At 38.0% G+C, this 57,671-nt stretch carries 54 protein-coding genes and 4 pseudogenes (1 of these 58 running past the window's edge); 40 read left to right on the forward strand and 18 right to left on the reverse strand.

Annotated elements, in window-relative coordinates; translation table 11 throughout:
• Positions 1-53: 53 nt before the first annotated feature.
• From DW761_RS12520 to DW761_RS12555, 8 genes and pseudogenes are all read right to left on the reverse strand, one after another.
• Positions 54-1,538 (reverse strand): annotated as a pseudogene (locus DW761_RS12520) (VirB4-like conjugal transfer ATPase, CD1110 family); the annotation flags it as partial.
• On the reverse strand, positions 1,498-1,890 hold the full coding sequence (locus DW761_RS12525; protein WP_007860207.1) for a PrgI family protein: 393 nt from the start codon (positions 1,888-1,890) through the stop codon (positions 1,498-1,500). The gene DW761_RS12525 and the pseudogene DW761_RS12520, both read right to left, overlap by 41 nt.
• Before the next feature lies 1 nt (position 1,891).
• Positions 1,892-2,788 (reverse strand): hypothetical protein, encoded by an 897-nt coding sequence (locus DW761_RS12530; protein ID WP_007860209.1) that lies wholly within the window; start codon positions 2,786-2,788, stop codon positions 1,892-1,894.
• Between the two features lie 16 nt (positions 2,789-2,804).
• On the reverse strand, positions 2,805-3,656 hold the full coding sequence (locus tag DW761_RS12535; protein ID WP_003431220.1) for a VirB6/TrbL-like conjugal transfer protein, CD1112 family: 852 nt from the start codon (positions 3,654-3,656) through the stop codon (positions 2,805-2,807).
• An 82-nt stretch (positions 3,657-3,738) separates the two neighbouring features.
• A complete protein-coding gene (locus DW761_RS12540; protein WP_003431213.1) occupies positions 3,739-3,954 on the reverse strand; it encodes a Maff2 family mobile element protein in 216 nt (71 codons plus the stop codon).
• A 63-nt stretch (positions 3,955-4,017) separates the two neighbouring features.
• Complete coding sequence (locus DW761_RS12545) at positions 4,018-5,802, reverse strand: VirD4-like conjugal transfer protein, CD1115 family (RefSeq protein ID WP_055143520.1); 1,785 nt, start codon at positions 5,800-5,802, stop codon at positions 4,018-4,020.
• Positions 5,799-6,272, reverse strand: coding sequence for a PcfB family protein (locus tag DW761_RS12550; protein ID WP_006775667.1), 474 nt, complete (start codon positions 6,270-6,272; stop codon positions 5,799-5,801). The genes DW761_RS12545 and DW761_RS12550 overlap by 4 nt, the downstream gene beginning before the upstream one ends.
• 36 nt (positions 6,273-6,308) lie before the next feature.
• Entirely contained in the window at positions 6,309-7,238 is a 930-nt protein-coding gene (locus DW761_RS12555) for a DUF6017 domain-containing protein (RefSeq protein ID WP_117518366.1), read from the reverse strand.
• Positions 7,239-7,261: 23 nt separating this feature from the next.
• On the opposite strand from DW761_RS12555, the gene DW761_RS21460 reads away from it, so the two are divergent.
• From DW761_RS21460 to DW761_RS12615, 10 genes and pseudogenes are all read left to right on the forward strand, one after another.
• Positions 7,262-7,651, forward strand: a complete 390-nt coding sequence (locus tag DW761_RS21460; protein WP_173018957.1) for a hypothetical protein — start codon at positions 7,262-7,264, stop codon at positions 7,649-7,651.
• A gap of 113 nt (positions 7,652-7,764) precedes the next feature.
• A pseudogene (locus DW761_RS12565) lies at positions 7,765-9,201 on the forward strand (DUF4368 domain-containing protein); the annotation flags it as partial.
• A 409-nt stretch (positions 9,202-9,610) separates the two neighbouring features.
• Positions 9,611-10,345 carry a hypothetical protein gene (locus DW761_RS12570; RefSeq protein WP_042741426.1) on the forward strand — a complete coding sequence of 245 codons (735 nt, stop codon included), beginning with the start codon at positions 9,611-9,613 and terminating at the stop codon, positions 10,343-10,345.
• A gap of 35 nt (positions 10,346-10,380) precedes the next feature.
• Complete coding sequence (locus DW761_RS12575; protein WP_004614026.1) at positions 10,381-10,689, forward strand: hypothetical protein; 309 nt, start codon at positions 10,381-10,383, stop codon at positions 10,687-10,689.
• A gap of 487 nt (positions 10,690-11,176) precedes the next feature.
• Positions 11,177-11,641 (forward strand): hypothetical protein, encoded by a 465-nt coding sequence (locus tag DW761_RS12580; RefSeq protein ID WP_004614025.1) that lies wholly within the window; start codon positions 11,177-11,179, stop codon positions 11,639-11,641.
• The gene (locus DW761_RS12585) at positions 11,641-12,132 is read left to right on the forward strand and encodes a hypothetical protein (RefSeq protein WP_004614024.1); all 492 of its coding nucleotides are present in this window, start codon (positions 11,641-11,643) and stop codon (positions 12,130-12,132) included. The genes DW761_RS12580 and DW761_RS12585 overlap by 1 nt, the downstream gene beginning before the upstream one ends.
• Before the next feature lie 341 nt (positions 12,133-12,473).
• Positions 12,474-13,640 carry an XRE family transcriptional regulator gene (locus DW761_RS12590; protein WP_004614023.1) on the forward strand — a complete coding sequence of 389 codons (1,167 nt, stop codon included), beginning with the start codon at positions 12,474-12,476 and terminating at the stop codon, positions 13,638-13,640.
• A gap of 666 nt (positions 13,641-14,306) precedes the next feature.
• Positions 14,307-14,521 (forward strand): annotated as a pseudogene (locus DW761_RS12605) (tRNA wybutosine-synthesizing protein 3-like protein).
• Between the two features lie 111 nt (positions 14,522-14,632).
• Positions 14,633-16,246 carry a recombinase family protein gene (locus DW761_RS12610; RefSeq protein ID WP_117518367.1) on the forward strand — a complete coding sequence of 538 codons (1,614 nt, stop codon included), beginning with the start codon at positions 14,633-14,635 and terminating at the stop codon, positions 16,244-16,246.
• Between the two features lie 125 nt (positions 16,247-16,371).
• Positions 16,372-16,602, forward strand: a pseudogene (locus DW761_RS12615) (DUF6061 family protein).
• Positions 16,603-16,814: 212 nt separating this feature from the next.
• On the opposite strand, the gene DW761_RS12620 reads toward DW761_RS12615, so the two are convergent.
• The 5 genes from DW761_RS12620 to coaBC form a co-directional block, all read right to left on the reverse strand.
• Positions 16,815-17,372, reverse strand: a complete 558-nt coding sequence (locus DW761_RS12620) for a metalloregulator ArsR/SmtB family transcription factor (RefSeq protein ID WP_117518368.1) — start codon at positions 17,370-17,372, stop codon at positions 16,815-16,817.
• A complete protein-coding gene (locus DW761_RS12625) occupies positions 17,369-17,737 on the reverse strand; it encodes a hypothetical protein (protein ID WP_117518369.1) in 369 nt (122 codons plus the stop codon). The genes DW761_RS12620 and DW761_RS12625 overlap by 4 nt, the downstream gene beginning before the upstream one ends.
• Complete coding sequence (locus DW761_RS12630; protein WP_117518370.1) at positions 17,737-18,729, reverse strand: aminopeptidase; 993 nt, start codon at positions 18,727-18,729, stop codon at positions 17,737-17,739. The genes DW761_RS12625 and DW761_RS12630 overlap by 1 nt, the downstream gene beginning before the upstream one ends.
• A 348-nt stretch (positions 18,730-19,077) precedes the next feature.
• Positions 19,078-19,848, reverse strand: a complete 771-nt coding sequence (locus DW761_RS12635) for a type III pantothenate kinase (protein WP_117452801.1) — start codon at positions 19,846-19,848, stop codon at positions 19,078-19,080.
• The gene (gene coaBC / locus DW761_RS12640; protein WP_117452800.1) at positions 19,842-21,053 is read right to left on the reverse strand and encodes a bifunctional phosphopantothenoylcysteine decarboxylase/phosphopantothenate--cysteine ligase CoaBC; all 1,212 of its coding nucleotides are present in this window, start codon (positions 21,051-21,053) and stop codon (positions 19,842-19,844) included. Before coaBC ends, DW761_RS12635 begins: the two co-directional genes overlap by 7 nt.
• Positions 21,054-21,249: 196 nt before the next feature.
• On the opposite strand from coaBC, the gene DW761_RS12645 reads away from it, so the two are divergent.
• The 4 genes from DW761_RS12645 to DW761_RS12660 are packed head-to-tail and all read left to right on the forward strand — an operon-like array spanning position 21,250 to position 24,700.
• The gene (locus tag DW761_RS12645; protein ID WP_117518371.1) at positions 21,250-22,782 is read left to right on the forward strand and encodes an NAD(P)H-hydrate dehydratase; all 1,533 of its coding nucleotides are present in this window, start codon (positions 21,250-21,252) and stop codon (positions 22,780-22,782) included.
• On the forward strand, positions 22,779-23,210 hold the full coding sequence (locus DW761_RS12650) for a GNAT family N-acetyltransferase (protein WP_117518372.1): 432 nt from the start codon (positions 22,779-22,781) through the stop codon (positions 23,208-23,210). Before DW761_RS12645 ends, DW761_RS12650 begins: the two co-directional genes overlap by 4 nt.
• 3 nt (positions 23,211-23,213) lie before the next feature.
• Positions 23,214-23,969 carry a peroxide stress protein YaaA gene (gene yaaA, locus DW761_RS12655; protein ID WP_117518373.1) on the forward strand — a complete coding sequence of 252 codons (756 nt, stop codon included), beginning with the start codon at positions 23,214-23,216 and terminating at the stop codon, positions 23,967-23,969.
• Entirely contained in the window at positions 23,966-24,700 is a 735-nt protein-coding gene (locus tag DW761_RS12660) for a nucleoside/nucleotide kinase family protein (RefSeq protein ID WP_117518374.1), read from the forward strand. Before yaaA ends, DW761_RS12660 begins: the two co-directional genes overlap by 4 nt.
• An 11-nt stretch (positions 24,701-24,711) precedes the next feature.
• On the opposite strand, the gene DW761_RS12665 is transcribed toward DW761_RS12660, so the two are convergent.
• On the reverse strand, positions 24,712-25,044 hold the full coding sequence (locus DW761_RS12665; RefSeq protein WP_117452795.1) for a rhodanese-like domain-containing protein: 333 nt from the start codon (positions 25,042-25,044) through the stop codon (positions 24,712-24,714).
• Between the two features lie 129 nt (positions 25,045-25,173).
• Between DW761_RS12665 and DW761_RS12670 the strand changes: the two genes are divergently transcribed.
• The 7 genes from DW761_RS12670 to DW761_RS12700 all read left to right on the forward strand — a co-directional run bounded on the left by DW761_RS12670 (position 25,174) and on the right by DW761_RS12700 (position 36,777).
• Positions 25,174-25,812, forward strand: coding sequence for a Crp/Fnr family transcriptional regulator (locus DW761_RS12670; RefSeq protein ID WP_117452794.1), 639 nt, complete (start codon positions 25,174-25,176; stop codon positions 25,810-25,812).
• A 5-nt stretch (positions 25,813-25,817) separates the two neighbouring features.
• Positions 25,818-26,663: a MurR/RpiR family transcriptional regulator gene (locus DW761_RS12675; RefSeq protein WP_117452793.1), complete on the forward strand. Its 846-nt coding sequence runs from the start codon at positions 25,818-25,820 to the stop codon at positions 26,661-26,663.
• 24 nt (positions 26,664-26,687) lie between these two features.
• Positions 26,688-29,123 carry an AAA family ATPase gene (locus DW761_RS12680; RefSeq protein ID WP_117518375.1) on the forward strand — a complete coding sequence of 812 codons (2,436 nt, stop codon included), beginning with the start codon at positions 26,688-26,690 and terminating at the stop codon, positions 29,121-29,123.
• Positions 29,124-29,502: 379 nt separating this feature from the next.
• Positions 29,503-33,306 (forward strand): collagen-binding domain-containing protein, encoded by a 3,804-nt coding sequence (locus DW761_RS12685; RefSeq protein WP_117518376.1) that lies wholly within the window; start codon positions 29,503-29,505, stop codon positions 33,304-33,306.
• Positions 33,307-33,324: 18 nt separating this feature from the next.
• On the forward strand, positions 33,325-34,875 hold the full coding sequence (locus DW761_RS12690) for a SpaA isopeptide-forming pilin-related protein (protein ID WP_117518377.1): 1,551 nt from the start codon (positions 33,325-33,327) through the stop codon (positions 34,873-34,875).
• A 77-nt stretch (positions 34,876-34,952) separates the two neighbouring features.
• Positions 34,953-35,825 (forward strand): class C sortase, encoded by an 873-nt coding sequence (locus DW761_RS12695; RefSeq protein ID WP_117452790.1) that lies wholly within the window; start codon positions 34,953-34,955, stop codon positions 35,823-35,825.
• Complete coding sequence (locus DW761_RS12700; protein ID WP_117452789.1) at positions 35,809-36,777, forward strand: Cna B-type domain-containing protein; 969 nt, start codon at positions 35,809-35,811, stop codon at positions 36,775-36,777. Before DW761_RS12695 ends, DW761_RS12700 begins: the two co-directional genes overlap by 17 nt.
• Positions 36,778-36,799: 22 nt before the next feature.
• On the opposite strand, the gene DW761_RS12705 is transcribed toward DW761_RS12700, so the two are convergent.
• Positions 36,800-37,756 carry a D-alanyl-D-alanine carboxypeptidase family protein gene (locus tag DW761_RS12705; protein ID WP_117518378.1) on the reverse strand — a complete coding sequence of 319 codons (957 nt, stop codon included), beginning with the start codon at positions 37,754-37,756 and terminating at the stop codon, positions 36,800-36,802.
• Positions 37,757-37,922: 166 nt separating this feature from the next.
• On the opposite strand from DW761_RS12705, the gene vanR reads away from it, so the two are divergent.
• The 6 genes from vanR to DW761_RS12735 all read left to right on the forward strand — a co-directional run bounded on the left by vanR (position 37,923) and on the right by DW761_RS12735 (position 43,116).
• On the forward strand, positions 37,923-38,615 hold the full coding sequence (gene vanR, locus DW761_RS12710) for a VanR-ABDEGLN family response regulator transcription factor (protein WP_117452787.1): 693 nt from the start codon (positions 37,923-37,925) through the stop codon (positions 38,613-38,615).
• Positions 38,605-39,705 (forward strand): sensor histidine kinase, encoded by a 1,101-nt coding sequence (locus tag DW761_RS12715; RefSeq protein WP_117452786.1) that lies wholly within the window; start codon positions 38,605-38,607, stop codon positions 39,703-39,705. Before vanR ends, DW761_RS12715 begins: the two co-directional genes overlap by 11 nt.
• The gene (locus tag DW761_RS12720; RefSeq protein WP_117518379.1) at positions 39,702-40,841 is read left to right on the forward strand and encodes a sensor histidine kinase; all 1,140 of its coding nucleotides are present in this window, start codon (positions 39,702-39,704) and stop codon (positions 40,839-40,841) included. Before DW761_RS12715 ends, DW761_RS12720 begins: the two co-directional genes overlap by 4 nt.
• A complete protein-coding gene (locus tag DW761_RS12725) occupies positions 40,822-41,325 on the forward strand; it encodes a hypothetical protein (protein WP_117518380.1) in 504 nt (167 codons plus the stop codon). The genes DW761_RS12720 and DW761_RS12725 overlap by 20 nt, the downstream gene beginning before the upstream one ends.
• 150 nt (positions 41,326-41,475) lie before the next feature.
• Positions 41,476-41,745 (forward strand): ACT domain-containing protein, encoded by a 270-nt coding sequence (locus DW761_RS12730; RefSeq protein ID WP_117452783.1) that lies wholly within the window; start codon positions 41,476-41,478, stop codon positions 41,743-41,745.
• Between the two features lie 12 nt (positions 41,746-41,757).
• Positions 41,758-43,116: a PFL family protein gene (locus DW761_RS12735; protein ID WP_117452782.1), complete on the forward strand. Its 1,359-nt coding sequence runs from the start codon at positions 41,758-41,760 to the stop codon at positions 43,114-43,116.
• 36 nt (positions 43,117-43,152) lie between these two features.
• Here DW761_RS12735 and DW761_RS12740 read toward each other — a convergent pair whose 3' ends face one another.
• Complete coding sequence (locus DW761_RS12740; RefSeq protein WP_199485634.1) at positions 43,153-43,926, reverse strand: SDR family NAD(P)-dependent oxidoreductase; 774 nt, start codon at positions 43,924-43,926, stop codon at positions 43,153-43,155.
• Positions 43,927-44,125: 199 nt separating this feature from the next.
• Between DW761_RS12740 and DW761_RS12745 the strand changes: the two genes are divergently transcribed.
• The 4 genes from DW761_RS12745 (at position 44,126) to DW761_RS12760 (ending at position 48,674) form a co-directional block, all read left to right on the forward strand.
• On the forward strand, positions 44,126-44,830 hold the full coding sequence (locus DW761_RS12745) for an ABC transporter ATP-binding protein (protein WP_117518381.1): 705 nt from the start codon (positions 44,126-44,128) through the stop codon (positions 44,828-44,830).
• A gap of 9 nt (positions 44,831-44,839) precedes the next feature.
• Complete coding sequence (locus tag DW761_RS12750) at positions 44,840-45,760, forward strand: SufB/SufD family protein (RefSeq protein WP_117518382.1); 921 nt, start codon at positions 44,840-44,842, stop codon at positions 45,758-45,760.
• A gap of 149 nt (positions 45,761-45,909) precedes the next feature.
• Positions 45,910-48,006: an EAL domain-containing protein gene (locus tag DW761_RS12755; RefSeq protein WP_117518383.1), complete on the forward strand. Its 2,097-nt coding sequence runs from the start codon at positions 45,910-45,912 to the stop codon at positions 48,004-48,006.
• 56 nt (positions 48,007-48,062) lie between these two features.
• Positions 48,063-48,674: a thermonuclease family protein gene (locus DW761_RS12760; protein WP_117452779.1), complete on the forward strand. Its 612-nt coding sequence runs from the start codon at positions 48,063-48,065 to the stop codon at positions 48,672-48,674.
• Between the two features lie 25 nt (positions 48,675-48,699).
• Here DW761_RS12760 and DW761_RS12765 read toward each other — a convergent pair whose 3' ends face one another.
• The gene (locus DW761_RS12765) at positions 48,700-49,899 is read right to left on the reverse strand and encodes an FprA family A-type flavoprotein (RefSeq protein ID WP_117518384.1); all 1,200 of its coding nucleotides are present in this window, start codon (positions 49,897-49,899) and stop codon (positions 48,700-48,702) included.
• Positions 49,900-50,101: 202 nt separating this feature from the next.
• On the opposite strand from DW761_RS12765, the gene nagA reads away from it, so the two are divergent.
• The 9 genes from nagA (at position 50,102) to DW761_RS12810 (ending at position 57,508) form a co-directional block, all read left to right on the forward strand.
• Positions 50,102-51,241 (forward strand): N-acetylglucosamine-6-phosphate deacetylase, encoded by a 1,140-nt coding sequence (nagA, locus tag DW761_RS12770; protein WP_117452777.1) that lies wholly within the window; start codon positions 50,102-50,104, stop codon positions 51,239-51,241.
• Positions 51,242-51,303: 62 nt separating this feature from the next.
• Positions 51,304-52,461 carry a hypothetical protein gene (locus DW761_RS12775; RefSeq protein ID WP_117518385.1) on the forward strand — a complete coding sequence of 386 codons (1,158 nt, stop codon included), beginning with the start codon at positions 51,304-51,306 and terminating at the stop codon, positions 52,459-52,461.
• Positions 52,462-52,528: 67 nt separating this feature from the next.
• The gene (locus tag DW761_RS12780) at positions 52,529-53,317 is read left to right on the forward strand and encodes an HAD family hydrolase (RefSeq protein ID WP_117518386.1); all 789 of its coding nucleotides are present in this window, start codon (positions 52,529-52,531) and stop codon (positions 53,315-53,317) included.
• Positions 53,318-53,329: 12 nt separating this feature from the next.
• Complete coding sequence (locus DW761_RS12785) at positions 53,330-54,187, forward strand: aldose 1-epimerase family protein (RefSeq protein ID WP_117452774.1); 858 nt, start codon at positions 53,330-53,332, stop codon at positions 54,185-54,187.
• Entirely contained in the window at positions 54,187-54,456 is a 270-nt protein-coding gene (locus DW761_RS12790) for a GNAT family N-acetyltransferase (RefSeq protein WP_117518387.1), read from the forward strand. The genes DW761_RS12785 and DW761_RS12790 overlap by 1 nt, the downstream gene beginning before the upstream one ends.
• A gap of 206 nt (positions 54,457-54,662) precedes the next feature.
• Positions 54,663-55,382: a glucosamine-6-phosphate deaminase gene (nagB, locus tag DW761_RS12795; protein ID WP_117518388.1), complete on the forward strand. Its 720-nt coding sequence runs from the start codon at positions 54,663-54,665 to the stop codon at positions 55,380-55,382.
• An 83-nt stretch (positions 55,383-55,465) separates the two neighbouring features.
• The gene (locus tag DW761_RS12800) at positions 55,466-56,326 is read left to right on the forward strand and encodes an HAD family hydrolase (RefSeq protein WP_117452771.1); all 861 of its coding nucleotides are present in this window, start codon (positions 55,466-55,468) and stop codon (positions 56,324-56,326) included.
• Between the two features lie 62 nt (positions 56,327-56,388).
• Complete coding sequence (locus DW761_RS12805; RefSeq protein ID WP_117452770.1) at positions 56,389-56,880, forward strand: RNA polymerase sigma factor; 492 nt, start codon at positions 56,389-56,391, stop codon at positions 56,878-56,880.
• Positions 56,867-57,508: a hypothetical protein gene (locus DW761_RS12810; RefSeq protein WP_117518389.1), complete on the forward strand. Its 642-nt coding sequence runs from the start codon at positions 56,867-56,869 to the stop codon at positions 57,506-57,508. Before DW761_RS12805 ends, DW761_RS12810 begins: the two co-directional genes overlap by 14 nt.
• On the opposite strand, the gene ybaK is transcribed toward DW761_RS12810, so the two are convergent.
• Positions 57,505-57,671 carry the 3' portion of a Cys-tRNA(Pro) deacylase gene (gene ybaK, locus DW761_RS12815; protein WP_117518390.1) on the reverse strand. 316 nt of this gene lie beyond the right edge of the window, so 167 of the gene's 483 nt are visible here — the last part of the coding sequence; its start codon lies beyond the right edge, outside the window — the gene reads right to left on this strand; the stop codon is at positions 57,505-57,507. The genes DW761_RS12810 and ybaK overlap by 4 nt on opposite strands.

Raw genomic sequence — 57,671 nt, forward strand, 5'->3', positions numbered from 1 at the left:
AATGGATAGGGTAGCTGACAACCAGCAATTTACTATGCGACTTCTTGTCGCACTTCGGCTTCGGGGTCGCAAATGATAATGTCGTCGGACGTGATAAGAAAAGCGTTTGTGATTTCGCGTTTTGCAGAAAAACTTTTGCCGCTGCCCGGTGTGCCGAGTATCAAGCCGTTGGGATTTTTCAGCTTCTTTCGGTCGCACAAAATCATGTTGTTGGAAAGGGCGTTTAAGCCGTAATACAATGCTTCGCCGCTTTGGAACAGCTCTTGCACCGTAAAGGGAACGAAAACGGCGGTGCTGCTGGTCGTCAAGCCGCGCTGGATATGGATAAGGTTTTCCCCCAACGGGATAGAGGACATAAGCCCCTGTTCCTGCCGGTAGTCAAGGCGGGTCAAAATGCAGTTGTATTTCTGCGCGATTGCCGCCGCTCCAAATACTTCGTTATCCAATTTCTGCTTGGTATCTGCAAGGTTTAAGACAAGCAGCGTAAGCAGAAACATTCTTTCGTTGCGGCTCTGCAAATCGCGGAGTAGGTTTTTTGCTTCCCCGCCGTAGGTGGCAAGGTCGGACGGAATAATATCCATGTCGTAGCCGCTGCGGATTGCTTTTTTCTGTTCCTCGATTTTCATACGGTCAAGGTCGGTAATCTTGCGCTTAATCGTCTTGATTGCTTCGTTGTGGTCGATACTCTGAATGTGCAGATTGACGATAATCCCGTTTTCCGCGTCCATGAAGTCGGCAAGCATACGGTCGGAGAGTTCCGGCGCGACGATCTGCAAAAAGGAAACTACGCCAAACTTGCCGCCCATTTGAAACATTCGCCCGTCGCCAAATCGGAAAGAGGACGGCGCGATAAAGTCTTTGACAGAAAGACCGCTTGCGGGTAGCCATTCCCACGCAAAGTTAAAGCGTTCCCCGTCCGGGTGGAAAATCCCATGCAGCACTTCAAGACGCTGTTTCCCGTCCAATACCCGCGCCGCCGCGCCGATCACCTTAAAATGGTTGAGGGTGTCCGTTTCAATGCGGGCAAGACGCGCCCGCGCCGATCTAATGTCCTTTGCTTCAACGGTAAAGGTGAGAAACTTGGTCTTGATAAGCCCGTTGTTTCCGCGTTCAAGCTGCGTCCTAAGCATTTCGGTGTATTCTGCTCTGATACTGTCGAAGTCATCATTCTGCGGCGCAATCGTGATACTGTTCTTGAAATCGTCCTTGTTCGCATGGCGGCTGATTAGGGAAAGCTGCACGCTGATAGAAGCGTCGAACGAGTTATACATATCGCAAAGGGCTTCAAAAATGGCGGTTTTGTCGTCCGGCTGCGCAAGCTGATAGTTGATGTCCTCAAACTCAATGCACTTGGAATACCGCCCGTTTGCAAGGCGGCAAATCCCGTCCTTATACATTCGCTCAAACGGTATGCTGTCCTGCGCCGTATGGGGCTTCCCGTCGCCCTTTGCCTGTCGGATAAGGGTATCTATCTGTTTTCTTTCCTGTCGGGAAAGTTTACGCTTTTCGTTTTGGGTGTTTTTCTTTTCCTTTGACAATCGCCCGTACCTCCTTATCTAATTGCTCTTGCCGCGCAAGGGCGGCATAAAAATTGTTGGTCTGATAAGGTCGCTCTTTGGGGCGAAGAAACTTCACTTCCACAAATTGCCGAATAATCACTTCCAGCGGTTGCCCGTTTTTCTCGTACATGGCAAGCAAAAACATAGGCAGCATGGCAAGCACCATGCACAATGCCGCTGTGGTTGTTCCAACGCTGTCTTTTACCAAAAAGAACAGCGGCAGTCCGATTGCTACCGCCGCGCTGAAACAAATTAGCTGTCGTTTCGTAAGGTTGAACATTACCTTGCTTTTGATTTTTGTTAAGTCCTTTGGGACGGTTACATACGCCATTTCAAACCTCCTTTCTGCCCGGAATGTAATCTTCAAAACGGGGGACAGCATAGAAAAGCCGTTTGTTATTTACCCACCGTTGCAAATGGCGGGTAACAGGCGGGGCGGTTGGACGCTCGTAAATCATCACATACGGGTCAAAGCCCATAGCCCGCAAGGTGTTCACGCGGTATAAATCCTGTTCGTGAGTGCTGCCGTAGTTGGTAAGAACATACACGCGCCGCTGGCGGCTGCTCTTAATGGCGGTCAAATCCAAAAAACGTTGGAAATACCCGGTTAAGTCCTCGTCGGGATTATCCCATGCAAAATGTACCGCTTTTATCCGTACCCGATTTAACAGGCTGACATTATCCCTGTTCACAAGGCGAATATCCAGCCCTTGCGAAAAATCCACCCATGCGCGGCTTCGTATAAGCTGCTCAATGAGATTTTCATGGTCGGGACAGGCAAGCAGATTAGCGTCCATGATTTTTATTTCCGGCTGCCATTTCCAAAACTCGGACAAATCCGCAACCTTAACACTTTTGCGTCCCTCTTTACTGCTGACAATGCAAAACCCGCAATTTCTCGGACAACCCCGGCTTAAAAAGCCGTAGGCAATCCCGAAAAACTGCGGGTAGATAGAATAATCCGGGTAACTGTGTTCCACTTCCGGCGGCAAGCGGTTTTTCGTGTCGTAGCCCGTACCGCCGAAAATAACTTGTTCCGCGTTGGTAACGGTTATCGTGTCTTTGGAATAGGTGTCCGTAAAGACGCGGCTTTTATATACAAGGTCGTACCGCCCCTTTGCGTTCCACCATTCCACCGTATGCCCCTTTGCTTTATGATACGCGGATAGCTTCATCAAGCAGAGGTTGGGGAAATTATGGCTGTCAACGTCGATTAAACCGATTTTCAAATCATAACTCACCCCCTTAATGTGCCGAAAAGACGCTCTTTGCAAGGCTTCCCGTTTTGAAAAGCGTAAAGCACAAGAGGACGGTATAGCCCATGCAAGCCCAGATCGCGCCGGAAATGTCGTCGGTCGCTGCGATTGTTTGTATCAACACCGCATAAATGCCGACACACACCAAGATCAGAAACGCCTGAAAACCAAGCGCAAGCAAAGATTTTAAGTAATTCTGTCCCATGCTGCCCCATTCGTGATTTACCATTGTTGCCATAGGGATAGGGGCAACGCTCGTTACAAGATATATTTCAATCATGCGCCCATACACCACAAGCATAATGCAGATTGACAGGGCTTTCATGGTAAGCCCTACAAAGAGGGATTGAAACCATAACCCCAAAAGACCGCCCACGCTCATAGCGTCGAGTTTTGCTTCAATGTCGGTAATGACGGTGGTAACGTCTATGCTTGTATCGGATATGATAACCCCCGCGCTCTGATTGACGACGCTCTGCGTAACGTCGAAAACTCCCATGACGATGTTCCAAGTGTTTGTTACCAGCAGCACCGCAACAAAGGTCTTAAAAATCCATTTGAAGAAAATCCAAGTGTCGAGATCGTGCAGATTGTTTTTTTCAATTACAAGCTGGATTAGTTCATAACACATGACAAAGGTAATGATAACGCCCGCAATCGGTACAATGACGTTTTCCGAAAGGCTGCGTATCATGTTGAATATGCCCGCGTTCCACCCGGCGGGGGTCGTGCCGACTTGTGTTGCGATTTCTCCAACCTCTGTATTTACGCTGTCAAACAAGCCGGAAAGGTTCGATAAAATCCCGTCTGTCAAAATGCCGCGAAACCAATCTTCAATCATCTGCCATATCAAAAGTTAATCCCTCCTTTCCCGCGCCCTCCCGTTTCCGAGAGGGCGCGGCGGGTGGTATTTGTTTTAGGCATTATCCAAAAAGTTGAGAAAGCAGGGGAACAAGGGTGCCGCCGATCAAAGCGACGCCGCCGCCCGCCATGAGCTGCTTCATGCCCTGGCTCTTTGCGCCCGGATTGTCGTTGCCGTAACCCTCCATGAGGTTAATGGCACCCCAAATGCCAAGACCTGCGCCAAGCGCGATAACCAAAGTCTGCAATACACCAACTGCGCTGTTGAAAAACTCCATATAAACCTCGCTTTCTGCCGCTGTGCGGCTCAAAAAAAGTTGTTGAAAATGAAAATGCCGCCGTTATTCCTCGGCGGCTGCGTCCTCGTCGGACAAATCTATTTCGTATATGTCAAAGGCTTCATCGGGCTTTACGATTGCCGGACGGGTAGACATATACCGTTCCACGTCAAAAGCGTTTCTTTTGTCGAAGTCGGAAAGGTATTTGTAGTTCGGGTGTTTCGTGATGTCGTATTTGTCGCTTAAAAAGGGACGCACACCGCGTAGCTGCAAAATACATTTCCCACCGTCCATAACTGCTATTTCGTCCTGTGTCATCAGCTCCTTTCCTAATTTTTGATAAGTAAGTCCATGAGAAACCTGCGTGCCGCGATTTTCGGAAGTATTGAAACTGTCGATTGTTTCCCGTCCCAAGTTATCCGAAATATCCTTTGCATTTTTCCCACGTCCTCCCAAAAACAAGGTGCTGTCGGCATTATCAAGTATGATTTCTGCCGCGTCCTTGTAAATGGCTTTTAGTTGGCTCTGCGATTGCAGAATGATAGAAGCGGACATTTCCCTGCTGCGAATGGTCGCAATTAACTTATCAAAGCGGGGTATCTGCCCGATGTTGGCAAATTCATCAAGCAAAAACCGGACATGAATAGGCAATTTGCCGTTGTATTCGTCGTCCGCTTTATCACAAAGCAAATTGAAAAGCTGCGATTGCAGAATAGCGATAACAAAATTAAAGGTGTCGTCGGTATCGCTCATTATGAGGAAAAGCGCGGTTTTCCTGTCGCCCAATGTATCAAGTTCCAATTCATCATAGGACATGAGTTCCCGGAGTTCCTCTATATCAAAAGGGGCAAGACGCGCACCGCAAGAAATAAGGATTGACTTTGCCGTTTTGCCCGCCGCCAATTTGTATTTTTTATATTGCTTCACCGCGAAATGGTCGGGGCTGCGTTCTTCTAAATCGGCAAAGAGCAGATCAACGGGGCTTTGGTATTCCTCGTCGTCCTCGCGTGCTTCGCTTGCATTGATAAGTTCAAGCAGCGTTGTAAAGTTCATTTCCTCGGCGGGGGCTTCATACCAAATGTAGCCGATCAACGCGCAATATAATAATCTCTCGGCTTTCACCCAAAAATCTTCCGCGCTTTTTTCTCCCTCGCCTTTGGTATTGACAATAAGGGTATTGACAACCTTTAACACGTCCTTTTCGCTGCGGATATACACAAAGGGGTTATATCGCATGGATTTCTTGAAGTTTATCGTATTCAGCACTTTTATCTTGTAGCCGCCGCGCTGCAAGAGCTTTCCGCACTCGATTAAGACGGTGCCTTTTGGGTCGGTCAAGACGTAGGAAGAATGAAGCTGCATTAAATTAGGCTTTACGAAAAACCTTGTCTTGCCGCTGCCGCTGCCGCCGATCACCACGACGTTTTTATTTCTCGCATATTTCGGCTGCTTCGGGCGGCTGTTCATGGTAAGGCGTTCGGTCTGCGTCAAAATGATGTTGTTCTGAAAATCCGGGTCGATGTAGGGCTTTATATCTTCGGCGTTGCCCCAACGTGCGCTGCCGTATTCTGCGCCCTTGCGGTATTTCTTTGCGTTTTTCCCTTTGACATAGACAATCAGACGGATAACCACCGCGCCGACAATGCCGATAAGCAAATCCAACGGGTGAACGCTCGGCAAGGCATTTGAAAACGCTTCGGAAAATCCCTGTGTGATATTGAGTATCTTTTCGGAAATATCCGCGCCGGGGGCAAGCCGCACCGCCTGTCCCACCTTATCAAAGAGATAGACAAAGAACACATAGGGGATATTCGGGATTATCAACTTTTTGTAGTTCATCTGCTTCATATCTCGCGCCCCCTGTCTATTTTCTTTACCTTGTCGCGGGCGGCGTTAAGCTGCTTCGCCTTGTCCTTTGCTGCGGCAAGGGCTTTGCGGATAGAGGGCTTTTTATCCCTGTTCAGCTTCTTTGCGGAAAACTCTTGAAACGCTGCGGTCATAACGTCCGCGTCCCTGCCTTTGAAAAACACAAGGTAACGGGTCTGTTCGCCCTTAACCTTTTTCAGCGAAAAATCTATGTTGTACTTCTTCGCGGTACTCTCAAAGGCTTTGATATTGCTGTCGGTGATCTCGATGTTGGAAACACCCGCATTTTGCTTCATAAGCTGCCGCATGGTCTGTTTCCCATGCGGGGCTTTGCTTTTCTGCTCCAAAAACTTCTTGATTGCTTTCTGCAACGCCTGTTCGGTAAGCCTTGCCGCGCCTTTTCCCACATTGACGGATAGGGCAATCGTTTTTTGGGTTACTTCCTCCTGCAAGGTATCAACTCCTTTCCCGGTAAACTGCGGCTATGCTCATTTGCTGCCGTAAAAGTCGTGATTGACAAGGGCGGTATAGTAGCTGTCAATGGTACTCGGTGCGTTGAACAGCACCGCTTTTAGATACTGCTTGATGTTGCGGATTTTGGTTGTGTTCTCCCTCATGCAGTCCAAAACAAACTCAACGTGGCTGCTATTCAGCTTCATAAACTTTGATTTGACAAGTTCGGCGGGGTAGTCGTCCCCGGCGATACGGATTGTCTTTCGGGCTGTGCAGACGGTTTCCAGCATGATTTCTACAATCTCGTCCAAACGGTCTTTATCCATTTTGGGGTCTTGAATGAGAATGTCATAGTCGATGTTGTCTTTGATGATTTCCCGATAAATCTCTATTGCGCTGTTTGTTTTCGCTTCCGTTCTTTTCCTTTCCGGCGGCGTAGCCGCTTCGTCCTGCTCATAAGGCAAGGGATTTAGGGAATGGAAAGGAATGGAATGGGTACTTGATAAATCAGTAATTGATTGTTCTTTACTTGATATATCTTTATTTAATTGCGTTGGATTTTCCAACGTAGGTTTTTCCAACGTTGGATTATCCAATGTTGGATTTTCCAATGTAGGTAAATCCGATGTAGGCGGCTGTTCGCTGCTGGTAGCTGCTTCCGGCTCTTTGGGCTGCGGCTGCTCGTATATGACATAATCCGCACCGCGCAAACGTCCTTTCTCGTCGCGTTCCCGGCTGCGGACGATATATCCGGCTTTTTCAAGTTCTTTGACCGCTTCGCGGATTGCGTCGATCTTCTCCCGGTTGATATGGGATAAGCCCGCAAGGGTATAATCCCAATCTTCGGGCAGCGAAAGCATTTGCGACAACAAGCCCTTTGCCTTTAAGGACAATTCCTTGTTTCGCAAGTGGTGGTTGCTCATAACGGTATATCCCGTATTTCGCTCCACTCTGAAAACTGCCATATTTCCTCACTTCCTCTCTTGGTATGCGTGGACAATTAGAAAGCCGTTTTCGGCTGTTTTGGTATTGCAATATGCCCTTTGCCGTTTTCGCGTCTGCAAAGCCGCATGGCACAAGGGCTTTTGCCCGTCTATTTGTCCATGCTGGCGTGCGTTTTCCGCGTCCTTTTGCCGGGGCAATAGGGACACTCTTTGAAAACGCAAAACTCATATTTCCACCCGGGGCGGTAGAAACGGCAAGTGCCGCAATCTTCATCATCTCCGGCACAACCGGATTGATAGCGGTCAAATCCCGGCTTCTGCTGCATGAGCAATTCAAACGCCCGCTGCTTGCCCTTTGTGAAATACATTCCGGCTGCACCTCCTTTCCTGCGGGCATAAAAAAACGGCGTTACTTTCTCCCCCAAAGGGGTTAAGGTAACGCCGTTTGTGTGCGTATTCAGTTTTTAACACATTCCCTGTCTATCCGCTGTCCGCAAAACCATTGATTTTATTAGCTTTTTGCCGCTATCGCTATCACACCTCATTATTTGAACGCCCGGATTTTCAGCGCATGATGGACGATGTGGAAGCCGGAAAAGTAAACTGCATTGTCACGAAAGACCTTTCCCGTTTCGGGCGGGAACATGTGATGATGGACTACTATCTGGAATTTCTGTTCCCGGAAAAACGGGTGCGCTACATCGCCGTTGCGGAGAATGAGGACACAGAAAAAGGGCTTTCCGATTTTGTCCCATTCAAAAACCTGTTCAATGAATGGTTTGCGAAAGATACGAGCCGCAAGGTAAAGGCCGCTTTCAAAGCGAAGTTTGCCACAGGACAGCGTATCGGCGCCTATGCTCCTATCGGGTACAGGAAACACCCGGAAATCAAAAACAAGCTGATAATCGACGAGGAAACCCGCTGGATAGTGGAGAAGATTTTTGACCTTGCTATTCATGGCAGAGGGGCGGCCAGTATCACAAGAATACTGATTGAGGAAAAGGTTCCTACGCCGGGATTTATCAACTTTCAGCGTGACGGGACTTTTGCAAACATCTATGCGGGTGCGCCGGAGGAAAAAAGCTACGCATGGACGATAGCCCAGGTCAAGAGCATTATGAAAGATGAAACCTATATCGGCCATACCATCCACTACCGGGAAACGAACATTTCCTTTAAGAACAAACGGAGGGTACGCAAGCCCCAAAGTGAATGGGTGCGGGTGGAGAACACGCAGGAGCCGATTATCAGTGAGCAGGTTTTCCGGCAGGTACAGGAGCAGATAGCAAACCGCCGCAGAAAATGCAAGGACGGTACAACACAGATTTTTTCCGGATTGGTAAAATGTGCGGATTGCGGCTGGTCGCTGTCCTATGGGGAGAACAGGCAGAACAGCAAGCCTTACGGCCATTATCATTGTAGCAAGTACGGACAGGGCACACGCCAATGCTCCATGCACTATATCCGCTATGATGTGCTTTACGCCTATGTCCTCTCCCGTCTGCAATACTGGTCGGGGCTGGTACAGCATGATGAAGAACGGCTTTTGAAGCGGCTGTTAAATGCCACTGATAAGGGACAGGCCGCCGCAAGAAAGAAGCAGGCCGCCGAACTGAAAAAGGCAGAGAAGCGGAAAGCCGAAGTCGATACCCTGTTTGCCCGGATGTATGAGGACTGGGCGGCGGGGTGTATCACGGAATACAACTTCTCTATGTTGTCCGGGAAGTACCAAAGCGAACAGGCTGAACTGGACACAAAGATTGAACAGCTTCAATCCGCTATCGCCACTGAAAGCCAGAACGCCGCAGACGCAGAAAAATGGATTGCCTTGATGAAAGAGTGCGTCAATCCAACAGAACTGACCGCCGAACTTTTGAATACGCTGATTGAAAAAATCGTTGTCCATGAAGCGGTCAAAGGTGAGGACGGAAGCCGGGAACAGGAGGTAGAAATCTTCTACCGCTTTATCGGCAAAATTGATTGAATGATACCAATATCTTTAACTATGTGATACCGGAGTTTCCCAAACAAAAGGATATTAAGAAATAACCTGTGTTTTCCTGCTTGCGAATAAAAGAATAGTGTGATTAAGTTAGAAATACTGCATAAATGTGCTGGTATCTCTTTTTCGTTGCCTTGAAACAGCAGACTATTTCATTTCTGCTTGATTACTCTAAACTTATCAGGCTGTGGTTTGTCAAGGGCTTGTTGCGTAAGCAATGCTTTGGCACCCTTTACAAATTATGGACGGTAAAGTAGCTTTTCAAAAGCAGAAAAAAGTAGTCTTAAGATTTTGAAATATTGTAGCGGGTAGTGGAAAATGGTATAATGTGAATACAGAGAAACATATAAATTTGTATTTAACAATCAATAAATTGAGAGGGCTTAATCTTATGACTAAACAAAAGAAGGTAATTTGGATAATATTGGGAATAATTATTTTTGTGTTTAGTGTTTTTCTAGGGCTTGGATATTTAGGTCAAATAACAGGTGGAAATAGTTTAATACAAAGAACAGAAATGAACGATAAATATGTTCCGGAAGAAATAACAAAATATTATCCAATAGAAGATTTAAACTCAAAAGAAAGTTTACTTTCTGATAAAAATTATGCAAACTCAATACAGGATGCTCTGTTAAGTGCCTCTATTGAGTTTGAACAAGGCGAAGAATATAAAACACATATTGATAAGATTATAAAGGAGTTTGAAAACGAAAACTATAAAAGTGTTTTGTATATATCAGAAAAAAACGATATAGAGTCAAGTTTGACATTTTCAAAATTCAAAATTAAGGAAGTAGATGGTAAAAAGAGATATGCTCATATTACAAGTGTACATGAGGTTATAAAGAAAGACCGCCCGTATGACAAAGATACGATGTCGTTACTAAAATCACAGTTAGCATTAAGTGATAGATTGCAAGACTTAAATATCAGTCCAGACAATAGTCGCTTTTTATATGGATTTGTACATGATGAAGATATTTACAATACAAAAATAGAAAATAAAAAACCCGATGAAATTATTTATTTTGAACTTTGTGAAAAGCCTTTCTATTTTTGGTATTATGAAAATTTTCAAAGTGATAAATCTGGAAAATCTTTAAGTATAGAAATTGAAAGATAATAATAGAACAATTCCAGGTTGTAGAGGTGATTAGAATGAAGAAACTATATTGCATGAACTGTGGTACTGAAATAAAAGGAGGAATACCTAACGAATGTTCTTGTGGAGCTGAATTTGATTTAGCAGATACAAAAAACATAAAAAGAATAATTACAAGCATTATATTCTTTGTAATATTAATGTCTCCACTGCTTATTCTTATTCACTTTGGCAGACAATATTTACAAGCGTCAATTATTTTATATGCTTTGCTCCTGATTCTAGGTATTTTTTGGTGTCGTATCGTACAAACTATTTTAGTTCGTCTTGGGTTAGTAACTATGACGAACATTGAAATTAAATAACAACAATAACATCTTCACAACTCTACTGAGCAGGAAATCTGAAAAGGTCTCCTGCTTTTTTATACCAAAAAGATTAAAAATCCTATTATCCGCATAAACGCAGGAACTTTAAGCAATATGAATGAAAATACAAAAGAAATTTACCACTAATTTACTACGATTGAAAGAACCTTGATACGACAAAGAAAATAGCATAAAGAAAAGCAAAATGGCATTTCATACAAAATATGAGATGTTTTTTTGTTGCTGTAACACAGCACAATTTGTTCTTTTTTCTGCTTGACTATCTTTCATTTTTTAGAGCATGAATTGTCAAGAGCTTGTTGCGTAAGCAATGCTTGCACTCTTGATAAGGCATGGGATAAAAAATATTTTGACAGATAGCAGAAAAGTAATGACATGTGAGTTCTATAAATGATATAATAAATTATCAGATAAAAAATCAATCGGTTAACAATTTGCAAAGAAATTTCTAGGAGAAAAGAGTATGGGGAGAATAATTATGGTTTTATATATGGAAGCTTTATTGTTATCTGTTCTTACAATATGGTTTTTATATCACATAATAAAAAAGAAAAAAATCTTTCGTTGGGAAAATGCTCCATTGGACATGAGAGATTTTGTAAAGAGAAATGAAAAAAGGATGAATATGATTTCAAATGGTATTATAGGTATCATTTTGATTCCTGCGTTTTTGCGGGTAGTTCTTCCTGCTGTACAGGATTTTCCAAACATAAATTCTGGCAATTATCTTGAAGTAGAGGGAACAGTAACATCTTGGAATTATAGTGATGAAGATAAAAACAAAACAAGAGCTATTGGAATTATGGATAATAAAACTAAAAAAGAAATATTTGTAACTGTTTATAGTAAAGGAATACAAAAGGGGGAATATCTGAGAGTTAGATATTTACCTAATAGTAGATATGGAGAGATTAAGGAGAATAAGTGATGAAAATAATAGGATTATTTTTTATGACATTAGTATTTGGAATAATATCTATGATAACAAGCAAAAAGTATAAATTGCAAGGGGATTTAAAAGAATTATGCTTTCCACCTGTATTTTCTAAAATTTTATATGGGTGTTTCATTATTTCTATGATATGTTCAGTGGTTATTATATATTTATGGCAAGATACTGGTATTACTATTTTGTTTTTGGTTATGGGGATTATTAGTGCTTTTACTGCATGGGCAATCAGTAAATATAAAATAATTATAGAAGAACAGGAATTGATTGTTATTTACCCTATGAAGAAAAGAAAGATTTCAATTACAAAAATAGAATATATTGAAATCAGTACAAGCGGTAGTATAAAAATCATAGTGCAGAACGAGAAAAAAATAAATTTAGATGCAATGCTAATAGGGACTGAGTCTTTTATAGAATACATGAAGAAAAATGGAGTACCTATACAAGAAAATAAAGGAAATGATTAAACAGACGGAGTGATCCAGACACGGTGGCAGGAAAATCTCTCAGATTTTTCTGCCATGTCTTGCAAGTGGCTGGTTCACTTCGTCTGTGAGCGAGCCTGTGGCGAGCGAAGATTAAGCCCCCGTTATCTAACAGGGGGGTACTATTACAAAAGACAAGAGCAAAAACAAATACAAAACTGCTGATATGCAACGATTTATAAGGTTATAAGAACTTATTTCACTTCACACCCTATTTTTTCTACCCGACAGGTCTAAAACAGCATATCAATAGAAAATAAATATAAGATACAAGGTGTATGCTCCTATGAGTATATGCCTTTTTTTGATTGGAGGAATAAAGCATGAATGATATAAAATTTATTGAAACATTAAAGCAAAAGAGAAATGCCTGTGATTACTCGCAATCACGACTGGCACAGGAACTACAAATCAGCAGGCAGAACTTAAATGAAATTGAAAACGGAAAAACAAAAGCCAGTAAAGAAATGAAACATATACTTTTGCATTATCTTGATTATTGTAATTGTACTCAGCCTTTCACTTTAACGATTGACTATCTGCGTGTTCGTTTTCCTACCACAGACGCATTGGAAATTATAAAAAATATACTGGCAATGAAGAGCGAATATTTTATCCATGAAGATTATGGAATGTATGGTTATGAAGAACAGTATGTCTATGGGGATATTAGTGTAAATGCTTCTAAAGATAGTTCTATGGGTGTTTTATTGGAATTAAGAGGTATGGGGTGTCGGAACTTGGAATATGTTTTACAGGCAAGAGGGATAGACTGGTATTGCTTTTTAAGCTGTTGTATAGATTATCAAGGTGTTTTTAAACGCATAGATTTGGCAGTCAATGATATGGGTGGATTGCTGGATATAGAAATTCTAAGAGAACGCTATTATGCCAACAAGGTATGGAAACGTTCAAGAACCCATGAAGCAGTAGACAGCGGAAAATTATCGGGTACAAATGGAGATACTGCAAAAACTTTTTATATCGGTTCAAAGAATAGTTCTATCTACTTTTGCCTATATGAAAAAGAAAAGGAACAAAAAAGCAAAGGCATAAAAACAGACATTAAGAACCGCTTTGAAATTCGTTTGAAAAATGAAAAAGCAGGACAAACGATAGAACAATTTGTTTTTTCAAGAAATCCCGAACAGACCATAGCGAACCTTATTCTCACACAGATAGATTTTCCCGATTATATTTTATGGGATATATTTTTAGATAATGTAATGACTTCACTTCCATTTGTTATGACACCTGTCGCAGTCAATATGGATAAAACAAAACGCTGGTTAGAAAGACAGGTAATGCCCTCTTTATTGATGATAAAAGAGATTGAAAAGAAAACAGGGGCAAATTATCTGGAAGAAATCGACAGACATACAAGACTAACAGAAAAGCAGGAATTAAAAATCAAACAAATGACAACAGACATAGCAGATATGATTGAGAAAGATACCGCTGTTCCACAAGGGAATGACGGTATTTTTTAATTTCTTCAAAAAATCTGCAACAAAACGGTTACTTGCGTACAGATATGGTGCAAGGAAAGGAAATCTGACTTTTTTTGAAAACAGGTCATTAAATCGGTGGTTGCTGTCCCTATATGATGTGAAAGAAGAAACGATTTTCAATTTCAACTTAACAATCCGTAGTTTCCGTTCCCTATATGGAGCAAAGAAAATCTTTCATTCCATAGTTGGTAGTAATAGTGTTGCATGGGTAGTTAGGGTGTGAAAAGAAAATCAGATTTTTTCATCACCAACTTAGCAGAATGACACTTTCTTTCCCTATATGGTGCAGGAAAAGAGAAAAGTTTTGAAGATTGGTTACGCTTCTGCTCTTTTCCAACGCGGTATATTAGGAAAGACGATTTTCTTCTTTCATGTTCTTTGACAACTGAATAAAGCAATTTAATACGTTTGACAGACAGCGAGCCGTTGAAACAGATACGCCATGACCTTTTCCCTGCTAAAGTGAGCGAGCCTTATCTGTGTTCCTGTAAGAAACTTGTCCTTTCCTACCGCCATGACCTGTCCTGTCTGATAATGATACTCCCGTACAGCCACAGCTTGAGCGTTCAGAGCGTCGCACGCAATGGGTACGGCTACATAAGAACTATGCAGAGGTGGAACTCCTGTGGGCTATGACAAAAGCCGTTGAATTGCTTAGAAAAGATTTTTACAGAAAGGGGGTATGTGTTATTGCTGATATTGTAAAAACAAGGCAGGAAAAGACAGATAATAAGCGTGGCATTGGCAACAGAGGAAAAACAAAGATTGTTGTAAAAGAGCATTTTTCCGAAAAGGGAAAGACAATGGAAGAACTTCTGACGGATGTTATGCTGGAAAAAGCAAAGCAGACAATCGCATAAAATCGGTGCAGTTGTAAGAAATAGATTGAATGACAAAAAGTACCCGTGTTATACTTTACTTGCAAGCAGGTATTGTAAACACGGGTTAGTTATAAAGGAGGATAACTGACAATGAAACAACAGATTTACAATACTGCACTTTATCTTAGGTTAAGCCGAGATGATGAATTACAGGGCGAAAGTTCCAGCATTACCACACAAAGAAGTATGTTGCGTCTATATGCAAAAGAACATCATTTGAATGTGATTGATGAGTATATTGATGACGGCTGGTCGGGAACAAATTTTGAAAGACCGAGTTTCCAGAGAATGATTGAAGATATAGAGGCAGGAAAAATCAACTGTGTTGTAACGAAAGACCTTTCCCGACTTGGCAGAAATTATATTATGACAGGACAATATACAGAATTGTATTTTCCCAGCCATAATGTCCGTTACATAGCGATTGACGACGGTGTAGACAGCGAAAAAGGCGAAAGTGAGATTGCACCATTTAAGAATATCATCAATGAATGGGTGGCAAGAGATACAAGCCGTAAAGTGAAATCTGCATTTAAGACAAAATTTGCAGAGGGTGCGTATTATGGGGCTTATGCTCCGTTAGGATATAAGAAACACCCCGACATCAAAGGAAAACTGCTGGTTGATGAGGAAACAAAATGGATTGTTGAAAAAATCTTCTCCCTAGCCTATCAAGGTTACGGTAGTGCCAAAATCACAAAGGTACTGCGAGAAGAAAAAGTTCCGACAGCGTCTTGGCTGAATTTTACAAGGTATGGTACTTTTGCACATATCTTTGAGGGAAAGCCCGACAGCAAGCGTTATGAATGGACGATTGCTCATGTTAAGGCAATTTTAAAAAGTGAAGTCTATATCGGCAACAGCGTTCATAATCGACAGTCAACTATTTCTTTCAAAAGCAAGAAGAAAGTACGAAAACCCGAAAGTGAATGGTTTCGAGTAGAAAACACGCATGAGCCGATTATTGACAAAGAAGTATTCTATCGTGTGCAGGAACAGATAAAATCAAGGCGTAGACAGACAAAGGAAAAAGCAACGCCGATATTTGCAGGGCTTGTCAAGTGTGCGGATTGTGGCTGGTCTATGCGGTTTGCGACAAATAAGGCAAATAAAACGCCTTACAGTTATTATGCTTGCAGTTACTACGGACAGTTTGGAAAAGGTACTTGTTCTATGCACTATATCCGTTATGATGTGTTGTATCAAGCAGTATTGGAACGATTGCAATATTGGACTAAGGCAGTACAGCAGGACGAAGAAAAGGTGGTGAATAAGATACAAAAGGCTGGCAATGCAGAGCGAATACGGGCAAAGAAGAAAAAGGCAAGTGCTTTGAAGAAAGCCGAGAACCGACAAAATGAGATTGACCGCTTGTTTGCGAAAATGTATGAAGATAGAGCCTGTGAGAAGATAACGGAACGAAACTTCATCATGCTGTCGGGGAAATATCAAAAGGAGCAGATAGAACTGGAACAGCAGATAACCAACCTAAGAGAAGAATTAAGTAAAATGGAACAGGATATGATAGGTGCTGAAAAGTGGATTGAGTTAATCAAGGAGTATTCCGTACCAAAGGAACTGACAGCACCGTTATTAAATGCAATGATAGAAAAAATCCTTATTCACGAAGCAACAACGAATGAGGACAATGAAAGAATACAGGAAATAGAGATATACTACCGATTTATTGGAAAAGTAGACTGATAAATAGGGTTCATATCTTTAACTAAGGGAAACTGGGATTTCCAAAAGTTAAGGATACTACACGCATAATTCACACTTACCAATGCTTATACTGAATAACAAATACAAAATTATGGAGGTTCATCATGAGCAAATTCTTATCCTGTGAATTTAAAATCTACACCGCCTGTGTGGAGTTTCGCTTTGCTGATGGCAACATGATTTCTGTAGACTGCACTGCTGTTGAGAGCGAGGTTGCAAACAATATGTATTAGCGGTCAGAGCTGGACTGGCTAATTTACGATGACTTGGTAACTTATGTGGATTTAATTCTCAACGGCAATCGAAGCATACTTGAAAACTGTAACATTATATAAACCTTTGGAATAATTACCATAAATAAAATAAGCCGCCTGTGAGGGCACGCATCAATGCTCATAAGGCGGCTTTTTCTGTTATTAAGTTTCTCTTAAATAATCTAAGGTACTGAACCTGACTTCATTATTCTATATATTGGCTCAAATATTAGCATTATCCTATCTAATTAATTTTTGAACTGTACATTCCACCAGATGCAATCTCGCAAATTTTAATCTGATTTCACTCGCCAATATCCTTTGGTATCACGATCTAAAAGACGTTCTCCAATCATGTCCCGGCGTATCGTGCAAAAATCATCGTGAAAGTCAGCGATAATTATGTTAACCTCCCGCTCTGAATATATCTTGTCATACTCAAAAGCTTGTACAATAACCTCTAAGACAATACGTTCTTTCTTCTGCTGGGCAGGGATGGATTTTAACTTTCCATATTCAAAGAAAGTGTCAATTATTCGTTGTCTGTACTCAGCATCACGCTGTTGCTGTAAATTGGCTTCGTCAGACTGTTCCTCTAAAATTTCAAGAATACTGGTTTCAAATATACGTTTATTAAGCGAATACATCATATAGTATTGGCTCTTGTAGGAAGTGACTGCACCAGCATCCGTTAGTTTTTTTAAGTGAAAAGAAACCGTTGCGGCAGTAATTCCAAGCCGTTCTGCCAAGCGTTCCACATACATATCTTCAATAGCCAATGACTTTAGTATTTGCAATCGTGATTTATCGGAAAGGCACTTAAATAAGCGGATGGCCTCTGTTTCTCTCATCGTTTTTCCTCCCAAATCTCAGAGAATTTTAGCTTGATTTCCTGGATGGTTTCAAGTTTGATATTCTCAATCTGCATTTGTTCTATATCACCGTGCGCCTTTGCCTTGTCGTAAGAACTTACCCAATTTGCAGGGATTTGTTCCGTCTTTTTATGAAAAAATTCCTTTATCGCATCGGTATCCCCTTTCCCGATTTTGACTGCAACGGAAAGGATAGTGCGAAAAATATCGTATACATTTGCCCGGATTTTTTCAAAATTAGCTTCATCGGTTCGGTCATCATCAAGAAGTTTTCTCTGTTCCTCTGCGCAGAATGCAATTTGCTTTTCAAACCATTCGTCAAGTTGTTCCAGCTTCTTTTCCATTATTTCTCTACCTCTATTCTGCCGTATCCCACAAAATCGTCGTGGTTATTGGCTTGATTGCTACCACCGAACATAGTATTTGAACCAACCGCAATGTGGAGGGTTCCCACCATTTTTTCATCCAGTACGGTATAGCCACTCAACTCTGTCACATTGGGATTCATTCCGATTCCCAACTCACAAACAACACGGCTCTCCTCTGGCTGTCCAGTAAAATAATTTATGACTGCCGGGATATTGCTGTTCACAATTTTGCCATCGCTAATTTGCAAGATAACATTACTATATTTCGTATCGTCAAGGTACAGCGTATCAAAAAACATGCTGCCCTGTGTCTTGTTCTCAATGGGAGCAATGTAAATTTCTCCGCATGGCAAATCTCCATCTCCGGCATCAATGTGCCATTCTCTCCCTGCAAGTTCCAAATGAAGAACGCAATCCATTCCAGTATGTACAGACACCCTATCTGCACCAGCAAAGGATGCTACCTTTTTTCGACAGGCATCTGCAAGGGCTTCATAGTCTATATCATAGGCACTATTCATCCGCAGAATATAGTCTTGAGGTTTAAGACCAGACTCAGCAGCATTGGCTTCCGTGGGGATTCTGATTTGAACAAATCGCTTAGATTTCATCAACGTATAAAACAGTTGTGACATATATTTACGATAAAGTTCAAACTGTTCTGTCGAGATTTCGTAACCAAGAATAACTGGCTGATAGGCAAAAACATCAAGAACAGCATCAAAATTAGACAGCAGTTCAAAGAATCTTTTATCAAAGCAAGACTCTCTTGCAGAAGAAAAGATTGCACGGTTGATTGTCCGGGACTGTTGAAGCAAAACAGGTGTGGCCCCCAGAGATGCGACAGCGGTTAGAAAGTTATTGGCAATTTCTTTGTCGGCATCTTCACCCCAAAAATGGACGAGTATCATTTCTCCTGTTGATACTCCACTGGCTTTTACAATTTTTCTAATAGTTTCGGTATTCATTGTTATTACCTCCAATCTAAAATCAAATATATCATAGTCACAGTAAAAAAACAATATTGATTAGATGAATATAAAATCAAATTAAGAGATTACCCGATTTCCTTCTATGGGAATTTAGAGAGTTAAAAAAAAATCACACTATAAGCTGTCCCAAAGAGCCACTATGAGATTTCTAAAAATAGCTTGTATGATGAATTTCATATCTAGTCTATGTCATTGCATGATCACAGAAAGGTTCTCTAATAATCATGATACTAAAATCTATGGTAGCGTAAAGCTATCCATCTTTTACTAAAAGCCTGAGTATTTTATGAAGTTAATAAGAAAAAACTCGCGATTTGCGAGCTTTTACTTACCTTTATATTTTTCGTAAATACATTTTAATCCTTTAAATGTTAAGTCACGATCATAGATATCAATTTCATCCGTATTCTTATAAATGATCTTGCCTAAGCCACCGGTAGCGATAACCTTCATATTTACACCCAGTTCTTTTTTGAACTGTTTGATGATATATTCGCTTTGTCCAATATATCCATAAACAACACCTGCTTGCATACTGCTGGTGGTATTTTTACAAAGGATGGTTTTAGGTTTCTTGATTTCGATTTCAGGTAATTTAGCGGCCTGTGTCCACATTGCCTGAGCACCCGTTTCAATACCAAATGTAATGGCACCATATTCAAAGTTTCCATGTTCATCTACATAATCAAAAGTTGTGGCAGTACCAAAATCAACAACCAGACAAGGTCCTCCATATTCATAGAAGGCACCCGCCGCATCAACGATACGATCGGCTCCGACAGCTTTTGGATTTTCAGCTTTTACGCTGATACCGGTTTTAATGCCAGGACCAACAACGATTGGTTCTTTATGCATATACTTACGAATACTGTTTAAGAATGAATGCATAATCTTTGGCACAACGCTGGATACGATGACATCTTGGATTTCATCGCTTTCCACTTTACTTGCTTGAAGAAAGTTCATCAGCATGAATCCATATTCATCACTGGTGCGTTTCATTTTGGTTGTTAGACGATAATTGCCTAACAGTTTGTTCTCTTTATAAATTCCCATGGTAATATTGGTATTACCGATATCAATCACTACTAGCATTTGGAAGCCCCTTTCTTTTCATCCATGATGTCACAAATATGATGCAGAATCGTTTTCCCTAAATCATATTTGCTCATTTTATCGAGGGTTTCGATGGTATCTTTCTTGATGATGGTTGCGACATTGGTATCTGTTTGGAAACCAGCCCCCTCCACCTTCAGATTGTTTGCGATAATCATATCGCAGTTTTTCTTCATGAGCTTTTCTTTTGCATTTTCTATCAGATTTTGTGTTTCCATTGCAAATCCACAAATAACCTGATGTTCTTTTTTATGTTCTCCAAGGTAGGCCAGGATATCAGGATTTTTGACAAATTTGATTTCCAAGGTATCTCCTTGTTTCTTGATTTTGTTTTCTGCGATAATCTGAGGACGATAATCACCAACAGCCGCAGCCTTGATGATGATATCCATGTCTTTATAGTTTTCTTTGACAGCTGTAAACATGTCATTGGCTGAAATGATAGGAATCATATGCACATCTGCAGGTGCATCCAATGCTACTGGTCCACTGATCAATGTAACATCTGCGCCCATGTTTCTGGCAGCTCTGGCAATTTCATAGCCCATCTTTCCTGAGGAATGGTTGGTGATGAAACGTACAGGATCAAGTGCTTCCTGAGTAGGACCTGCCGTTACCAGAACTTTTTTGCCTTTCAGCAGATTTTCTTCCTGGAGCAGGGATTCAATACGTTCTTCGATAAAATCAATGTCGGCTAATTTGCCTTTTCCATTATCACCGCATGCCAGATAACCAACTTCTGGTGCGACGATTTCATATCCCAATGCGATACATTCTTTGATATTTCGCTTCGTAACGGGATTTTCATACATATTGGTATTCATTGCCGGTGCAATTAATTTCTTACATGTTGCGGCAAGGAAGGTCGTTGTTAACATATCATCAGCGATGCCATGGACAACTTTCGCTATCACATTGGCACTGGCAGGTACGATCACAAAGATGTCTGCACGTTTTGCGATGGATATATGTTTTACACTGCGATCAGCCACTTTTTCAAAAGTGGAAACCATCACGTTGTGTTTTGTTAGTGACTCAAAAGTTAATGGGGAAATAAATTCGGTGGCATTTTTTGTCATGATGACTTCTACATCATAACCTTTTTTTATCAGATTACTGCAAAGCTGTGCGCTTTTGAAAGCAGCAATACCGCCAGTAACCCCCAATACTACTGTTTTTTTCATACGTTTACCTCCCAGGATTTTGTTCCTGTTAAAGTCGTCTTTTATTATAACGCAAGTAGTGGTTCACCACAATAGTTTTAAAATTAAAAATGAGAAAATTTTCACAAGCTATTTTTACATAAAAGAGCTGAAACAGGATACTATGAATTTTTATGTTCAGCGTATATAATATAAGAAAGAGAGAGGATGGTGTCTTATGAAAATCGTCACAACCAAAACTATGAAAGAAATGGACCGTATCGCAATGGAGGAATATCATATTCCGGGTGTGGTTTTGATGGAACATGCGGCCATGGCGGTAAAAAAACATGTGGATCTTGTCGCAGATAAAAATAAACATATCGTGATATTATGTGGTCCCGGCAATAATGGAGGAGATGGTTTTGCTTTAGCAAGGCTGTTAAAACAGGATGGATATGAGCAAGTGATGATTTTTTGTAATGTGCCATTTGAAAAGATGTCCCATGATGAAAAAATCTATGCGGCTATCGCAGGCAGCTACCATATTCCCATTTATCAAAGTGAAGATTTAAAAGAAGTAAAGAAAATGTTTGCCTCAGCGGATATCGTCATTGATGCCTTGTTTGGCACAGGCTTATCCAGAAATATTGAAGGTTTTTATGATCAGTTGATTTTAACGTTAAATACCATGCATAAATATGTAATCAGTATTGATATTGCCAGTGGAATCAATGGGGACAGTGGGGCAATCATGGGATGTGGCATACAGGCCACAAAAACAGTATCTTTGGTATGTTATAAGCCAGGCAATGTGATGTATCCTGGTAGTGCTTATTGTGGGGATGTTGTGGTAGAGGATATCGCAATGCCACAGGAGATTATTGTCAAAAGTAATGGAAATGAAGTTATGGATGATGATTTGATTGCGTCTTTTTTGCCTAAACGACAAGCCCATAGTAATAAAGGCAGTTATGGTAAAGCATTGATAATAGGAGGTAGTATGCGAATGCATGGTGCACTTGCCATGTGCGCAAAAGCTGCACTTTCTAGTGGTATTGGTACCTTGACGATTGCTCTTCCTTCCAGCATTAATGCAATCATGGCAGGAAAGATGGAAGAATGCATGCTGCTTCCTTTATCTGATGAAGATGGCTATTTTTCAGAAAAGAGTGCTGAAGAGTTGAAAGATCAGCTGGATCTGTTTGATTTTGTGACCATTGGCAATGGCATGGGTAGAGGAAAAGGTGCGAATGCACTAGTGGAACTGGTATTAAAAAGCAATCTGCCATGTATCCTGGATGGAGATGCCTTATATCTAGCGGGCAAACATCCAGAATGGTTAAAACGCAAAGCGCCAACGATTTTAACACCACATCCAAAAGAAATGAGTTATTTATCCGCTCGCAAATTAGATGATGTTTTAAATGATCCAATGGAAGTCGTACAAACATTTCTAAAAGGCTATGGCAATATCACTTTGATTTATAAAAATGAACATACCATCGTTTGCAACAAAGCGTTCAGCTATATGAATCTGGCTGGTAATAATGCACTTGCCAAAGGTGGCAGTGGGGATGTATTATGTGGCATGCTTTGTGGATTATATGGACAAAGCAAGGATGCTTTAAAAAGTGCCTGTTGTGCAGTATATGTTCATGCAAGATGTGCAGATGAGTTAATCAAGGCCAAAGATTATAATGCCATATTAGCTAAGGATATTATTGAAGAATCATCTCATATATATAAAGAATTGAGGAACCGACAATGAAGCATATCCAACAATTAGAGAAACAACAAATTCCCCAGGCATTGGATCTGGCATGGGAAGTGTTTGAAAAATATGTAGGAATTGATTATACACAAAGAGGAATCGATGAATTTTATCAGTTTCTTCATACACCATCACTTACGAAGCCACTTGTATACTATGGCGCATTTGATAAAAATCAGATGATTGGAATGATAGCGATGCGAAACAATCATATTGCGTTGTTTTTTGTGAAGGATACACATCAACATCTTGGTATTGGCAAAGCTTTATTTACGTATATGTTAGCGCAGATTCCCGATCACAGGATCAGTGTAAATTCATCCCCATATGCAACAGAAATATATCGAGAACTGGGGTTTTGTGCAACAGAGCATATGAAAGAAGAAAACGGTATTCGTTTCCTTCCTATGTTTTACAATCGCTAACTTATGAAAATTATCATAGCACCAGCCAAAAAGATGCGAAATGATGTGGACTATCTATCGCCAAAACAGCGGCCAGTATTTGAGAAAGATGCGAAAAAACTGTTGAAGCAGTTAAAAACATGCTCCATATCAGAAATCAAAAGAACATTAAAAACCAGTGATACGATTGCCAAAGAAGCATTTCTTATGTATCGCATGATGGATTTTAAACAAGCAGGAACACCAGCGCTGTTAGCCTACGATGGTATTCAGTATACCTATATGGCACCTGGTATATTTCCTGATGAATATTTTGCCTATGTAGAAGAGCATTTACGTATCCTGTCAGGTTTTTATGGCATCTTATCGCCATTTGATGCAATATATCCTTATCGTTTAGAATTAGATAATCGTATACCAAGACATGGATTTGAGAATTTATACCAGTTTTGGGGGAAGCGAATCTATCAACAATTAACCAAAGAGGATCATGAAATATTAGATTTAGCAAGCCGGCAATATTCCCATGTAATTACGCGTTATTTAAATAAAAATGATCGATATGTACGCTGTTACTTTATGGAAGAGGAACAAGGTACATATAAGGAAAAAGGCGTTTATGTGAAGATGGCAAGAGGTGCCATGGTGCGCTATTTGGCACAGATACAGGCCCAACATGTAGAAGACGCAAAAAACTTTCAGGAGCTTGGTTATAGTTATCATGAAGAACTATCAAAAAAAGATGCTTACGTATTTACAAGAAAGAAGGACAAAGCATGAAACAATACACATTTGATATCAATGGACATCAGGTGGAAGCACAATATGAAGAAACGTTTATAGAAGAAGTCGTAAAACCTTTGATGAAACAATGGGAAGAAATGGTGGAAAAGAAAAACCATCGTATTATTGTATTTCTGGCAGCACCTCCTGCTGCTGGAAAATCCACTCTTGCGGCTTTGTTTGAATATCTGTCCATACAAGAAGGCGGTAAGCGGATACAGGCATTGGGTATGGATGGTTTTCATCACTATCAATCTTACATCTTATCGCACAGCGTAGAAGTTGATGGTAAAATGGTATCGATGAAATCAGTAAAAGGATGTCCAGAAAGCTTTGACTACAAGCGTTTTAAAACATTGCTGGAAAAGGTTAAAGAAGAAGATATCCGTTGGCCGTATTATAATCGTGTAAAACATGATGTTGAGGATGATGTGATTGCGGTACATGCACCCATTATTGTACTAGAAGGAAATTATCTGTTGTTGGATGAAGCACCATGGAAGGAATTACAGACCATGTGTGATGATTCTATTTTCATCACCACAAACAGTGATGCTGTAAAAACCCGTTTAATCAATCGTAAGATGAAGGGCGGGGCACTGCCACATGAGGCCGTTGCCTTTTATGAAAACAGCGATGGAAAAAATGTAGAACGTGTATTAGCACATAAACTGCCTGCCCATACAACGCTTATATATGATGGCAAAACATATAAAAAGAGTAAATGATGAATGTGCGCTCATTTACTCTTTTTTAGTGGACCATCATAACGCATGATACCACCTAAATCCACGACATGATCATATCCGTTTTTCACAAGATACTGACATGCCCGTTTACTTCTGGCACCGCTATGACAGTAAATATATAAAGGGGAATGCTTATCCGGATAACGATGCGTGATACTTCCAATTTCTTGTAAAGGAAGATTGCTGCTGCCTAAAATATGCCCCTCATCATATTCCTCTTTTGTCCTTACATCAATCAAATGAATGGAGGTATTTTTACGATACTCGGCGATTCCTGCTTCTATTGATTGTTTATCATAGGTTTCTTTTTTGAAAAATAACATTCGTTCACGCTCCTTTTCAAATACTCTATCATATCCATAAGAAGGAAAAAGGTGACAAAGTCACAAATCCATGCCATATTATAAGAACACGTATGATATAATATATAAGGAAAAAACAGGAGGAACAGAATGAAAGATATACAATTATATTATCCAGTGCTTGATCAATACACCCAGATACAGGAGCTTGCCTGTATACAAGTTAAGGCAAAAGAAATCTTAAAACAACCATATATGCAGTGTGCAGGATTTCCGCTGCTTACCAAAGGGGCATTACGGATCACACAGATATTAGAAAATGGAGAAGAAAGCTTTCTTTATGATTTAAAGCCTGGGGATTATTGTCATGAAGTCATGAACTGTCTAATTAAACAAAACAGTGGAAATATCAAATCAATGGCTTTGGTAGACAGTACGATTTATCTGGTTTCTCCTGCCTTCTTTCAAAATGTATTGATGAAAGATGCTGCCTTCCTGTTAGCGGTATATAGTGATGCAATTACAAAGATGCATAAGCTAATGGCAAATAACCAGTTGAAAAATGAATCAGTAGAAGAACGATTATTAGGCTATCTGATCTCACAAACAACCTCACGCATTTATGTCACACATAAAGATATCGCTTTTGAACTGCACAGTGCACGTGAAGTGATATCCCGTAAATTAAAAGAATATGAACAATATGGCTGGGTGGTACTTGGAAAAGGAAAAATAGAAATTATTGACATTTTGGCATTAGAAAAAGAATACAGAAAGGTAAAGAGGTGAAGCATATGCTAATCATGGAGCAATTACGCGATATTGAAAAATTCAGTGATCTGGAGCAACGTGTCGCAGATGAAATATTAAAAGATCCCAAAGCAACATTGAATCTAACAATTGAGGATTTAGCGAAAAAAGCGTATACCTCAACGGCAACGATTGTGCGCTTGTGTAAAAAACTGGGTATGAGTGGCTATGGTGAATTTAAAATCAAGCTGGCTACGGAAATCAATACCTTCGTTTTACAGACAGAGCGTATCATGCAGGAAATGCCAATCAGAAAAGAAGAAACGCCACAGGATATTCTGCAGATCATGGTAAACCTGCATTATCAGGCATTAACGGATGCCTTTCACTCCATGGATATCGAAGCCATGAACAAAGCCGTTGATTTATTGGAGAATGCTGATATCATCACCCTTTATGGAAGGGAAGAATCCTTATTGATCGCAGAAGATCTACATTTAAAATTCAAACGGATCGGCATGCCTTGTGTACTTGAAGCAATGCACGGCTTTCAAAATCCTACATTATATCGCAAAGATCAAAAGCAAGTTGCTTTAATATTCAGCCGCTATGCCGATTCACCTGATTTTAAACAGCTGTTTCAGATGCTTCGCCTGCATGAGATTCCCATGATCGTGGTGACTGCCAATAAAGAAAGTGTACTGGCAAAAATGAGTGAAGCATTGATTTTATTTGATAATGATGAAAGTATATTAAAGATGGGTTCTTTTGGTTCCCGTACCAGTATGCTGTATGTATCAGACTGTATCTATATGATGTTATTTTCCAGACATTTTGAAGATAATAAAGAACGCCTGAAAAACTATTACGTACATATGAAATTAAAATAATAAAAAAAGAAAAAGGAGAAGCATATGCTGGATATATTAATTAAAAATGCAAATCAGGGGAACTTGAAACATGTCAATATCCGTATTCCAAAGCAAAGTCTTTGTGTATTATGCGGCGTCAGTGGATCTGGGAAATCCACTTTGGCAATCGATGTATTGTTTCAGGAATGCCAGCGACAATATCTGGAAGCAATGGGGATGCAGGGCATACAAAAACCAGATGTAGAAGAAATCCGTAACGTATCACCAGCATTATTGATCAAAGCAAAGGCCTATGCCAATCAACCACGTTCCTCTTTGGGGACTATTACCAATATCTATACCGATTTGCGTATGATCTATGAAAAATTATCCATCAGAGAATGTCCGGTATGTCATCAGCGAATCGCACAGATGGCATGCAGAGAAGAATGTGAAAAAGACGGTGAAGAATTTCATGTATCTATCTATTGTGAAGCATGTGGTCATAAAATTGATAAACTGACACGTTCTCATTTTTCCTTCCATACAAGAGAGGGCGCATGTGAAACATGTCATGGACTAGGCTATGTTTATGCCATAGATGAAACAAAACTGATCGATGAAACCAAAACTCTGAAACAAGGAGCTATCGCCATATGGGAGCATCGTTATCTGGATTATATGATAGAAATATTAAAAAAGATGTTTGCTTATTATCATATCGAAGATGTTACACCGCTTCCTTTAAACATGTGGTCATATATACAAAAACGCATGTTGTTTTATGGAGTAGAAGATGAAAAAGTAAAACAGGCATTTCCTGATATCAAGCCACCTAAAAATACCATGGAGGGCAAAATGGAAGGCCTATTTCCATCCATTCATAAAAAAATAGCGGAAGCTAAAGGAATCAAAAAACAGCTGGAGCCATATATCTATACCAAAACCTGCCCTGATTGTGGTGGGGATAAATTACAAAAATACGCAAGAGAAGCAATCGTACATGATGCAACAATTACCTCATTAACACGTTTAACTCTGGAAGAATTAGCCAGCTGGGTCATAGAGTTAGAAGATAGTTTATCACCAGATGAAAAACAACAGGTGGATGTATATCTGTTGGATTTAAAAACCAAGATCAATCGTCTACAGAAAGTCGGTTTGGGATATCTTCAGCTGGAAAGACAGACATCTACCTTATCCGGAGGAGAAGCACAACGCATGCAGCTAGCCGCCGCATTAGACAGTGAGCTAACCGGTATTCTGTATGTATTAGATGAGCCAACACGTGGACTTCATCCACAAGACAGCCAGGGTGTCATTGATATCTTAAAAGCCATGCGTGATAAAGGTAATACGATGTTAGTGATTGAACATGATGTTGATGTATTAAAAGAAAGTGACTATATAATAGAAGTAGGTCCACAGGCAGGAAACTATGGGGGAAGCATCATTGCCAGAGGTACCTATGAAGAAATCATGCAGCATCCAGACAGTATCATCAAACAATATATGCAAGAAGATATCAGTAACAAAGAAAAAAAGCGCCCGGATAAATTTATGTGGATCAAAGATGCCTGTGCCCATAATTTAAAACATGTAGACGCATGTTTCGCTTTACAGGCATTCAATGTTGTCACAGGTGTCAGTGGATCAGGAAAAAGCACACTGGTCTTTGATGAATTAGCCAAACAAAAAGAACGCCTTCAAAAAGAATATGGCTTTGATCAGATCATACAGATAAGACAACAGGCCATCACCACGATGAAACGCAGCAATGTGGCAACGTATATTCATGCTTATGATGAAATACGCAAGCTATACGCTTCACAGCCCCTTGCCAAAGCCAAAGGCTTTACTTCTTCCACTTTCTCCTTTAACTCAAAAGGTGGAAGATGTGAGCGTTGTGAAGGTATGGGAACCATCAAAAGCAATCTCTTGTTTTTTGAAGATATTGAAATCGTATGTCCACTGTGTCATGGTGCCCAGTTTGAAAAAGAAGTCCTCCAAATCAAATACAAAGGATATTCCATCCACGAGCTGTTGAAACAATCCGTGGAAGAAGCCTTCCTGTTATTCAAAGACAATCGCAAGCTCTATAAGATATTCTCCTTAATGAAAGAAGCAGGACTTGGCTATCTTATGCTACATCAGCCGATGACTTCCTTATCATCCGGAGAATTACAACGCCTTCAGTTCGTCAAAGAAATCTTAGATACCCGTGGTAAAAAACGTCTGTACTTACTTGATGAACCTACCATTGGTTTACATCCCCAAGATGTAAACCGCTTCCTCGACATGTTGACAAAAATGAAAGAAGCAGGCAATACACTCATTGTGGTAGAACACAACCTGCAGGTAATCAGGGAAGCTGACTGGATCGCAGATCTGGGCCCACAAGGTGGAAATGAAGGAGGACAAGTCCTTGTATGTGGTCAGATACAGGATGTTTGTGCCTGTGAACAGTCTATTACTGGGCAGTTTCTTGAGGTAAAATAAAATAAAAAAACAATGTCAAGCATAATTTTTAAACAAATTTCAAATATTACATACTCATCGTCCCTTGAAATACGTATTTTATACGCTATAAGGGGCGATTTTTCTATGTTTTTCCAGTATTTTCCATAAATGGCCAATTATTATATCACAAATTTGTCATGGTATATACCAAAATATGAATTTTTTTTAAAATTCAGAAATATTTCGATAATATGGCTTAAAATCAGGGGTTAAAAACGCAAAAATCTGAAAATTGAGCAATTTTGGTCTATACCATTGACTTGGTCTATACCATGTATTAAAATGTAATCGTATTCAGAAAGACAACAAAAAAGAGGGATTTACTCACAGATTTATTTACAAGAAAGGTGGTTAGGCTATGGATCAGGTTTATCGCATTGGCAGACGGTTAGGGAAATTAATGCTGGCTTTACTGATGGTTGTTTCATTGTTTGATTTGACAAGCTTATTTGCCAATGATGAAACAAATGCGCCTGCAAAAGTTATACAGTTATGTGATGAAGAAAACATTCAAAGTACAGAAGATGGTGAATTACTGATCCCATGGAGCAGCACCATTGAAACAACAGATGAAAACATGTTGCTGTATAACGATTATGAAAATACGATGCAGGATAACCTGTATGCAACACCTGATACACTAAATCTTCAAATCGTTGATCACACAGGTGGGAAACAGATTGAATTGGTAGAAGGTACTGATTATGAATTGTATTATACAAATCCTAGTGATGGATTGTTCACAATGAATAAAGAAGATGCAGCACAGTTTACACACTTCAAAATCATGTTCACAGATAAAACAAAAACATTCAGTAACATGATGATTAAATACAATACACATGCAAAGATTGCGGATGTTAAAGAAAATGAACAGGAAAGAAAATTCCTAAATGAAGCAACATTCAAAATTGAAACAGATTACTGGATTACAGAAACCGCAACTTACACTTATACAAATCCAAATTTCAAACCAGTTGAAAACAGTATGAACGCTCAAGAAAACGTAAATGCCATTTACGCACCAAGAGAATTCACTTGGGAAGATGATACAGTAAAAATCAAAGCAAGCGTTACACAAAGAGATATTCCAGATAATGTAGTGATGAAAGCTGAACGAGTAACAGAATCAGCTGACAAAGAAAACAACATCATTACAGAAATCTTAGATCAGATAACAGGCAAGAAATACTACTATCAAGTAACATTTACATCAAATGATGAAGTCGTAGCAATTGATCAAAGCAAGATCAAGTTTGAATCTAGTGTGAAACCAAGCGTTAAATCTAAGCTACAATATAGATCAGCGAGATCAACATCTTATGATAATAGTGGAGACGATCCTGATACATCTGTAGGTAATTATCCTGATAATTACAAGGTGTGGAGAACTGATGAAAATAGGGATCATAACCAAGAATATAAATTTGGAGATTTTGGTGAACAGTACAATTTATTCTACATTCTAGGTAATTATAACGTATTTACGTTTAATTATTACTATGGAACACACGTTGTAGGACCAATGATTGTAGGTGGTGAGGCAACTAAACAATCGGCAAATGGTAATGGTGAGGCAGCTATTGGGGATGGAAAATTAAATATTGGTGGGACCACTACTAGAGTTGATAGTCTACACAATGCTCCAACATATATAAAAGGTAATGCGAATATTGTAAATACTATTCAGACGGATTCAAATGTTCCATTTTTTGTAGGAAAGACGAATGGCACATCTAAGTATACTATACAAGATATTGATGACAAAAATTATTACAATTATTATTACAGTGATAATTATGTTGATTTTGACAAAGCCGAAGCCGAAATTGATTCTCAATTAAGTCAGTTAGCTAAATTTGAAGGTTACGATACAAATGGCAAGTTTGTTGAAAAAGTGAACATTAATGCTGATGATTTAGTAGTTGGGAAAAAAAGCGATAGTTATGAAGTTGTTTCAAGTAATGAAGAACAATTTAAGACTGTTCTTAAAATCAAATTAGGATATAATTACGTTTTTGATAAAGGGGCATTTGAAAAAATAGATGCTATCATCTATGATTATGAAAGTTTAAATGAAGCCACTCAAACTACCACATTTATTAATGTGCCTGATGATTATACAACTTCAGAGGCGGCTTATGGTGGCCTGCATATGCCTTATATTTTCAAAAGTAAAAGCGATGCACTAGGGAGTACAGAAGCAGTAACAGATATTGGCGCATATCAATTTGCTAGTTCAGAAGTAGAAAAGGGTATAAATATTGCATATTTTATGCCAAATGCTCAACAAATTAAAATTGGGTTTAATAAAGCTGGAGAGACAAGTGGATTAAATAAACTTGTTGGTCATTTGGTAGCACCAAAGGCTAATGTTGATATAAGAAGTGGAGATTACAACGGTTCCATTATAGCGAAACAAGTAAGCTCCACTGCAGAAGGTCATATGTGGCCATTCAAAACAGATTTAAGTTTTGGCTTTAATAAATTAGTAGATGGTAGAATGCCAAATGATGATGAAACATTTTATTTTAAATTAGAGACTATATGTAGCCCAGATGGAGCTTCAACTAATGTATCCTCCAAAACAGTAAAGAGTGATGAAGTAGGTAATATAAATTTTGATATGAATTTATATACCAAAGAAGGTATATATAAATATAAGGTATCCGAGGTATATCAAAATACAAATGAATATGAAGAAAATTCACAAAGCTTTTACATCTTAGTGGATGTAATAAAAAATAGTAGTGATGTAGGTTATGGACAATTAAAAGCTGAAGTAACAGGCTACTATAGAAACGTAGAATGTACTGATCAAATTGATTTATCACAAGGTTCAGAAGCTTTAACTTTCAAGAATACTAGAAAAACAAGTGTTAAAGTAAATAAAGAATGGTTTGATACAGATGGTAATACAGCGTTAGATGAAAGCCATAAAAAACCTATTCAAGTGCAATTAAAACAACATTCATCAATTAGAGAAGGTTATAAGATTAAATACAAAGTATATTACAAAAATCAATTGATTAAGGATTTGAATACCGAAACACCTCCAATAAAAAAAGGTGCAACCCTTAATTCATCTACTAGTCATCTAAAGGATGAAATAAACCGTTATTATTTAGATGATGTAGTAGTTGTGGGAGATACAAATTTCACTTTTAATCATGATGGCTTTAAGGAATCTCCATACAACAATAATAAATATAACGGAATCAATTTGAATCTTGCTGATATTAATTCTGATATCACTGTTAAAATATACTATGAAAATGAGGATCCAGCCGCAACTATATTAGGGAAAAATGATATAAAATTAGTATACGAAAAATCTAATGATTTTACCACAGAAACTGAAGGTGAAATAGTCAATTATGGAGATTCAATCACTTTAAATAAGGAAAATGGGTGGACACATACTTTTGAAAATTTACTTGTGAGTGAATTTAAAAATGGCAAAAACTATAGTTATACTTATTCTATTGAGGAAATTAATTCATTAGATAATTTTAATACTCAATATAATAATAACGATGGAATATTGTCTGGTACTATTACAGTTAAAAATATATTAAAGCCTGTAGATTTAACAATTCAAAAGAAAAGTTCAACAGGAAATAGTAATTATTTAGGTAATGCAACATTTAATGTATACAAATATAGTGATATACAGAATGGGGCACCGCTTAAATTTAATGAAATAAATGGTGGATATCAATTAAGCGACTCAGGTGAAGTTGATTTAGTTACACCAACAACAGGCGATAGACAAGGATTGATAAAAATTGTTGATATGCCGTATGGAGATTATGTATTTGAAGAAACTAATGCTCCATCTGGCTTTGTGGTTGACAATAAATATATTTATGTTCATATAGATTATGAACCAAGTAATAGTTATTATCAATTGATGGGAAATAGTAAAGTCCCTAATGAAAATATGAATAGAGTAAAATTAGATTTAACGGAAGCTGATACCAGTAAAATTCAATTGAAATTTGCTGTAGAAAATACACCAAATATAGATGTCCCAGAAACAGGAGGAACACCTAATGATAGGTATCAGAAACTAGGATTCTTACTCGCTTGTACTGGACTTGCAATGTATGCAATATATGAAGTCAAGCGTAAAAAGAATAAAGAAAAAAGTACAAATTAGGAAAGAGAGGAAAACAAAATGAAAGTATTTAAAAAATTAAGTATGTTATTCGTTGCGGCAGCAATGATGATGACAACAGTTTCAACGGCGTTTGCCGCTGAATCAAAAACAGAAAAAGGAACTATAGCGATTCATCGCGAAGGAGCATCATATGATGTTTATAAAGTTCTTGATGCAAAAACAAAGACAATAGGTAGTGAAGATATTGCTGTTTATACAATTAATAGTGATTTTACTAATTTCTTTGATGGAACACATGGTGGATATACTTTTGATGCAGATAAGGGTATTATGTTAGGTACAGAAGTATTAGCATCAGCTGATCAATTGTTAAAAAATGATGTAAAAAACTATAATCAAGATCCTAAAATGCAATTATTTACACAAAAACTTTATGATTATATTTATACGATGAAGATTACTCCTTCTACATTAGCTGGAGTAAGTGATGATGCAAAAGGATCTTCTATTGATCAAGGATATTATTTAGTTCTAGAGAATACCGAGACTATTACTAGCACTTCTAATAGTGGGCGAGTTCCATCACTTGCGATGCTTATCAACGTCACAAAGAATAAAGAAGTGAATATTTATCCAAAAGATTCAGAGTTAAATATTACAAAAAAAGTTGAAAATGCTGATTATAATATTGGTGAATTAAATATTCCTCATAAATTTACAATAGATTCTACAGTTCCAACATATGCAGCAAACTATAAAAATATTATTTATAAAATTACCGATACAATGTCAGATGGTTTAACGTTAGATAAAACTTCTATTAATGTTAAAGTTGGCGAAATCATGGTTATTAAAAATGGTGTTGTAGTAAATCCAACATATTTGAAAGATGGTGGTTTTACTAGTGAATCTAAAGTAGTTGATGGCGCAAATGTTACTTATACAACTTTTGATTTTAACTACGATGAGTTACGTAAAGATGCTCAATTAGGTGTTGATGTTAAAATTGATTATTTGGCTAACATTAATGAAAATGCTGTGGCTTATAATCCAGAAACTAATACTGCAGAATTACACTATACAACTAAACCAGATGGAACTGATTCAGGAATTAAAGATGAGACAGAAACTTATACTTATGCTCTTGACTTACTAAAAGCTGATGGTAGTAATCATGATAGATTATTAAAAGATGCTGTGTTTGAAATTAAAAATAGTGACGGTAAGCTAGTAAAAGAAGTAAAATCTGATGAAAATGGTAAAATCTCTTTTACAGGTTTAGCTGCAGGAACATATACAATTGAAGAAATACATGCTCCAAGTACAGAATACGCATTATTGACTGGGCCTATCACAATTGATATTCAAGAAGACTCAAAGAATAAAGGTAATTGCATAGTCTCAATTGTTAATATTGATGAAGAAATCACGACTAATCCAGTAGTAAAAGATGGTACTATTTCTTTCACTATTTATAACTATAAAGGGATTAACTTACCAGAAACTGGTGGTATGGGTACAACAATCTTCATGATTGGTGGTGCTGCATTAATCGCATTAGCTGGTGTAATGCTAGTAGTTTACTCAAAGAAAAGTAAAAAAGCGTAAAATTATGATATAATGCTTATACGAGCCGATGAGTAATCATCGGCTTATATAGCAATAGTATATGGGAGTGTGCTGGAATGAAAAGACGTATAATAATGGGACTTATCATTTTAATTATGATTTCTGGAATAGGCTTAATGGTCTATCCTAGTTTAGCAAATTTTATTAATAACCAATTTGCCATTTCAACAATTGGTGATTATACCAGTAAAGTTGAAAATTATGATAAAGAGGAAATTGATAAAATAATGAAACAAGCCTACGATTATAATAATTCATTACCTGGAGCATTTCCTGCTGATCCTTTTAGTGGAAAGAATATATCTAGAAAATCCATGGATGAATTTAAAGATTTTTTCATGGTTCAACCAGGTGCAATGATTGGATATATTGAGATTCCAAAAGCTGATATATATCTTCCGATTTATTATGGAACCAGTGATGATGTTTTGAATAAAGGTGTAGGCCTAATAGAAAATTCATCATTACCTGTTGCTGGAGAAAGTTCTCATGCTTTACTTTCTGCACATACTGGCTTACCTTCGCAAGAATTATTTACAAGAATAGAAGATTTAAAAAGCGGAGATGTTTTCTTTGTTCATACGATGGATCAGGTATTTGCATATAAGATAAATCAAAGAAAAGTTGTTTTACCTGAAGAAACAGAAGATTTACTGATTCAGAAAGATAAAACATATGTAACGTTAATTACATGTACACCATATGGTATCAATACGCATAGGTTACTTGTTCGTGGTGAATATGATCCTAATTTTGATTTTACATCAGAGGAATATACTTCACTTTATACTAAACATAAGAATGACTGGTTATGGATGGTAATTGTCAGTGGCTTTGCTATAGTTGGCATTGTAGGCTTTATCATCTTCAAAAAGAAGAAAAAAGAAAGCAAAAGAAAGGAAGGACTACAAAATGAAGAAACTAAATAGTATAACAAGATTATTAGCGGTTGCATTCATGTTCCTTACTGTATTTGCATTGCCAGTTAAAGCTGCTGAGAATGGTTCAATTACAATAGTTGATAAAACTCATGAAGGAGAGTTGTTAGCTGATATTGATGTTCAACTTTATAAGGTTGCGGAATTTACTGATAACTCTAGAACACATATTGTTTTGGATGATACTTTTAAAGATTTTGAGCTAGATTTAGATAACTTGATATCATCTGGTGATGCGGAAGAAAGTGCTCGTCTTTGTGAGAACTTTATCGCGGGACATTCTATACAGCCTTTAGCTGCAACTGTAACAGATCAAAATGGAAAAGCAGTATTTTCAAATATCAATGATGGTATTTATTTAGTAGTACAGAATCAAAGAGATGCAAGTAACTATACAGTTACTTCTACACCATTTTATGTACAAATGCCAAATGTAGACAAAGATGGTAATGTAAATTATCAAGTTACGACTTATCCTAAAAATGGAGTAACTTATCCACAAGAAAGCTATGATATATCTGTAGTGAAAATCTGGAAAGACAACAATAATCGTGATAAAACACGCCCTGAATCTATTCAGGTTGGGTTATATGGAAACGGTGAATTGAATGAAACAGTGACATTAAGTGATATCAATAACTGGTCATATGCTTGGAATGATTTATCAAAAGATGTAAATTGGGATGTTCAAGAAATTGAAATTCCAGATAATTATCGAATGAAAAGTGAAAAGAATCAGAATCAATTTATTATCACAAATCAATTGGTTATTCATAGAGATACAATCACACATGGTATGATTGAAACTGTGAAGGGTGATAAAACAACAGTGAAATCCGTTGTTACAGGTGATACAACAATGTTAGGATTCTATGTAGCGTTGTTTGCATTCTCTGGATTGATGATTCTGGTATACGCAAAACATTGTAAAAATCAAAATTAAAGGAACGCGGAATGCGTTCCTTTTACTTTGATTTTGATACTTGTTCATACATATGCTTGGCATCATCAATATGCTTGTGATCACTTAGTGGTTCTCCTGGAGCTTTGGCTGATATAAACATATATAAGTGTCCATCTTTCATTTTCGCTACACTGACAAGACAACATTCTGCTTCTAGTGTATAACCGCTTTTTCCTCCGATGATTTTTCCTCCATCAAAGGATAAGGAATCACCATAGAGTAATAATGTACTTTTGAATTTTAATTGGATTGATGGTATTTCATACTTGGTTGTTGTGAGAACTTGTTGGAATGCTGTATTGATCCATGCGTGTTTCATCATTTGCTTGAGGTCATGCATAGTTGTGTAGTGGTTATCATCATGTAAGCCAGTGGCATTCATGAAGTGGGTATTGATCATGCCATAGGCTTTTGCTTTGTTATTCATTTCTTGTACGAAGGATTTCATATCGCCACACAGGTTGTTTGCTAGAACATTGGCTGCATCGGCACCACTTGGAAGGACAAGGGCATATAAGAGATCTTCATAGGTGACTTTATCACCTGGCTGTAAGCCAGCAACACTTGCGTTAGCTTCTGCTAAGCCTTCTAAGTCTTTTTCTGTGACGGTTACTTTTTGATTTAAATCATTGATATGATCAAGTGCTACTACACAACTCATTACTTTGGTTAATGAAGCCGGATAGATTTTTTTATTGGCATTTTTTTCATATAAGATGCTTTGATCTTCTAAATCAATCAATATGGCATAGGGACTGTTTAGTTTAATATCTTTGATTCCCTGTTTGATATTATTTTGGGTTGTGATGAGTTGTTCACTTGGTGTTGGTAATTGTGTATTTCCTTCGTTGAGTTTATTTGGGAAGAATTTTCCCATAATAAAGAAGCTGATATCGCCTATGAGTAAGGCAATGATAATGACAAGCACCACATACCATCGCTTTTTATGTATTTTCATTTGTATATGTATCCTTTCTGTTTCGTATAAAAAGTGTACCCCTTGAATGAAGTGGTGTCAATACAAGAAAGATACGCTCCTTAAATTTTTCTTACTTTTGGATTAATGTAGGACATGTATTAGGGAATTTGTTATAATAAAGAAGAATAAGGTTTGGAGGGATTAGATGGCTACGACAATTTTAGTTTTGGATGATGAAAAAGAAATTGCCGATCTGGTTACGTTATATTTAGGAAATGAAGGCTACCAGGTCGTTACGTTTTATGATAGTGAAAAAGCATTAGAGTATTTAAAGCATCAACGTGTGGATTTAGCAATGCTAGATATCATGATGCCGAAGATCAATGGCTTTGAGATTTGTAAATGGATTCGTGAAAAATATACGTTTCCTGTTATCATGCTGACAGCGAAAGTGGAAGACATGGATAAGATACAGGGATTGTCTTTAGGTGCGGATGATTATATCACAAAGCCGTTTAATCCTTTGGAAATGGTCGCAAGGGTAAAGGCACAGCTGCGCCGTTCACAGAAGTATAATCAGGCACAGAATGAGAATGTGAACATTATTGATTTTAAAGGTTTGGTGATTGATAATGATTCTCATCAGTGTACGCTGTATGATAAGCCGATTTCATTAACACCGATAGAATTTTCAATTCTATGGTATTTGTGTAAGAATAGAGGAAAAGTGGTACCGAGTGAAGAATTATTTGAGGCTGTTTGGAAAGAGAAGTATTTTGACAGCAATAATACGGTCATGGTACATATTCGTCGATTACGTGAAAAGATGCATGAGCCGCCTAGAAATCCGAAGTTTATTAAAACGGTATGGGGCGTAGGGTATAAAATTGAAGAATAATACGTATCGAAAGTTAAGAAAAAGGCTGACCGTCCTTTTTCTTTGTTGTAGTTTTGTGGTGCTTGGTGCTGTTTCGATACTGATTGCCATTTTAAGCTATAGTGCAGGGTATTATGGCAATCAGGGGGCACTTACGACATCAGACTTCCTGATGTTCTATTTACAGCATGCCTGGGAGGTCAATTTGTTTTTGTATGTATTGGCTTATGTTTTGTTTTTATACGTCTTTATCGGGCTGTTTTACCGCAATATGAACATTTTAGTATCTGTGTTGGAAGGTAATACAGTAGATAAGGTGCCATTTTTCTTTCGCTTGCTGCCAGAGTTTCAGATTGCGAAGGATAAAGTAGAGGATATGATTGCGAAACGAAATGAAAGTAAACAATTATCCATACAGGAAAAAGAACATAAAAATGAATTGTTGATGTATCTGGCACATGATCTAAAGACGCCTTTAACAAGTATGATTGGATATATTAATCATATACTGGATCATCATGTAGACGGGGAACAGATGGAAAAAAGTCTTTCCATCGCAAATGAAAAGGCACATCGATTAGATGAATTGATTGAAGAATTTGAAGAAATCCTTCGATATGATGATAAAGTGAGTATGTTAGATGCATCGCCTTTGGATATTTGTGCATTGATCAAACAACAGGTGAATGGATTTTATCCATTGATGGAAAAGCGTGGCATCAAAGCACAGGTGGATATTCCAGAGATGCTGGAAATTGAAGCGGATTATGACAAGCTGCAGCGTTTATTGGATAATTTAATGCGTAATGCGATTACATATAGTGATTCTGATTCCATTATATATATTCATTGCAGGGAGGATGAATCACAGATTACTTTAGAATATCGTAATGATGGTGAAGAGATAGATGAAGAGGCAGTATCCCATTTATTTGAGAAGTTTTATCGTGCTTCTACCGCAAGAACAAGCAGCAGCGGCGGAGCGGGATTAGGGCTTGCAATCGCAAAGGAAATTGTGGAGCTTCATCATGGAAGCATTGATGCACATAAAGAAGGTAAACAAATTGTGTTTACCATCCATTTATGGAAGAAACTGGGGGGCAAGTTATGAAAAAATATCTGAACCCTGTGAAATGGAAACTGTTTTTACGTTATATGTTGATACTGTTGATTTTTGTGATGCTGGGATTATTTATTGTCTATATGTTTGATGATGTTTTAAATGGACTGATCATTGATGTATTACAGTTGATCAATGGAAATCCATTTGAAACCTTTAGTAAGCTGTTTAAGATATTCCTGCCTTTTATTGTTGCTTGTTTCTGTTTCATCCTTGTATATTTCCTGTGTAAAGATTTAACGCTTTCTATGCGGACATTAATGGATGGTATGGATGATATCATGCGTAAACAACGTAATAAAGTCGTATTTCCTAAAGAAATGCGAAAGGCACAGGGAGCACTTATGAAAGTAGTGGATGAATATCAGGCATATTTGAAATCCGCTAAGAATGATGAAGAAAAGAAAAAAGATTTAATTTATCTGTTGGCACAGGATATCCGTATGCCACTTGCGAAGATTATGATGTATCTGGATTTTTTAGAGAGTGAACAGCGCATCAGCAGTGAAGTAAAGATGGATTATATCGTTCATGTATTAGATGAGAGTCTGCTTTTGGAAGATATGATGAATGAGTTTTTTGATATTACACGTTTTAATCTTCAGTATGCGAAATGGACACCTGAGGAAATGTTTATGGATCGTATGATGGAACAGGTGATTGATGAGTGCTACTATATGGCAGAGGATAAAGCAATGCAGATCCGTCTGGTTCAGGATTCGCATTTGTCTTTGTATGCGGACAGTGCGAAGGTAGCCCGCGTTATGCGGGATTTGATCAATACGATGATCTATGTAGGAAACAAAGGGGAAGTGATAGATATTTCCCTGCGTCAAAGAAATCATGATTATTTTGTGCATATGCAGGTGGATGGACCGCATTTTCAAAGTGATGTGATTGCTCATATGTTCCATAACTTTTATCGCTTAGAGGAAGTCAATGATGCTTCTAAAGGACATGCGATGGGACTTGGAATCGCAAAACAGATTATCGATATGATGAAAGGTAGTATCCGGGCGGAGTCCATTGGAAAACGATTTAGCTTTTATGTGAAGATTCCGGTGCATGAAAAGCCTGAGGATGATATAATAAAAAGTGGTGATAAGAATGAAAGCAGAAGTGAATGAAAAGTTTCCTGTAGAAATTGAGGCAGATGGAACGATTATGGATTTTGTGGATGGCGAATTTGTGTTCGTTATCAAGGACCAGGAATGGACAGATTTTGAAAAGACAGCACTTCGTCGTAATGAATTAGAGATTGATCTGGTGGTAAAATATGATATTCCCATGTTTTTGATTACCGTATTGGACGCAATTGATACCAGTGATTTTATTTTCAATATTCATGAACATGAGGAGCCTTCTTTGATATTTGAAAAAGAATGTATGCCATGCTCCATCTATTTGATTGATGACAAGAATATGGTAGCTGGTGTAAAACATGTGACATTGAGTAAAGAAGATACAGGAATATTGTTAACGCAACTGAAAAAAGTGCAAGAAGCACCTTATCAGGAAGCGGAATTCGATTGTAATTTGGAGGGCATTCAGAATACATGGGAGCCATTTGAGTTACAGGAATTCGCAGTGATGAAGGAAGTATTTCATTAGTACATATAAGGAAAAGGGCAATCCTTATAACCATTAGGATACAGATGTACGCAATTCGTGCACAAATGTATGCAATTATTGGAATATAGGGATTGTACTTTTTTTTGTTATACAGTATAATATTACTTAATCTGAACAGGAGGAAAGAGAATGAGAGCAGTTGTAAGTGTAATTGGAAAAGATATGGTAGGGATCCTGGCTAAGGTCAGTACCGAATGTGAAAAGGCAAATATGAATGTGATTGAAGTATCACAGTCATTACTACAGGATATGTTCGCAATGATCATGTTGATCGATATTACCAATGGTAATACTTCCCTTGCTGATTTTGCAGCACATATGGAAGAAAAAGGCAAAGAGTTTGGCATGATCATTCATGTAATGCATGAAGATATTTTCAATGCCATGCACAAGATATAGGAGCGTGGCGTTATGATTAGTGCACATGAAGTATTAGAAACAATAAAAATGATTGATGAAGAATACCTGGATGTACGTACGATTACCATGGGTATTTCTTTATTGGATTGCGCAGATAGTGATATCGATAAATCCTGTGAGAAAATCTATAACAAGATTACCCGTCTTGCGAAAGACCTGGTAAAAACCGGTGATGATATCTCAAGAGAATATGGTATTCCTATCATCAACAAACGTATTAGTGTTACGCCGATTGCCATGTTGGTGGCAGTGAGTGGCGGTGACCCTGTGAAATATGCGCTTACTTTAGAGCGTTGTGCACAGGCTGTTGGTGTAAACTTCATTGGTGGATATTCTGCCCTTGTACAGAAAGGCTGTGCTGCAGGAGATCGTGAATTGATGGAAAGTATTCCAAGAGCTTTAGCACAGACAGAACATGTATGTGCTTCTGTCAATATTGGTTCTACAAAAGCAGGTATCAATATGAATGCGGTAGAATTAATGGGAAGAATGGTAAAAGAAGCTGCAGAGCTTACTAAAGATGATAACTGTCTGGGTGCTGCAAAATTAGTAGTGTTCTGTAACGCACCAGAAGACAATCCATTTATGGCAGGTGCATTCCATGGCGTAGGGGAAGCTGACTGTGTGATCAATGTTGGTGTCAGTGGACCTGGTGTTGTTCGTGCAGCACTTGCTAAAGCACCTAAGGATATTCCAATGAATGAAATTGCGGATATCATCAAGAAAACCGCATTTAAGATTACCCGTATGGGACAGTTGGTAGGATCTCTTGCCAGTGAACGTTTAGGCGTACCTTTTGGTATCGTTGACTTGTCTTTGGCGCCAACACCTGCCATCGGTGACAGTGTTGCTTATATCCTTGAAGAAATGGGACTTGAAGGCTGTGGTGCTTATGGTACAACAGCGTGTTTGGCAATGCTGAATGATGCAGTGAAAAAAGGCGGTGTCATGGCTAGTAGCACTGTTGGTGGTTTATCTGGTGCATTTATTCCTGTCAGTGAAGATGCTGGAATGATTGCTGCTGCCAGAAAAGGTACCTTATGTATGGAAAAACTGGAAGCAATGACTGCTGTATGTTCTGTAGGTCTGGATATGATTGTCATTCCTGGAGAAACCAAACCAGAAATTATTTCTGGTATCATTGCGGATGAGGCAGCGATTGGTATGGTTAACTCAAAAACAACCGCTGTACGTGTGATTCCGGCAATCGGAAAACAGGTTGGCGATGAATTAGAATTTGGTGGTTTATTAGGAAGTGGTCCTGTCATGAATATCAATCAGACAGATTGTTCTGTTATGATTCATCGTAAAGGAAAAATTCCTGCGCCAATTCAAAGCTTGAAAAATTAACAAATGAAAAGACACCTTTTTGCGGGTGTCTTTCTTTTATACTAATGAGAAACCTCCATCTACCAGAATCAACTGTCCCTGCACATAACTGGATGCATCAGATGATAGATATATAATTGTTCCATTCAATTCCCCTTTTGCACCTGGACGACTTGCTGGTACCTGATAGGAATAGCTCTTTAAGAATTCCTCAGATTTAAATAAAGTATTCTCTGTCATTTCAGATTCAAATAAGCCTGGACCAATAGCGTTTACGGTAATACCATATTGGCCATAGCTGCAAGCCATACCAATGGTTAATCCTTTTACAGCGGCTTTACTTGCATTATAGGAATGGCGGATAAACATGTCGTTTTTATCTGCGACAACAGCGTTGACACTGGCCATGTTCACAATCTTTCCATAATGGTTTTTCATCATGGTTGGGAGGGCATATTTACAAGCCAGGAAGATGCCTTTTACATTGACATTAAATGATTTATCCCAATCGGCTACTGACATTTCATGTACACCACCACGTACGGCTACACCAGCATCATTTAACAAAATATCAATGGTGCCATAGGTATCCAATACTTCTTGCATGGCTTGTTTTACACTTTCTTCATTACTGACATCACAGGAAACGGCCAAAGCACGTCTGCCCAGTGCTTCGATTTCAGCTTTTACTTCCTCTAATTTTTCTTTTCTTCGCGCAAGCAATGCGACATCTGCGCCAGCTTTTGCATACGCAAGAGCGGCATCTTTACCAAGACCTGCACTTGCACCAGTAATAACAGCAATTTTACCACTTAAATCAAATAGTTCCATAATCACACCTCCATTTATGTATTCTATATCTTTATCTTATGGTCGATGTAAGCGTTACACAATATACAAATAGGGCAATTTGGCTAAGTTTTTAAGTAAATTATACGAATTATAAGAATTATGACGCAAAAGATTATATAACTCTTACAAAATGTGCTAAAATAATAAACGTTGAGAATAAAAAAGAGGAGAGAAACATATGCTTGAATTACAACATCTGTGTTTTGAAGTAGATGGAAAAAAGATTGTAAATGATATAAATCTAACGATAGCGGATGATCGTTTTACGGTAATCACCGGACCAAATGGTGGAGGTAAATCCACACTTGCCCGTTTGATTATGGGAATTGAATTTCCTACATCCGGAAAGATTTTGTTTGATGGAGTGGATATTACCAATATGCGCATTGATGAACGTGCAAAACTACATATTGGATATGCTTTCCAGCAACCACCACGTTTTAAAGGTATGAGTGTACAGCGTTTATTAACACTTGCTAATGGTCACAACATGAGCAAGGAGGAATGCTGTGAGATTTTAAGTGCTGTAGGGTTATGTGCAAATGATTATATCGATCGTGATGTCGATGGTTCTTTATCAGGTGGGGAAGTAAAACGTATTGAAATCGCAAGCTTACTGGCTCGTGATTTAAAGCTTTCTATATTTGATGAACCAGAAGCCGGCATTGATTTGTGGAGTTTTGCGAAACTGGTAGAAACATTCCAGCGTCTGCAAGAGGAACGTAAACAATCTATCATTCTGATATCACATCAGGAACGCATCATGCAGCTGGCGGATGAAATCGTAATTATTGAAAATGGAAGTATTAAAAAGAAAGGCAGTAAGGATGAAATTCTGCCATCATTGATGGATGAATTTGATTCCTGTGCTTATAAAAAGTAGGTGAGCATAATGGAACAGATGGAAAAAGATTTATTAAAAAGCATTGCGGATATCAGTGGCTTTATGCCAGGCAGTGCCTTTAACCTTAGAAAAAATGGAGAAGGCGTGGAACGCCATTCTACACCAAATGTAAAAATTGTCACAAAAGAAGATAAACCCGGCATTGATATTATTGTGAAGGCACACACTTCTGGAGAAAGTGTGCATATTCCAGTAATTTTAACAGAAAGTGGCATCAATGATATGGTCTATAATGATTTCTATATTGAAGAAGGCGCAGATGTGGAAATTATCGCAGGCTGTGGTATCCACAATGATGGCTGTGATACTTCCCAGCATGATGGTATTCATACTTTCCATATCGGTAAAAATGCGAAAGTGAAATATGTAGAAAAACATTATGGAGAAGGAAGCGGCAGTGGAGAACGTATTTTAAATCCAGTGACGATTATTGATATGGAGGAAGGTTCGTTTGCGCAGATGGATATGAGCCAGATCAAAGGCGTGGATTCCACTATGCGTAAAACAGAAGCCAATCTTGGTCCAGGTGCAAAGCTTGTGATCAATGAAAAGCTGATGACACATGGACACCAGCAGGCACATAGTGATGTTACCGTCAACCTGAATGGAGAAGACAGTGTTGTACAGATTGTATCTCGCTCTGTAGGCAAGGATACATCTATACAGGTATTCCATCCTATTGCGGTAGGAAATAATCGTTCCCGTGCACATATTCAGTGTGATTCTATCATTATGGATCAAGCGAAAATCAGTTCAATTCCAGAAATTGCCGCAAACCATGTGGATGCCCAAATCATTCATGAGGCAGCCATTGGAAAGATCAACAGCGATCAGCTGATCAAGCTGCAGACCCTTGGATTAACCAGTGATGAAGCGGAAAAAGAGATTGTGGACGGTTTCTTGAAATAAGCCGTATGCAGGTATTCTATATAAGAATATCTGCTTTTTTGTATATAACTATATTATGTTAAAAAAATAAAATTTCCAAAAATTGACGGTTTTCTTCTCATTATGACAAGCTTGTGATAAAATTGTATTGTCTAATGAGGTTAATGAATATGACAAGATTAAAAGGCGATAAACGATTAAAAAACTCGATATATATATTATCTATTCGACATGGGCTGATGCAATCCATACCATTTTTGATTTTGGGTGCATTTTCTTTATTGTTGAGTAGTTTTCCATTGGATGCTTATCTGGATTTCATTGGATCTTTTCATCATGGCGCAATCGTCAATATATTAACAACTGTTTACAATGTAACGTTAGGTTCTATTGCATTATTATTGATTGTCAATATTTCCTATTCATTTGGGAAATTGACGGGTGATGACCATGTGTTTTTTTATCCTGTCACCGCTTTGGTTTCTTATACTGGATTCTGTGGTGGATTTAAGGAAGGCATATCTATATTTAATCCAGAGTGGGTATTTACTTCTATGGTGATTACCTTGCTGTCCTGTACATTGTTTCGCAAAGGGATGGCATATGGAAGCAAGATGGAGAAATTACATACAGCCGGGGCAGAATATTTATTTAATAAATCAATTCAAGCGATTTTTCCTGTTGTATGCAGTGTGGTAATATTTACCTCCCTAGGAGGAATCATGCGTGCGCTGCTTGGGGATATCAATATCACAAACTTTGGCTCCTATTTCTTTTTAACATTGTTTAATAAAGTTGGAAAAGGAATTTGTGGGGCAATGCTTTATGTTTTCTTTGTGCATTTCCTATGGTTTTTTGGTATCCATGGAACCAATACGATGGAAATCGTTGCACAACGTGTTTTAGAACCCGTCATTGCCATTAATAAAGAAGTTTTACAGTCAGGTTCTATCCCAACCGAAATATTCTCAAAATCATTTTTAGATACCTTTGCCTTTGTGGGAGGATGTGGTGCTGCATTATGTCTGGTTATTGCCATCCTTCTGGTTTCAAAGAAAAGTCATAATCGAAAACTGGCGAAAGTTACTGGTTTATCCGTATTATTCAATATCAATGAAATCGTTATTTTCGGTTTCCCAGTCATCTTTAATCCTATCATGCTGGTACCTTTTATTTTAACACCAATCATTTTAATGTTAAGTAGTGCATTCGCAATGTATTTTGGTTTGGTGCCGGTTGTATCACATTCGGTAAAGTGGACTGTCCCAATCTTTTTGAGCGGTTATATTGCGACAGATTCTATTCGAGGCAGCATTTTACAGTTATTCAATCTTGTATTAGGGGTATTGATGTATATTCCATTTGTAAGAATCAGTGAGGAAAAACAAACAAAAGAATTTATCAATTCCACAAAAGCCATGACAGCAGATATGGCAATGGGAGAAGCCGTTGGTATTATTCCAAGCTTTTTATCAGATTCCTATGAACATCACTTTGCCGCAAGAACACTTGCTTCCGATTTGCGCAATGCCATGCAAAGAAACCAGTTGCAATTGTATTATCAAGTACAGATGGGAAATGATGAACAGTTATTTGGCGCAGAAGCATTATTACGCTGGAAACATCCAGTCGCAGGCTTTATATCTCCACCATTATTGATTGCACTTGCCAACGAAGATGGCTTCCTGTATGAACTGGGGTTATATATCATTGAGCGAACATGTAAAGATGTACAGATGATGGAACAATACCGTAAACATATGGATATATCTATTAATATCTCTCCAAGACAGCTGGAAAATGAAAGCTTTGTGCAAGATGCGTTAAATATTATCGGCAAATATGATATACGTAATACATGCTTGACCTTTGAAGTCACAGAACGTGCATTATTGAATACATCTCCACTCATTATTGAACGTATCCAGTTATTGCGTGCAAAAGGCATCGCCATGAGTATGGATGATTTTGGCATGGGACATAGCTCTATGATGTATCTACAGGAAAGCGCATTTGATGAAGTAAAATTAGATGGCAGCCTGGTCAAAAATATTTCTGATAATGATCGTTCAAAAGAGATCATTACGGGTGTAATTGATATGGCAAAGAAACTAAATTATCATGTTGTTGCGGAATTTGTGGAAACCAAAGAACAGCGGGATATCCTGTCCTCTTTAGGTTGTGATATCTATCAGGGATATTACTATGGAAAGGCAATGCCGCCAAAAGATTTTGTGGAAAATTTTCTTAAGAACAAATCAGCATAAAAAACAAGACTTGTCATCATAAAGATGCTTGTTATAATAATGCTGGAGTTGATAGAATGAAAAAGAAAATCTTATTGATTGTAATGATGGCGATGATGTGTCTGTTACCAATTGAGGCAAACAGTAAAAAGAATGTGAAACTAAGTAAATGCACGGATGGTGATACAGCACATTTTCTAATTGATGGAAAAGATAAAACTGTACGCTTTCTTGCAATTAATGCGCCAGAATACACAAAAGAAAAAGAACCTTTTGGTAAGGAAGCCAGTGAATATGTATGTAATACACTGACCAATGCCAAAAAGATTCAATTAGAATTTGATGATGGCAGTGATGAAACTGATAAATATGGCAGAGTACTTGCATGGGTATATGCGGATGGCAAATTGCTTCAGCGTGAACTTGTAAAGCAAGGATTGGCAGAAGTCAAATACATCTATGGTGATTATGCTTATACCGATGAACTGAAAGAATTGGAAAAAGAAGCAAAAGCTAAGAAACTTGCTATGTGGAGTAATGAAACAACAAAAGAAGATGATACCATGCCATATTATCTAAGTGCAGCAGGTGGTGTTGTATTGATTATTATTGGAACATTCTTTGCGAAAGGGAAACGCAATAAAAAGAAAATGATCAAACAAGGCATGAAACAATTGAAGCGTAAATAAAAATCCTCAAAATATGAGGATTTTTTTACATAGTTTTAATTTTTTCTGCAAGTTGTTTTCCCAGATCCATTAATTTATCCAGATCTTCTTCACTAGGTGTATAGTTTTGAGATAACACATCATCTGTTAATAATGTGAAGCCAGCACTTTCTAAACGTGCATTGATTTCTTTTGTGACGCCATTGAACCATCCATAAGATCCAAAACCAAGAGCTTTTTTGCCTTTGATTTTACAGCTTTTTAATTTTTCAAGGAAACCGCTGATATCAATCGCCATCACGTTGTTATAGCAGCCACTGCCTACAAGAATGGCTTTCGCATCTATAAGCTCTTTCATAACCAAAGCAGGAGATGTCATAGAATATTTAAATACTTTTACACAGACACCATTGCGACCAATGCCTTCGGCCAGTGCTTCTGCCATCTGCTGGGTATGTTTCCATACACTTTCATAAACGATAACAACTTTATCTTTACTTTTGAATGTTGCGAAATCTTCATATGCGGCTAACATTTCTTCAATATACGTTCTCCAGATCACACCATGCGCTGGGGCAATCATATCAATTTCAAGATTCATATCCTTGATTTGTTTTAACTTATTTGCCACCTGTGTACCATATGGCATGACAATGTTGGCATAATAATTTTTTGCTCTATCTAAGCATTTATCTAAACCATGCGCATCATCAAACATATCATAGCTGCAAATATGCTGGCCAAATGCATCGTTGCTGAATACGATTTTTTGCTGTGCCACATATGTCAGCATATTATCCGGCCAGTGAATTAACGGCATCTCGACAAACGTTAATGTGTTTTTCCCTATATTTAAAGTATCACCTGTTTTTACTTTGCGGTAATCATAATCTTTGAAGTATTGTTTTAACATAATGCCAACACCTGCATTTGATGCATAAGGATGTGCATCAGGATAAGCCTGCATAAATTTCACAAAACCACCAGAATGATCTGGTTCTGCGTGCTGGCAAATCACATTATGAATTGGCTGATCACCAATTACAGAACGAATGCGTTCCATCATAATATCAAAAAACTCTTCTTCTACCGTATCAATTAATGTAATTTGTTCATCTACAATTAGATAGGCATTGTATGTAGTTCCTTCCTCAATTGGAAAAATATCCCCATGAAAATGGCGGCAATTGAAATCATGTACACCTACCCAATACATGTTCTCTTTAATCTGAATTGCTTGTTTCATTCATATCACCTCTATTTGAATATTGTAGTGGTTCCTGCCTGTTTTGTCCACTGATATGATTTGTATATGTCTGGAAATGCAAAAATTTGTATTATTTAACAGAAAAAGTGCAAATATTAATAAAACGAAAGCGTTGCCGTTTAAAAAAAGGAAAATGGGTAGTATAATAAAAGCAGATGGAACATCTAAGGAGGTCAATTTGATGATTATTCAAAGTAAGAGAGTGTGGGTATTAGGACAGTTTTTAGAAGCACAGGTAGAAGTTGTGGATGGCAAAATTGCCAATATTTTACCATATGGCGCAAAAACTGCAGATAAAGACTATGGTGATAAACGAATCGTTCCAGGATTCATTGACATTCATACACATGGTGCTTATGGATTTGATACAAATGATGCAGAAGAAGAAGGTCTTCGTAACTGGATGAAACATATTCCAGAAGAAGGCGTAACTGCAATCTGTCCTACAACAATAACACAGACAGAAGAAGTATTGACAAAGGCTGTTGCAAATGTTGCGAAAGTCGTAGAAGAAGGATATGAAGGTGCAGAAATCCTTGGTATTCATTTTGAAGGACCATATCTGGATATGGTTTATAAAGGAGCACAGCCAGAGCAGTGTATCGTAAAACCAGATGTTGAACAATTCAAACGTTATCAGGAAGCTGCACATGGCTTAATCAAGATCATTACGATGGCTACAGAAAAAGACGAAGATTTTAAACTTACAAAATATTGTGCAGAAAATGGTGTTGTTGTCAGCATTGGACATTCAGCTGCAACTTATGAGGAAGCAAGTATGGCAGTTGCCAATGGTGCAAAATCTATGACACATATCTTTAATGGTATGACACCATTCCACCACAGAAAACCAGGCTTGGTTGGCGCAGCAATGCGTTTTAGAGATGTATTTGGTGAAGTCATCTGTGACGGTAATCACTCAACACCAGCAGCATTAAATGATTTATTCATGGCAAAAGGTCGTGATTATACAATCATGATTACAGATGCATTGATGGTAAAAGGTTTACCAGTTGGCACAAAAGTATTATTCGGTGGCAATGAAATCGAATTATATCCAGATGGAAGTGCCCACTTGGTAGAAGCAAAGAGTCTGGCAGGATCTACATTAAAAGTTAATCAGGGATTAAAAGTACTAGTAGAAAAAGCATTGATTCCATTTGATTATGCAATTAATTCTTGTACAATCAACCCTGCTCGTTTATTGGGTATCGATGATCGTAAAGGTAAATTAGTTGCCGGATATGATGCAGATATCGTAGTATTGAACGATGACTATTCTGTAGAAATGACATACTTGAAGGGTAAAGAAGCATTCTAATAAGTAATGTAAAGGTAGGAAGCGGTGGATAACACCGCTTTTTTTGCCTTTTGGAGGGGAAAATGAAAACACATTTAGGAAAAAAATGGTATCAAAATAATTTGTTGTGCATCATCATGCTGGTCATATTTCCACCAATTGGTTTATTTCTTCTGTGGAAATATCACAGAACATGGAAAACAATGATCAGATGGGTGGCTACTGTATTATCCGTTTTATGGGGTATATTTTTTGTGGTTGTGGCAAATGGTGAAACACCAGAATCCATACATATTTCATCTCAAGATATCACAATAGAAATCAAAGATACAATATTTGTACCGATTGATGTACAACCAGAAGGAACGCAAAATTTAGTGAAATTTCAAAGTGAAGATGAATCTATTGTAAGTTTTGAAGAAGATCAAAAACAAGAAGTGTTCACTGGAAAAATAACGGCACTTAAAGAAGGCAGTACAACGATTTATGCGTATTATCATGATAAAGTGATCAGCAATAAAATAAAAGTAGAAGTTGTGGATACGCAAAAGCAGAAAGTAAGAGAAAAGGCTGCGGCTGATATTGATAAAAACATAGTGGCATTAGGGACGATCACATTAGAAAAACAAGAAGCTATAAAAAATATCAGAACATCTTATGATGCTCTTGATAAAAAAGGCCAGCAGCTGGTCAAACATTATACAGAGCTTGAAAAAGCAGAAAAAACAATAGAAAAACTTCAAAATGAAGAAAAACAACAGATAAAAACTGTTGAAAAAGATATTGAAGATATCGGAACAGTATCATTAAAAAGCAAAGCATCAATTCAAAAAGCACGAAAAGAGTATGATGCTTTGCGTAAGGCAAGCCAGAAAAAGGTAAGCAATTATACGGTTTTGGTAAGTGCAGAAAAGGCATATCAGGATCTGGAAGCAAAAGAACAGCAAAAAGCAGAAGCAAAGCAACAGGAAGCGATAAAAAAACAACAGGAGGCCGCGGCAAAACAGCAGCAGGAAAATGAAGCTGCCGCAAAACAACAGCAGAATTCCACGAATGATACTTATCATGAAGAACAAAACAGCCCATCGCAGGGACTTGTATATTGGACACCGAATGGTGGAAAATATCATGCAAGCTCTAGTTGTCGTACTTTGAAAAAATCAAAAACGATTATACAGGGAACTGTGGAGGAAGCAAAAGCTGCGGGCAAGGATGCTTTATGTAAAGTGTGCGGGCATTAAAACTGCCTATTTACTTATCGCTTAAAATCACGTATCCTAATACTTGTAAGTGATTGGGAGGATATACATGAAAGATAAGATAAAAGCCATCTTTTTTGATGTAGATGGAACATTATACAGTCATCGATTTCACGATATTCCAGAAAGTACGAAAGAAACGATGATAAAACTAAAACAACAAGGCTATAAAATTGGTATTTCTACCAGCAGATGTCGTTATGAAACAAAAAATCTGCCAAGATTCTTTCGAGAATTTCCATTTGATGCGGCCTTTTATGATGGCGGAGCACTGGTAATGGAAAAAAATCAAATGATTCATAAGGCACCCATTGATAAAAATGCTTTGAAAAAATTACTACAGATGGCAGAAAAAGATCAGATACCGCTACGTTATTCTACAGTGGAGGGAGATCATTTTGCCTATCCATGTGATTGGCAGATCAAAGACAACTTCTTTAAGCTTTATTTAAATATGCCCATCGTGAAACCATATGAAGGCGAAGACGTTTTTAATGTTTTAGCATATCCAAAAACCAAAGAGCATTTGGAAAAAATCTACTCGATGCAGGAAGAGGTCAATATTGTTGAACATGGAGATAAGACGATGGAAATCACGGCACAGCATATTGATAAAAGCAAAGGAGTAGCAATTATGGCAGACAGATGGAATCTGACAATGGATGAAATTGCCTGTTTTGGGGATGGATATAATGATATCGAAATGTTGAAACATGCCGGATTAGGCATTGCGATGGGCAATGGAAAAGATGCTTTGAAAGAAGTAGCGGATATTGTCTGCGATGCAATTGATGATGATGGAATTTATAAAATATGCAGAGAACTGCAATTCATTTAGGAGGACAAATCAATGAAATTAGAAAATGAACGTTATGTTGTGACTTTTACCACAAAGGGTGGTGAAATCGAAAGCTTTACAGATAAAGAAACAGGAATCCAGTATATGTGGCAGGGAAATCCTGATTTCTGGGGTGGAAAAAATCCTACACTGTTTCCAATCGTAGGAAACACACATTCTGGCGATTATGAAATTGATGGAAAACGCTATGCAATGAAGAACCATGGATTGATTCGTTATGCGACTTTAAAAGATGCATCTACAGAAGATAAAGTTGTTATGACATTAGACAGTGATGAAAATACATTATCACAATATCCATTCCCTTTCCATTATGAAATTGCATATACCTTAGAAAACAATCGTTTAACAATCGTTTATCATATCACCAATACAGGTGATAAAGATATGCCATTTACCTTTGGCTTACATCCTGGCTTTAACTGCCCATTAACGCAGGGAGAAGCTTTTGAGGATTATAAGCTGGTGTTCTCTAATCCTGAACATTTACAGCAGCTGGTTTTTGATAAGGATAAAAAGAAACCTTATGAAATCAAAGAAGTGGATGTGACAGAGCTGCCTTGTGATTATGATTTAATTGAAGAATATGCTACTTTGGTTTACAAAGGAGCAAAGAGTGCTTATGTAAGTTTACAGGGCAAGGAACACGGTGTTCGTGTTTCTTTGATTGGCTATCCATATGTGGCATTCTGGACAGCAAAAAAAGGTGCACCATTTATCTGCTTGGAGCCATGGTATGGACATGCGGATTTTAGTGAAGTAAGCGAAGATTTTTATCACAGAGAAGGCACAATGATTTTATCTGCGAATGAAACATTTACTACATCTTACAGTATTGAGGTATTCTAATGGAATTCATCCATGAAGAAAACCGTGTTTATATCAAGGATGAACAAGGGGAGCTGTTGGCGGAAATCACTTTTCCCAATGAAGCTGATCATGTGTGTATCGATCATACATGGGTATCAGAAAAATTACAGGGACAAGGAATTGCTTCCAAGCTGGTTCAGGAAGTTTTAAAGCAATGTAAAGCAGAAAATCTGAAAATACGTGCAACCTGCAGCTATGCGAAAGCATGGTTTGAAAAACATCCAAAGGAACAAAACTGGTACTTATAGAATGCTTGTTTATTGCTTTTGAAAAATGGCATATCAATAAGCAGTAATGGAAATTAAATTTTACAGAGAAATGAATCGCTTGATTTCATGCTGTAGAAAAGACAAAATGGATTTTTAGGAAGCTTTCACTTTTCTTTTTATTTCATTGAAAAGGCACGCTTAAAGGGGTATAATAAATATGTGTAATATTAGGAGGAGATTTTGAAATGAAAGTTATCGTAGTTAAAAATTATGACGAAGTCAGCAAAGAAGCATTTAATGTAATGAAGGAAGTTGTTACAGCAAAACCAGAAGCTGTTTTAGGTCTTGCGACTGGATCAAGTCCAATCGGTTTATATGAAAATATGATCAAAGACCACAAAGAAAACGGTACTAGCTATGCAAAATGCCAGTCATTCAACTTGGATGAATATGTAGGAATCGATCGTAATCACTCTCAGTCTTATTGGACATTCATGCATGAAAATTTATTCTATGGCATTGATTTACCAGAAGACAAGATTCACGTACCTTATGGAAGTACTAAAGAAGATTGTGAAGCTTATGAAAAAGCAATGGAAAACGTTAGTGTTGATGTACAGGTATTAGGTATTGGTGGAAATGGACACATTGGTTTCAATGAACCAGGTACTCCATTCACTGAAGAAACACATATCGTTGAATTAACTGAAAAGACTCGTTCAGACAATGCTCGTTTCTTTGAAGATGATATCAATAAAGTTCCTACGCATGCAATCACAATGGGTATCGCAACAATCATGAAGGCTAAGAAAATCTTATTGGTAGCAAGTGGCGCAAACAAAGCTGATGCAGTTGCTGCTATGGTTAACGGACCAGTTAGTGAAGATTGTCCAGCATCTGTACTTCAGAACCACAATGATGTTGTAGTTATCGTTGATGAAGCTGCTGCAGCAAAATTAAAATAACAAAATATCTAAGAAAGTAAGCCTTCGGGTTTACTTTTTTTAGTTTTTCATTATAATGTACCTGTATAGAAAGAGGAAGCGGTATGGCAATAAAATTAATAGCGTTAGATTTAGATGGTACATTACTGACATCACAAAAAACAATTGATGAACAGACAAAACAAAAACTGAAGCAGGCAATGGATGCAGGCATATCTATTGTCATCGCAACAGGCAGAGATAAAGGTGGTATTGATTTTGTCAGTGAGCCATTAGAGCTTGCGACAAGAGGCAAGAATTTTGTGGCAGGTGTCAATGGACAGATCATTTATGATTTTTATCATAAAGAATACAGTGTGGATAAAGTTTTTAATGGACAGGATGCAAAAAAAGTAATGCATTTAGCAAAAAAGATGAATTTTGAATGTATCTGTTGTTGTGGATATGATCACTTTGATTTTATTCGACCATCTTTGAAGTTTATGAAAAAGATGCACAGTATCCTGAAAGGAAAACCAATGGATTATGGTTTTAATCAGGGAAAGCGGCGTTTTATCACGATTCATGATGCGGATTACGAAATCACAAGTGATGTGAATAAATTCGTTTTGATTCAAACTGCTCCATATTTTGAAAAAAATCTGCCTAAAATTCGTGAAGAATTAAAAGACTTTGAAATATTGGCAGTAGGACCAGCATGGATTGAAATCATGCCAAAAGGTGTAAGTAAAGGAAATGCTTTATTGAAGATTGGCAAAGAAAATGGTATTTTACCAGAAGAAATGATGGCTTTTGGTGATGCTGAAAATGATATGAGTATGTTTCAGGCTGTTAAATATGGCATTGCAATGGGAAATGCCATGGAGTCTTTAAAACAAATAGCATATGATGTCACAGATACCAATGAACGTGCTGGCATCGCAAAAGCTTTGGATAAATACATATTTGAAAGAGAAGATGCATAAATCTTCTTTTTTTGAAACATTCTATATCATAGAAAGGTTTTTAAGGTAGAGGGGAGCGTTATATGAAAGAAAGATGCACCATGGATGAAGCGGAACATATCGTAAATACATATGCAGATATGGTATATAAATTTGCTTTATCATTGACAAGAAATAAAGATCAGGCAGATGATGTTTTTCAAAATGTCTTTTTACGCTATAGTAAAACATTGCCAGTGTTTGAAAATGAGGAGCATACGAAAGCGTGGTTTTTTACTGTCACAAGGAATTGCTGTCGCAGTTATTTAACCACAGCCTTTCTAAGGCATCATGTGCCTTTAGAAGTGGATATTCCAGTAGAAAGAAAAGAAGAAAATGCTTTGTATTACTATGTGATGAAACTACCGACAAACTATCGTATGGTGATTCATTTATTTTACTATGAACAGCTAACAACGAAACAGATTGCGGATATCCTGCATAAAAAAGATGCGACCATACGAACATGGTTAAAGCGTGCAAGAGAACAGTTAAAGACGATGCTGGAAGGATGTGATATTGATGAAATCTTATAAAGAAATCAATGATGAGATACAAGCAGCGGAAAGTTTAAAACATAAAACATTGATGAAAATGCAGGAACAAAAGGCACCATCCCATGTATGGCAGAAAACACTTCTGATTGCGACTGCAGCTGTTTTATTGTTTATTATTTTACCGATACAAATGCATCTTGCGACAGATTCAGGAAGCAATACAGCAAACATCCTTTTGGATAACTATATTGTCTATGATCAATATGATAAATCATTTTCTGGAATCGATGAAGAAAAAGGGGATGCCGCAATTCATACACCTCCATATCCTAATGCAGATAAAACAGGAAGTGCAGATGAATATATCCAGAAAAAAGCTTTACCAAAAGGATTTACTTTAACATTCCAGCAAAAAGATCAGGATAACACGATATATACCTATTCCAAAGATCAAAAACATGTGATCATCACACTTACAAATAAGGAAACAAAACTTCACAATACAAAGGCGTATGGAGAGTATCAACTTCAAATCATGTTGATGGATGATTTCTTTACAGCCACTGCTGTAAAAAAAGACCTGACAATTACCATTGAAGGTACGCAGGTCACAAAAGATGAATTCTATACTTTTATACAGGCAATATTAGACAAAGAGAGCGATTAGCTCTCTTTTATGATATCTGCACAATTTGCGTGAATCAATTCTATACAATCTGTTGGCGACATAGCGATTTGATAACCAATCTTTCCACCACTAAACATAATCTGATCAAATAACAAACATGTTTCATGAAAGGTTGTTGTATAAGCTTTTTTCATTCCAATTG

The sequence above is a fragment of the Absiella sp. AM29-15 genome, assembly GCF_003434225.1.
GTDB lineage: Bacteria > Bacillota_I > Bacilli_A > Erysipelotrichales > Erysipelotrichaceae > Hoskinsella > Hoskinsella hominis.

What these genes read in the sequence shown, in the direction of transcription:
- DW761_RS12525 (WP_007860207.1), bottom strand. Translation starts at nt 1,890, where the DNA reads ATGGCGTATGTAACCGTCCCAAAGGACTTAACAAAAATCAAAAGCAAG.
- DW761_RS12535 (WP_003431220.1), bottom strand. Translation starts at nt 3,656, where the DNA reads ATGATTGAAGATTGGTTTCGCGGCATTTTGACAGACGGGATTTTATCG.
- DW761_RS12540 (WP_003431213.1), bottom strand. Translation starts at nt 3,954, where the DNA reads ATGGAGTTTTTCAACAGCGCAGTTGGTGTATTGCAGACTTTGGTTATC.
- DW761_RS12545 (WP_055143520.1), bottom strand. Translation starts at nt 5,802, where the DNA reads ATGAAGCAGATGAACTACAAAAAGTTGATAATCCCGAATATCCCCTAT.
- DW761_RS12555 (WP_117518366.1), bottom strand. Translation starts at nt 7,238, where the DNA reads ATGGCAGTTTTCAGAGTGGAGCGAAATACGGGATATACCGTTATGAGC.
- DW761_RS21460 (WP_173018957.1), top strand. Translation starts at nt 7,262, where the DNA reads ATGCGTGGACAATTAGAAAGCCGTTTTCGGCTGTTTTGGTATTGCAAT.
- DW761_RS12570 (WP_042741426.1), top strand. Translation starts at nt 9,611, where the DNA reads ATGACTAAACAAAAGAAGGTAATTTGGATAATATTGGGAATAATTATT.
- DW761_RS12575 (WP_004614026.1), top strand. Translation starts at nt 10,381, where the DNA reads ATGAAGAAACTATATTGCATGAACTGTGGTACTGAAATAAAAGGAGGA.
- DW761_RS12580 (WP_004614025.1), top strand. Translation starts at nt 11,177, where the DNA reads ATGGGGAGAATAATTATGGTTTTATATATGGAAGCTTTATTGTTATCT.
- DW761_RS12585 (WP_004614024.1), top strand. Translation starts at nt 11,641, where the DNA reads ATGAAAATAATAGGATTATTTTTTATGACATTAGTATTTGGAATAATA.
- DW761_RS12590 (WP_004614023.1), top strand. Translation starts at nt 12,474, where the DNA reads ATGAATGATATAAAATTTATTGAAACATTAAAGCAAAAGAGAAATGCC.
- DW761_RS12610 (WP_117518367.1), top strand. Translation starts at nt 14,633, where the DNA reads ATGAAACAACAGATTTACAATACTGCACTTTATCTTAGGTTAAGCCGA.
- DW761_RS12620 (WP_117518368.1), bottom strand. Translation starts at nt 17,372, where the DNA reads ATGAGAGAAACAGAGGCCATCCGCTTATTTAAGTGCCTTTCCGATAAA.
- DW761_RS12625 (WP_117518369.1), bottom strand. Translation starts at nt 17,737, where the DNA reads ATGGAAAAGAAGCTGGAACAACTTGACGAATGGTTTGAAAAGCAAATT.
- DW761_RS12630 (WP_117518370.1), bottom strand. Translation starts at nt 18,729, where the DNA reads ATGAATACCGAAACTATTAGAAAAATTGTAAAAGCCAGTGGAGTATCA.
- DW761_RS12635 (WP_117452801.1), bottom strand. Translation starts at nt 19,848, where the DNA reads ATGCTAGTAGTGATTGATATCGGTAATACCAATATTACCATGGGAATT.
- coaBC (WP_117452800.1), bottom strand. Translation starts at nt 21,053, where the DNA reads ATGAAAAAAACAGTAGTATTGGGGGTTACTGGCGGTATTGCTGCTTTC.
- DW761_RS12645 (WP_117518371.1), top strand. Translation starts at nt 21,250, where the DNA reads ATGAAAATCGTCACAACCAAAACTATGAAAGAAATGGACCGTATCGCA.
- DW761_RS12650 (WP_117518372.1), top strand. Translation starts at nt 22,779, where the DNA reads ATGAAGCATATCCAACAATTAGAGAAACAACAAATTCCCCAGGCATTG.
- yaaA (WP_117518373.1), top strand. Translation starts at nt 23,214, where the DNA reads ATGAAAATTATCATAGCACCAGCCAAAAAGATGCGAAATGATGTGGAC.
- DW761_RS12660 (WP_117518374.1), top strand. Translation starts at nt 23,966, where the DNA reads ATGAAACAATACACATTTGATATCAATGGACATCAGGTGGAAGCACAA.
- DW761_RS12665 (WP_117452795.1), bottom strand. Translation starts at nt 25,044, where the DNA reads ATGTTATTTTTCAAAAAAGAAACCTATGATAAACAATCAATAGAAGCA.
- DW761_RS12670 (WP_117452794.1), top strand. Translation starts at nt 25,174, where the DNA reads ATGAAAGATATACAATTATATTATCCAGTGCTTGATCAATACACCCAG.
- DW761_RS12675 (WP_117452793.1), top strand. Translation starts at nt 25,818, where the DNA reads ATGCTAATCATGGAGCAATTACGCGATATTGAAAAATTCAGTGATCTG.
- DW761_RS12680 (WP_117518375.1), top strand. Translation starts at nt 26,688, where the DNA reads ATGCTGGATATATTAATTAAAAATGCAAATCAGGGGAACTTGAAACAT.
- DW761_RS12685 (WP_117518376.1), top strand. Translation starts at nt 29,503, where the DNA reads ATGGATCAGGTTTATCGCATTGGCAGACGGTTAGGGAAATTAATGCTG.
- DW761_RS12690 (WP_117518377.1), top strand. Translation starts at nt 33,325, where the DNA reads ATGAAAGTATTTAAAAAATTAAGTATGTTATTCGTTGCGGCAGCAATG.
- DW761_RS12695 (WP_117452790.1), top strand. Translation starts at nt 34,953, where the DNA reads ATGAAAAGACGTATAATAATGGGACTTATCATTTTAATTATGATTTCT.
- DW761_RS12700 (WP_117452789.1), top strand. Translation starts at nt 35,809, where the DNA reads ATGAAGAAACTAAATAGTATAACAAGATTATTAGCGGTTGCATTCATG.
- DW761_RS12705 (WP_117518378.1), bottom strand. Translation starts at nt 37,756, where the DNA reads ATGAAAATACATAAAAAGCGATGGTATGTGGTGCTTGTCATTATCATT.
- vanR (WP_117452787.1), top strand. Translation starts at nt 37,923, where the DNA reads ATGGCTACGACAATTTTAGTTTTGGATGATGAAAAAGAAATTGCCGAT.
- DW761_RS12720 (WP_117518379.1), top strand. Translation starts at nt 39,702, where the DNA reads ATGAAAAAATATCTGAACCCTGTGAAATGGAAACTGTTTTTACGTTAT.
- DW761_RS12725 (WP_117518380.1), top strand. Translation starts at nt 40,822, where the DNA reads ATGAAAGCAGAAGTGAATGAAAAGTTTCCTGTAGAAATTGAGGCAGAT.
- DW761_RS12730 (WP_117452783.1), top strand. Translation starts at nt 41,476, where the DNA reads ATGAGAGCAGTTGTAAGTGTAATTGGAAAAGATATGGTAGGGATCCTG.
- DW761_RS12735 (WP_117452782.1), top strand. Translation starts at nt 41,758, where the DNA reads ATGATTAGTGCACATGAAGTATTAGAAACAATAAAAATGATTGATGAA.
- DW761_RS12740 (WP_199485634.1), bottom strand. Translation starts at nt 43,926, where the DNA reads ATGGAACTATTTGATTTAAGTGGTAAAATTGCTGTTATTACTGGTGCA.
- DW761_RS12745 (WP_117518381.1), top strand. Translation starts at nt 44,126, where the DNA reads ATGCTTGAATTACAACATCTGTGTTTTGAAGTAGATGGAAAAAAGATT.
- DW761_RS12750 (WP_117518382.1), top strand. Translation starts at nt 44,840, where the DNA reads ATGGAACAGATGGAAAAAGATTTATTAAAAAGCATTGCGGATATCAGT.
- DW761_RS12755 (WP_117518383.1), top strand. Translation starts at nt 45,910, where the DNA reads ATGACAAGATTAAAAGGCGATAAACGATTAAAAAACTCGATATATATA.
- DW761_RS12760 (WP_117452779.1), top strand. Translation starts at nt 48,063, where the DNA reads ATGAAAAAGAAAATCTTATTGATTGTAATGATGGCGATGATGTGTCTG.
- DW761_RS12765 (WP_117518384.1), bottom strand. Translation starts at nt 49,899, where the DNA reads ATGAAACAAGCAATTCAGATTAAAGAGAACATGTATTGGGTAGGTGTA.
- nagA (WP_117452777.1), top strand. Translation starts at nt 50,102, where the DNA reads ATGATTATTCAAAGTAAGAGAGTGTGGGTATTAGGACAGTTTTTAGAA.
- DW761_RS12775 (WP_117518385.1), top strand. Translation starts at nt 51,304, where the DNA reads ATGAAAACACATTTAGGAAAAAAATGGTATCAAAATAATTTGTTGTGC.
- DW761_RS12780 (WP_117518386.1), top strand. Translation starts at nt 52,529, where the DNA reads ATGAAAGATAAGATAAAAGCCATCTTTTTTGATGTAGATGGAACATTA.
- DW761_RS12785 (WP_117452774.1), top strand. Translation starts at nt 53,330, where the DNA reads ATGAAATTAGAAAATGAACGTTATGTTGTGACTTTTACCACAAAGGGT.
- DW761_RS12790 (WP_117518387.1), top strand. Translation starts at nt 54,187, where the DNA reads ATGGAATTCATCCATGAAGAAAACCGTGTTTATATCAAGGATGAACAA.
- nagB (WP_117518388.1), top strand. Translation starts at nt 54,663, where the DNA reads ATGAAAGTTATCGTAGTTAAAAATTATGACGAAGTCAGCAAAGAAGCA.
- DW761_RS12800 (WP_117452771.1), top strand. Translation starts at nt 55,466, where the DNA reads ATGGCAATAAAATTAATAGCGTTAGATTTAGATGGTACATTACTGACA.
- DW761_RS12805 (WP_117452770.1), top strand. Translation starts at nt 56,389, where the DNA reads ATGAAAGAAAGATGCACCATGGATGAAGCGGAACATATCGTAAATACA.
- DW761_RS12810 (WP_117518389.1), top strand. Translation starts at nt 56,867, where the DNA reads ATGAAATCTTATAAAGAAATCAATGATGAGATACAAGCAGCGGAAAGT.